General features: G+C 67.6%; 50 protein-coding genes and 4 pseudogenes (2 of these 54 cut by a window edge). 26 read left to right on the top strand and 28 right to left on the bottom strand.

Going from position 1 to position 57,671, the window contains the following annotated elements:
* Positions 1-245, top strand: partial view of a DUF5995 family protein gene (locus ACNQVK_RS13200; RefSeq protein WP_409549059.1) — the 3' end only. Its footprint begins 592 nt before the window's first position; only the last 245 of its 837 coding nucleotides appear in the window; its start codon lies off the left edge, out of view; the stop codon is at positions 243-245.
* 10 nt (positions 246-255) lie between these two features.
* Here ACNQVK_RS13200 and ACNQVK_RS13195 read toward each other — a convergent pair whose 3' ends face one another.
* Genes ACNQVK_RS13195 through ACNQVK_RS13185 form a run of 3 tightly spaced genes read right to left on the bottom strand, consistent with a single transcriptional unit; the run spans position 256 to position 3,944 of the window.
* A complete protein-coding gene (locus tag ACNQVK_RS13195) occupies positions 256-966 on the bottom strand; it encodes a siderophore-interacting protein (protein WP_418029863.1) in 711 nt (236 codons plus the stop codon).
* A 51-nt stretch (positions 967-1,017) separates the two neighbouring features.
* Positions 1,018-2,178: an acyltransferase family protein gene (locus ACNQVK_RS13190; protein WP_418029862.1), complete on the bottom strand. Its 1,161-nt coding sequence runs from the start codon at positions 2,176-2,178 to the stop codon at positions 1,018-1,020.
* Positions 2,175-3,944, bottom strand: coding sequence for a DEAD/DEAH box helicase (locus ACNQVK_RS13185; protein ID WP_409549056.1), 1,770 nt, complete (start codon positions 3,942-3,944; stop codon positions 2,175-2,177). The genes ACNQVK_RS13190 and ACNQVK_RS13185 overlap by 4 nt, the downstream gene beginning before the upstream one ends.
* Positions 3,945-4,055: 111 nt before the next feature.
* Here ACNQVK_RS13185 and ACNQVK_RS13180 point away from each other — a divergent pair, with 111 nt between their 5' ends.
* Genes ACNQVK_RS13180 through ACNQVK_RS13170 form a run of 3 tightly spaced genes read left to right on the top strand, consistent with a single transcriptional unit; the run spans position 4,056 to position 9,414 of the window.
* Complete coding sequence (locus tag ACNQVK_RS13180) at positions 4,056-4,592, top strand: LppP/LprE family lipoprotein (protein ID WP_409549151.1); 537 nt, start codon at positions 4,056-4,058, stop codon at positions 4,590-4,592.
* A 39-nt stretch (positions 4,593-4,631) separates the two neighbouring features.
* Positions 4,632-8,057, top strand: coding sequence for a TM0106 family RecB-like putative nuclease (locus ACNQVK_RS13175; RefSeq protein ID WP_418029861.1), 3,426 nt, complete (start codon positions 4,632-4,634; stop codon positions 8,055-8,057).
* Positions 8,050-9,414 (top strand): FAD-binding oxidoreductase, encoded by a 1,365-nt coding sequence (locus ACNQVK_RS13170; RefSeq protein ID WP_418029860.1) that lies wholly within the window; start codon positions 8,050-8,052, stop codon positions 9,412-9,414. The genes ACNQVK_RS13175 and ACNQVK_RS13170 overlap by 8 nt, the downstream gene beginning before the upstream one ends.
* Here ACNQVK_RS13170 and ACNQVK_RS13165 read toward each other — a convergent pair.
* The 4 genes and pseudogenes from ACNQVK_RS13165 to ACNQVK_RS13150 form a co-directional block, all read right to left on the bottom strand.
* Complete coding sequence (locus tag ACNQVK_RS13165; RefSeq protein WP_418029859.1) at positions 9,377-11,095, bottom strand: DHA2 family efflux MFS transporter permease subunit; 1,719 nt, start codon at positions 11,093-11,095, stop codon at positions 9,377-9,379. The two genes, ACNQVK_RS13170 and ACNQVK_RS13165, sit on opposite strands and share 38 nt — an antisense overlap.
* A 78-nt stretch (positions 11,096-11,173) precedes the next feature.
* Positions 11,174-12,259 (bottom strand): annotated as a pseudogene (locus ACNQVK_RS13160) (Bcr/CflA family efflux MFS transporter); the annotation flags it as partial.
* Positions 12,256-13,227 carry an IS481 family transposase gene (locus ACNQVK_RS13155; protein WP_043988055.1) on the bottom strand — a complete coding sequence of 324 codons (972 nt, stop codon included), beginning with the start codon at positions 13,225-13,227 and terminating at the stop codon, positions 12,256-12,258. The gene ACNQVK_RS13155 and the pseudogene ACNQVK_RS13160, both read right to left, overlap by 4 nt.
* A gap of 64 nt (positions 13,228-13,291) precedes the next feature.
* Positions 13,292-13,540: pseudogene (locus ACNQVK_RS13150) on the bottom strand (Bcr/CflA family drug resistance efflux transporter); the annotation flags it as partial.
* Positions 13,541-13,667: 127 nt separating this feature from the next.
* Here ACNQVK_RS13150 and ACNQVK_RS13145 point away from each other — a divergent pair.
* The 3 genes from ACNQVK_RS13145 (at position 13,668) to ACNQVK_RS13135 (ending at position 19,733) form a co-directional block, all read left to right on the top strand.
* On the top strand, positions 13,668-14,450 hold the full coding sequence (locus ACNQVK_RS13145; RefSeq protein WP_418034153.1) for a hypothetical protein: 783 nt from the start codon (positions 13,668-13,670) through the stop codon (positions 14,448-14,450).
* A 156-nt stretch (positions 14,451-14,606) separates the two neighbouring features.
* Positions 14,607-18,284, top strand: a complete 3,678-nt coding sequence (locus ACNQVK_RS13140) for a multifunctional oxoglutarate decarboxylase/oxoglutarate dehydrogenase thiamine pyrophosphate-binding subunit/dihydrolipoyllysine-residue succinyltransferase subunit (protein ID WP_418034152.1) — start codon at positions 14,607-14,609, stop codon at positions 18,282-18,284.
* Between the two features lie 138 nt (positions 18,285-18,422).
* Positions 18,423-19,733 (top strand): MFS transporter, encoded by a 1,311-nt coding sequence (locus ACNQVK_RS13135; protein ID WP_418029857.1) that lies wholly within the window; start codon positions 18,423-18,425, stop codon positions 19,731-19,733.
* A 9-nt stretch (positions 19,734-19,742) separates the two neighbouring features.
* Here the strand turns inward: ACNQVK_RS13135 and map are convergent, their stop codons facing one another.
* On the bottom strand, positions 19,743-20,504 hold the full coding sequence (map, locus tag ACNQVK_RS13130) for a type I methionyl aminopeptidase (protein ID WP_418029856.1): 762 nt from the start codon (positions 20,502-20,504) through the stop codon (positions 19,743-19,745).
* A gap of 69 nt (positions 20,505-20,573) precedes the next feature.
* Between map and ACNQVK_RS13125 the strand changes: the two genes are divergently transcribed.
* Genes ACNQVK_RS13125 through ACNQVK_RS13115 form a run of 3 tightly spaced genes read left to right on the top strand, consistent with a single transcriptional unit; the run spans position 20,574 to position 22,504 of the window.
* Complete coding sequence (locus tag ACNQVK_RS13125; protein ID WP_418029855.1) at positions 20,574-20,834, top strand: helix-turn-helix domain-containing protein; 261 nt, start codon at positions 20,574-20,576, stop codon at positions 20,832-20,834.
* A 38-nt stretch (positions 20,835-20,872) separates the two neighbouring features.
* Positions 20,873-21,643 carry a class I SAM-dependent methyltransferase gene (locus ACNQVK_RS13120; RefSeq protein ID WP_418029854.1) on the top strand — a complete coding sequence of 257 codons (771 nt, stop codon included), beginning with the start codon at positions 20,873-20,875 and terminating at the stop codon, positions 21,641-21,643.
* Between the two features lie 36 nt (positions 21,644-21,679).
* On the top strand, positions 21,680-22,504 hold the full coding sequence (locus tag ACNQVK_RS13115; protein WP_044519757.1) for an SDR family NAD(P)-dependent oxidoreductase: 825 nt from the start codon (positions 21,680-21,682) through the stop codon (positions 22,502-22,504).
* Here ACNQVK_RS13115 and ACNQVK_RS13110 read toward each other — a convergent pair.
* The 5 genes and pseudogenes from ACNQVK_RS13110 to ACNQVK_RS13090 all read right to left on the bottom strand — a co-directional run.
* Positions 22,443-23,771, bottom strand: a complete 1,329-nt coding sequence (locus ACNQVK_RS13110) for a nitrate/sulfonate/bicarbonate ABC transporter ATP-binding protein (RefSeq protein WP_418029853.1) — start codon at positions 23,769-23,771, stop codon at positions 22,443-22,445. The two genes, ACNQVK_RS13115 and ACNQVK_RS13110, sit on opposite strands and share 62 nt — an antisense overlap.
* 35 nt (positions 23,772-23,806) lie before the next feature.
* The gene (locus ACNQVK_RS13105) at positions 23,807-25,549 is read right to left on the bottom strand and encodes an ABC transporter permease (protein ID WP_418029852.1); all 1,743 of its coding nucleotides are present in this window, start codon (positions 25,547-25,549) and stop codon (positions 23,807-23,809) included.
* A 6-nt stretch (positions 25,550-25,555) separates the two neighbouring features.
* Positions 25,556-26,275 carry an MgtC/SapB family protein gene (locus ACNQVK_RS13100; protein WP_418029851.1) on the bottom strand — a complete coding sequence of 240 codons (720 nt, stop codon included), beginning with the start codon at positions 26,273-26,275 and terminating at the stop codon, positions 25,556-25,558.
* A gap of 39 nt (positions 26,276-26,314) precedes the next feature.
* Complete coding sequence (locus ACNQVK_RS13095) at positions 26,315-27,388, bottom strand: HAD-IC family P-type ATPase (protein ID WP_418029850.1); 1,074 nt, start codon at positions 27,386-27,388, stop codon at positions 26,315-26,317.
* A gap of 233 nt (positions 27,389-27,621) precedes the next feature.
* Positions 27,622-28,842 (bottom strand): annotated as a pseudogene (locus ACNQVK_RS13090) (HAD-IC family P-type ATPase); the annotation flags it as partial.
* Positions 28,843-29,174: 332 nt separating this feature from the next.
* Between ACNQVK_RS13090 and ACNQVK_RS13085 the strand changes: the two are divergent.
* Complete coding sequence (locus ACNQVK_RS13085; RefSeq protein WP_418029849.1) at positions 29,175-29,516, top strand: ArsR/SmtB family transcription factor; 342 nt, start codon at positions 29,175-29,177, stop codon at positions 29,514-29,516.
* Positions 29,517-29,537: 21 nt separating this feature from the next.
* Positions 29,538-30,539, top strand: coding sequence for a VWA domain-containing protein (locus ACNQVK_RS13080; protein WP_418029848.1), 1,002 nt, complete (start codon positions 29,538-29,540; stop codon positions 30,537-30,539).
* Here the strand turns inward: ACNQVK_RS13080 and ACNQVK_RS13075 are convergent.
* Positions 30,536-31,378 (bottom strand): glycine betaine ABC transporter substrate-binding protein, encoded by an 843-nt coding sequence (locus ACNQVK_RS13075; RefSeq protein ID WP_418029847.1) that lies wholly within the window; start codon positions 31,376-31,378, stop codon positions 30,536-30,538. The two genes, ACNQVK_RS13080 and ACNQVK_RS13075, sit on opposite strands and share 4 nt — an antisense overlap.
* 8 nt (positions 31,379-31,386) lie before the next feature.
* A complete protein-coding gene (locus ACNQVK_RS13070; protein ID WP_409544416.1) occupies positions 31,387-32,622 on the bottom strand; it encodes an NAD(P)-dependent malic enzyme in 1,236 nt (411 codons plus the stop codon).
* Between the two features lie 109 nt (positions 32,623-32,731).
* Here ACNQVK_RS13070 and corA point away from each other — a divergent pair, with 109 nt between their 5' ends.
* Positions 32,732-33,835, top strand: a complete 1,104-nt coding sequence (gene corA / locus ACNQVK_RS13065; protein ID WP_418029846.1) for a magnesium/cobalt transporter CorA — start codon at positions 32,732-32,734, stop codon at positions 33,833-33,835.
* 6 nt (positions 33,836-33,841) lie between these two features.
* Here the strand turns inward: corA and ACNQVK_RS13060 are convergent, their stop codons facing one another.
* The 6 genes from ACNQVK_RS13060 to ACNQVK_RS13035 form a co-directional block, all read right to left on the bottom strand.
* Positions 33,842-34,447 (bottom strand): suppressor of fused domain protein, encoded by a 606-nt coding sequence (locus ACNQVK_RS13060; RefSeq protein WP_418029845.1) that lies wholly within the window; start codon positions 34,445-34,447, stop codon positions 33,842-33,844.
* Positions 34,444-35,739, bottom strand: coding sequence for an ABC transporter ATP-binding protein (locus ACNQVK_RS13055; RefSeq protein WP_418029844.1), 1,296 nt, complete (start codon positions 35,737-35,739; stop codon positions 34,444-34,446). Before ACNQVK_RS13055 ends, ACNQVK_RS13060 begins: the two co-directional genes overlap by 4 nt.
* Before the next feature lie 4 nt (positions 35,740-35,743).
* Positions 35,744-36,568, bottom strand: a complete 825-nt coding sequence (locus tag ACNQVK_RS13050; RefSeq protein ID WP_418034151.1) for a carbohydrate ABC transporter permease — start codon at positions 36,566-36,568, stop codon at positions 35,744-35,746.
* 104 nt (positions 36,569-36,672) lie between these two features.
* Complete coding sequence (locus tag ACNQVK_RS13045; RefSeq protein WP_418029843.1) at positions 36,673-37,566, bottom strand: carbohydrate ABC transporter permease; 894 nt, start codon at positions 37,564-37,566, stop codon at positions 36,673-36,675.
* Positions 37,563-38,960: an ABC transporter substrate-binding protein gene (locus tag ACNQVK_RS13040; RefSeq protein WP_418029842.1), complete on the bottom strand. Its 1,398-nt coding sequence runs from the start codon at positions 38,958-38,960 to the stop codon at positions 37,563-37,565. Before ACNQVK_RS13040 ends, ACNQVK_RS13045 begins: the two co-directional genes overlap by 4 nt.
* 159 nt (positions 38,961-39,119) lie before the next feature.
* Complete coding sequence (locus tag ACNQVK_RS13035; protein ID WP_090428291.1) at positions 39,120-39,626, bottom strand: general stress protein; 507 nt, start codon at positions 39,624-39,626, stop codon at positions 39,120-39,122.
* Positions 39,627-39,754: 128 nt separating this feature from the next.
* Here ACNQVK_RS13035 and ACNQVK_RS13030 point away from each other — a divergent pair, with 128 nt between their 5' ends.
* Positions 39,755-40,384: a DUF4190 domain-containing protein gene (locus ACNQVK_RS13030; RefSeq protein ID WP_418029841.1), complete on the top strand. Its 630-nt coding sequence runs from the start codon at positions 39,755-39,757 to the stop codon at positions 40,382-40,384.
* Positions 40,385-40,425: 41 nt separating this feature from the next.
* Here the strand turns inward: ACNQVK_RS13030 and ACNQVK_RS13025 are convergent, their stop codons facing one another.
* Positions 40,426-41,391, bottom strand: a complete 966-nt coding sequence (locus tag ACNQVK_RS13025; RefSeq protein WP_418029840.1) for an HpcH/HpaI aldolase/citrate lyase family protein — start codon at positions 41,389-41,391, stop codon at positions 40,426-40,428.
* Between the two features lie 25 nt (positions 41,392-41,416).
* Here ACNQVK_RS13025 and ACNQVK_RS13020 point away from each other — a divergent pair, with 25 nt between their 5' ends.
* The 4 genes and pseudogenes from ACNQVK_RS13020 (at position 41,417) to ACNQVK_RS13005 (ending at position 45,906) form a co-directional block, all read left to right on the top strand.
* Positions 41,417-42,703 carry a magnesium transporter MgtE N-terminal domain-containing protein gene (locus tag ACNQVK_RS13020; RefSeq protein WP_044519778.1) on the top strand — a complete coding sequence of 429 codons (1,287 nt, stop codon included), beginning with the start codon at positions 41,417-41,419 and terminating at the stop codon, positions 42,701-42,703.
* Positions 42,700-43,245: a DUF1003 domain-containing protein gene (locus tag ACNQVK_RS13015; protein WP_418029839.1), complete on the top strand. Its 546-nt coding sequence runs from the start codon at positions 42,700-42,702 to the stop codon at positions 43,243-43,245. Before ACNQVK_RS13020 ends, ACNQVK_RS13015 begins: the two co-directional genes overlap by 4 nt.
* Before the next feature lie 139 nt (positions 43,246-43,384).
* Positions 43,385-44,703 (top strand): annotated as a pseudogene (locus ACNQVK_RS13010) (lytic transglycosylase domain-containing protein).
* Positions 44,704-44,763: 60 nt separating this feature from the next.
* The gene (locus ACNQVK_RS13005) at positions 44,764-45,906 is read left to right on the top strand and encodes an Mrp/NBP35 family ATP-binding protein (protein ID WP_164480875.1); all 1,143 of its coding nucleotides are present in this window, start codon (positions 44,764-44,766) and stop codon (positions 45,904-45,906) included.
* On the opposite strand, the gene tatB is transcribed toward ACNQVK_RS13005, so the two are convergent.
* The 4 genes from tatB to sigE all read right to left on the bottom strand — a co-directional run bounded on the left by tatB (position 45,903) and on the right by sigE (position 49,164).
* The gene (gene tatB, locus ACNQVK_RS13000) at positions 45,903-46,331 is read right to left on the bottom strand and encodes a Sec-independent protein translocase protein TatB (RefSeq protein WP_418029838.1); all 429 of its coding nucleotides are present in this window, start codon (positions 46,329-46,331) and stop codon (positions 45,903-45,905) included. The genes ACNQVK_RS13005 and tatB overlap by 4 nt on opposite strands.
* Positions 46,332-46,333: 2 nt before the next feature.
* On the bottom strand, positions 46,334-47,830 hold the full coding sequence (locus ACNQVK_RS12995) for a S1C family serine protease (RefSeq protein WP_168441786.1): 1,497 nt from the start codon (positions 47,828-47,830) through the stop codon (positions 46,334-46,336).
* Positions 47,831-47,908: 78 nt separating this feature from the next.
* The gene (gene rseA, locus ACNQVK_RS12990) at positions 47,909-48,307 is read right to left on the bottom strand and encodes an anti-sigma E factor RseA (protein ID WP_276127558.1); all 399 of its coding nucleotides are present in this window, start codon (positions 48,305-48,307) and stop codon (positions 47,909-47,911) included.
* Between the two features lie 77 nt (positions 48,308-48,384).
* Entirely contained in the window at positions 48,385-49,164 is a 780-nt protein-coding gene (sigE, locus tag ACNQVK_RS12985) for an RNA polymerase sigma factor SigE (protein ID WP_418034150.1), read from the bottom strand.
* Positions 49,165-49,338: 174 nt separating this feature from the next.
* On the opposite strand from sigE, the gene ACNQVK_RS12980 reads away from it, so the two are divergent.
* The 6 genes from ACNQVK_RS12980 (at position 49,339) to ACNQVK_RS12955 (ending at position 54,661) form a co-directional block, all read left to right on the top strand.
* Positions 49,339-49,983 carry an O-methyltransferase gene (locus ACNQVK_RS12980; RefSeq protein WP_044519787.1) on the top strand — a complete coding sequence of 215 codons (645 nt, stop codon included), beginning with the start codon at positions 49,339-49,341 and terminating at the stop codon, positions 49,981-49,983.
* A gap of 120 nt (positions 49,984-50,103) precedes the next feature.
* Positions 50,104-50,775 (top strand): TetR family transcriptional regulator, encoded by a 672-nt coding sequence (locus ACNQVK_RS12975; protein ID WP_418029837.1) that lies wholly within the window; start codon positions 50,104-50,106, stop codon positions 50,773-50,775.
* Positions 50,772-51,665 carry an ATP-binding cassette domain-containing protein gene (locus tag ACNQVK_RS12970; protein WP_418029836.1) on the top strand — a complete coding sequence of 298 codons (894 nt, stop codon included), beginning with the start codon at positions 50,772-50,774 and terminating at the stop codon, positions 51,663-51,665. The genes ACNQVK_RS12975 and ACNQVK_RS12970 overlap by 4 nt, the downstream gene beginning before the upstream one ends.
* Positions 51,662-53,281 carry an ABC transporter permease gene (locus tag ACNQVK_RS12965; protein WP_418029835.1) on the top strand — a complete coding sequence of 540 codons (1,620 nt, stop codon included), beginning with the start codon at positions 51,662-51,664 and terminating at the stop codon, positions 53,279-53,281. The genes ACNQVK_RS12970 and ACNQVK_RS12965 overlap by 4 nt, the downstream gene beginning before the upstream one ends.
* 20 nt (positions 53,282-53,301) lie before the next feature.
* Complete coding sequence (locus tag ACNQVK_RS12960; protein ID WP_418029834.1) at positions 53,302-53,976, top strand: methyltransferase family protein; 675 nt, start codon at positions 53,302-53,304, stop codon at positions 53,974-53,976.
* Between the two features lie 10 nt (positions 53,977-53,986).
* Positions 53,987-54,661, top strand: coding sequence for a methyltransferase family protein (locus ACNQVK_RS12955; RefSeq protein ID WP_418029833.1), 675 nt, complete (start codon positions 53,987-53,989; stop codon positions 54,659-54,661).
* Here ACNQVK_RS12955 and ACNQVK_RS12950 read toward each other — a convergent pair.
* On the bottom strand, positions 54,649-55,218 hold the full coding sequence (locus ACNQVK_RS12950) for a TetR family transcriptional regulator (protein ID WP_418029832.1): 570 nt from the start codon (positions 55,216-55,218) through the stop codon (positions 54,649-54,651). The two genes, ACNQVK_RS12955 and ACNQVK_RS12950, sit on opposite strands and share 13 nt — an antisense overlap.
* Before the next feature lie 72 nt (positions 55,219-55,290).
* Here ACNQVK_RS12950 and ACNQVK_RS12945 point away from each other — a divergent pair, with 72 nt between their 5' ends.
* Complete coding sequence (locus tag ACNQVK_RS12945; protein ID WP_418029831.1) at positions 55,291-56,145, top strand: lysophospholipid acyltransferase family protein; 855 nt, start codon at positions 55,291-55,293, stop codon at positions 56,143-56,145.
* A 46-nt stretch (positions 56,146-56,191) separates the two neighbouring features.
* Complete coding sequence (locus tag ACNQVK_RS12940) at positions 56,192-56,836, top strand: DUF4126 domain-containing protein (RefSeq protein ID WP_418029830.1); 645 nt, start codon at positions 56,192-56,194, stop codon at positions 56,834-56,836.
* A gap of 23 nt (positions 56,837-56,859) precedes the next feature.
* Here ACNQVK_RS12940 and glgC read toward each other — a convergent pair whose 3' ends face one another.
* Positions 56,860-57,671, bottom strand: the 3' portion of a protein-coding gene (gene glgC, locus ACNQVK_RS12935) for a glucose-1-phosphate adenylyltransferase (RefSeq protein WP_044519796.1). The gene runs 403 nt beyond the window's last position; the window shows 812 of its 1,215 coding nt (coding positions 404-1,215); the start codon falls outside the window, past its right edge — the gene reads right to left on this strand; the stop codon is at positions 56,860-56,862.

Here is a 57,671-nt window from a genome sequence, read left to right as displayed (position 1 = left end):
GCGCCTGGCGATTCGCCACGGTGCTGGCCCTTGAGCCCGGATTCGCGCGGCCGGCGACGATCTGGGCGCGAGACCTACAGGTGAGCCAGCAGGCGCAGGCCGCGTTCGATCCGCCCAGCCTGGTCGGCGCATTCGATCTGGCGATCAAAGAGATCGCGGCGCGCGAGAGTCGCGATGTGGCACACAACGTCCAAGTGCTCGACGAGATCGCGGCGACGCCCGCCCCGATTCAGACCGCGCTGTGATCCGGGTGGCTCAGGCCACCCAGTACGCCTGCGCCTTGATGGATCTGCGCGGGATCCCGTACTCCTCGCGGAAGACCCGCGCCACGGCCCGGGTGGTGCGGTTGTTGCAGGCGACCCAGCCGAAGTGGTCGGAGGCGTCGAAAGCCGATGCGCTGAGAGTCTCCAGCAGATCCTCGTCGAATCGGTCCACCCAGATGATCTCCGCGCCGCCGTTGACCGGTAGCTCGCGGTCGTCGTCGTGCCCCGCCTCCAGGAAGACCCAGGCGGGGGCATCCCCGATCGCGTCCAGCAGCGAGTTGATGGCTGGAAGCGACGCGGTGTCGCCGACGATCAGGTAGCCGGCCGGCGTGGGTTCGGGCAGCGTGAAGTTGCTGCCGAGGACCGTCACGTCCAGCACGTCGCCGGGCTGGGCCGCCCGCGCCCAGCGGGTGGCGATGCCGTCGTGCATGGCGAAATCGATGTCCACGGTTCCGGCCTCGGGATCAGCATTGACCAGCGTGTAGCCGCGCTGATGGGCCTTGCCCTCGTCAGGGAACCAGCCCCGCACCCACATCGTGGGGTGCACCCGCTGTTCGGCGAGCAACCGCTCGGCACTGAAATGCAGCCTGAGGTAGTTCGGTGTGAGTTCGGTACGGCCCGACACCGTCAGCTCGTAATCACCGCCCCGGCAGAGTTTGACCAGGGCTCCTTCCAGCCCGCGCGACGCCTTCTGCTCACCCATACGTACCTCCCGTGACCATCTTCGTTAGGTAAGCATACCCTAACTAAATGCTCAGGAGCGGACGCGCGTGAACCGGTGCAGCAGCCAGGCCGCCGGGATGGTGAACACCATCGTGAGCACGAACAGGTTGAGCATCGACCCCGTGTAGACCGGATCGCGCATCACCTCGACCATCACCAGTTCCATGATCATCAGGTGGATCAGGAAGATCTCGTAGGAGATCTCGCCGAGGAAGACCATCGGCCGGGACGCGAGAAAGCGGTTGTACCAACCGCGGTCACCGAGCGCGGGCGGCGCCACCAGCAATGCGGCGATCACCGCGTAGAAGAACGTCTTCACCAACGCCTCGCTCAGCTTGGCGGGCGACGTCGTCGGCTCACCCGCGAGCGGCGTCGACGCGATGAAGTAGCACACCACGGCCAACGGCACACACACCATCCCGTAACCGCGCACCTTGAGCTGCCCCAGCACGGTCAGCGCCATCCCTGCCACGAACCAGGCCATGTAGGTGGGCAGCCAAAGCCGGGCACCGTCAGGAAGATTCGTGGAATCGTGCACGATCCACAGCCACAGCGGTGACACCGCGGCCAGCATGGCCAGCCCGAAGAACAACAACCCCGGCCGCCAGCGTCGCCGGCACAGCACCACCAGCAGCAGATAGGCGATCAGCGGCAGGACCACGTAGAACGCCGCCTCCACCGCCAGGCTCCACATCTGGGTCAACCCCTGATGCAGAAAGGAGAACAGGTAGTCGTCGGTGTAGATCTGGGTCAGGGTCAGGTTGCGGAACAGGCCGATCCAGGTGTGGCCGGGGTTCGGACCCGCGGTGCGAAAGTGGTAGAGCAAGTAGGCGAGCAGCACCGTCACCACATAGGCCGGCATGATGCGTCGCACCCGGTGCCAGGCGTACCGGCGCACCGACGGCGCACGTCCCTCCGTCGCGGCGGCCTTCACCCAGGGCCGGAACAACAGGAAACCACTGAGCACAAAGAAGATCGGTACACCGATCTCGGCGCGTGAATACACCAGCCCGAGGTAGCCCTGCCCGTATTTACCGGTGGTGTAGGCCGCATGCGTCAGTACCACCAGGATGGCGGCCACCGCGCGGATCCCGGTCAGTGACGCAACCCGAGTCGACGCGGAAACTGGTGCGTCTATCGACTCAAGGCCACCCTGATCCGACGGCCCCGTCACGCTCCTGGAGACCGTCACTTGGTCTTCCGGTGCGGCTTCCCCGAGCGGTCTTTGTTCTCGGATCGGCCCTTGTACTCCGAACGGCCCTTGTATTCGCGGCGCGGCCCGCGGTCACCCCGGTCGGCGCGCTCGCCGTACTCCCGCTCCAGATTGATGAGCATGCCCGAGATCCGGGTGTTCTCCAGGGCTTTGAGCGTCTTGCTCGGCAGCTTCTCCGGCAGCTCCACCAGCGAGTAGTCGCCGCGAATGGTGATGTGGCCGAACTCGTTGCGGTGCAGTCCGCCCTCGTTGGCAATGGCGCCGACGATGTGGCCGGGCCCCACCTTGTGCCGCTTGCCCACCGAGATCCGGTACGTCGCCAAGCCCTCGCGCGGCGGGCGCTCCTTGCGCGCGGGCCGCTCGCCCCGATCGTCACGGTCGCGCTCGCGGCGCTTCTCCGGCGGCGGTTCCGTCATCAGGAACTCTTCGCCGTTGCGCGACTGCAACGCCAATGCCGCGGCGATATCGACCATCGGCACGTCGTTCTCGCGCTCGTAGTCCTCGATGATCCGGCGGAACAACTCCAGGCCCGGACCATTGAGCGAATCGGTGATGGAGTCACGGAACTTGGACACGCGCTGCGCGTTGACATCGTCGACGCTGGGCAGCTCGGCCTCGATGACCTTCGACCGGGTGTGCTTCTCGATCGACTTGAGCAGGTGGCGTTCGCGCGGGGTGACGAACAGCAGCGCATGCCCCGAGCGTCCGGCCCGGCCGGTGCGGCCGATGCGGTGCACGTACGACTCGGTGTCGTGCGGGATGTCGTAGTTGACGACATGCGAGATGCGTTCGACGTCCAGACCGCGCGCGGCGACGTCGGTGGCGATCAGGATGTCGATCGTGCCGTCCTTGAGCGCGGTGATCGTGCGCTCACGCTGGGCCTGGTTGATGTCACCGTTGATGGCCGCAGCCGCGAAACCGCGGGCCTTGAGCCGCTCGGCGACCTCCTCGGTGGCCTGCTTGGTGCGGACGAACACGATCATCGCGTCGCCCTCTTCGACCTCGAGCACCCGCGTCAGCGCGTCCAGCTTGCGCGCGCCGGCCACCTGGATGAACCGCTGCGTGATGTTCTCGGCGGTGGCGGTCTTGGCCTTGACCGTGACCTCGACCGGATCGTGCAGGTACTTGGTGGTGATCTTGCGGATGGCCGGCGGCATGGTGGCCGAGAACAGCGCCACCTGCTTGTACTCCGGGGTGTCGGCGAGGATCCGCTCGACCTCTTCGGCGAAGCCCATGGTGAGCATCTCGTCGGCCTCGTCGAGCACCAGGTAGTCCAGGTTCGACAGATCCAGCGTGCCGCGCTCGAGGTGATCGATCACGCGACCCGGGGTGCCCACCACCACCTGCGCTCCGCGCCGGAGGCCCGACAGCTGAACGGTGTAGGACGCCCCGCCGTAGATGGGCAGCACGTTGATCGCGGGCAGATGCGCGCCGTAGCGGCCGAATGCCTCGGCGACCTGCAATGCCAGCTCACGAGTCGGTGCCAGCACCAGCGCCTGGGTGTTGCGGCTGGTGGTGTCGATCTTGGACAGGATCGGGATGGCGAAGGCCGCGGTCTTGCCGGTACCGGTCTGGGCCAGCCCGACCACATCCGAGCCCGCGAGCATGGCCGGAATGGTCGCGGCCTGAATTGCCGACGGCGACTCGTAGCCGACATCAGTCACTGCCTTCAACACCGCAGGGTCAATCTGCAGGTCGGCAAACGTTGGGGCGGTATCCCCCGAATCCGGGTCTGGCGAGGTCATCGGTTCAGAAGTCTAGTGCCAATCGAAGGGAATCCCGGCCGCGCGCCTGCACAAACCCGCCACGGGGGCGCGGTAGGTTGCCCAACTGTGAATCGGGTCGCAGTGTTCGCCATGGCCCCCGGGGTCGTTGTGACGACCGTGCTCACGCTCTCGGGGTGCGGATCGGGCGATTCCACCGTCTCCAAAACCCCCGACGCCGGACCCGGTCCGGCCCCGACGTCGGTGTCCACCCCTGCGGCGAAGGCTGCCCCGGCGCCGGCGCCACCACAGGCCGATCCCTGCGCGGTGAACCTGGCCGCCCCCGAGATCTCCAAGGCCGTCTCGGAGTTGCCCCGGGACCCACGCAGCAATCAGTCCTGGAGCCCTGAGCCGCTGGCGGGCAACTACAACGAGTGCGCGCAACTGTCGGCGGTGATCGTGCGGGCCAACACCAACTCCGAACACCCCAACACCCGAGCCGTGCTCTTCCACCTGGGCAAGTTCATCCCGACCGGCGTGCCGGACACCTATGGCTTCAACGGCATCGACAAGACGGCCAGCACCGGCGACACCGTGGCACTGCAGTACTCCGGCGGACTCCACGGACTGGCCAGCACGGTGAAGTTCCGCTGGAACGGCGGCGGTGTGGAATTGATGGGCAACATCTAGGTTCGCCTCCATGTCCGTGCCCTGACCTACAGTGGCAGCGTGTTCGTCACCGACGACGGCGCGTCGGGTCCGACGGTCATCTACAGCGCCTCGGATCTGGCCGCGGCCGCCCGCTGTGAGTACGCCCTGCTACGTTCGTTCGACGCGCAGCTCGGTCGTGGCCCGGCGCTGTCGTCCGACGACGAATTGCTGGCTCGCACCGCACAACTCGGCGGCGACCACGAGCAGCGCCATCTCGAGGACCTGCGCGCCGACTCTGAGGTGACGGTGATCGGCCGGCCCACCTACACGGCGGCCGGGCTGACGACCGCGGCCGAAGCCACCCTGGAAGCCGTGCGACGCCGCGACCCGGCGATCTATCAGGCCGCGATGTTCGACGGACGGTTCGCCGGGTTCGCCGATTTCCTGATCTGGGACGGGAAGCGCTACCGCCTGCGGGACACCAAACTGTCCCGCTCGGTGAAGGTGGAGGCGCTGCTCCAGCTGGCCGCCTACGCCGATGTGCTGTCGGCCGCCGGGGTGCCGGTCGCCGATGAGGTCGACCTGGTCCTCGGCGACGGCGCGATGTCCAGCTACCGCGTCGACGAACTGCTGGCGGTGTACCGGCCGCGGCGTACCGCGCTACAGGCACTGCTCGACGGTCATCTGGACAGCGGCACCGCAGTGCGCTGGTCCGACGACACGGTGCGGGCGTGTTTCGGCTGCAGCGAATGCGAGCAGCAGATCCGCGCCACCGACGATCTGTTCCTGGTGGCCGGGATTCGGGCCGGTCAGCGCGCCCGGCTCATCGAGGCCGGTGTCACCACCACCCATCAGTTGGCCGGCCACACCGATGCGGTGCCGGGGTTGGCCCAGCGCAACCTGACCGCGCTGCGGGGGCAGGCCCGCCTGCAGGTGGCACCGCACCCAGACGGCAAGCCGCCATACGAAGTCGTCGACCCGCAACCGCTGATGCTGCTTCCGGATCCGGACAAGGGCGACCTGTTCTTCGACTACGAGGGCGACCCGTTGTGGACGGCCAACGGCCAGGACTGGGGACTGGAATACCTGTGGGGCGTCCTGGGCGCCGAGGGGAACTTCCAGCCGTTGTGGGCGCACGACCGGGCCAGCGAACGCCAGGTGCTCATCGATTTCCTGGACCTGGTCCGCAAGCGGCGCAAGCGTTTTCCCAAGATGCACATCTACCACTACGCGCCCTATGAACGCAGCACCCTGCTGCGGCTGGCGGGCCGCTACGGGGTGGGCGAGAACGATGTCGACGACCTGCTGCGCAACGGTATCCTCGTCGACCTGCTTCCGTTGGTACGCAAGAGTATTCGCGTCGGCACCGAGAACTACAGCATCAAGTCGCTGGAACCGCTCTACATGGGTAACGAACTGCGCGACGGTGAGGTCACCAAGGCCACCGATTCGATCACCGAATACGCACGCTACTGCGCACTGCGCGACGCCGGTCACCACGACGAGGCCGCCACCGTGCTCAAGGAGATCGAGGACTACAACCGCTACGACTGCCGGTCCACCCACCGGCTGCGGGACTGGCTGATCAATCGGGCATTCGAAGCCGAGGTGCCGCCGCGCGGCCCGCAACCGGTGCGCGACGGAGCGCCGATCGAGAAGGCCGACGCCGTCGACCGCAAGCTGCTGCGCTTCGCCGGCGACGGAGTGGAACCCCGAACGGCCGAGCAGCAGGCGGCGGCGCTCATCGCCGCGGCGCGCGGCTTCCACAAACGCGAGGACAAACCCTTCTGGTGGGGCCATTTCGACCGGCTCAACAATCCGGTCGACGAATGGGCCGACAGCACAGGCGTTTTCGTCGCCGAGAAGGCGCAGGTCGTCACCGACTGGCACACCCCGCCACGGGCCCGCAAACCGCAGCGGCAGGTGCTGCTGACCGGCGCCATCGACGCCGGGGAGCTGGGTACCGAGGTCTACGCGCTGTACACGCCGCCGGCGCCGGCAGGCCTGTCCGACGACCCGGACCGTCGTGGCTTCGGCAGCGCCGCGGTCATCGGCTGCGACAATCCGGAAGCACCGACCGAGGTGCTGATCACCGAACGCCAGCCCAAGGACGGTGACACCTTCGCCCAGGTGCCGTTCGCGCTGACCCCGGGCCCGCCGATCAACACCCGGCCCCTGCAGGTGTCCATCGACAGCACGGCCACCACCGTCTCCGCCGGTCTGCCGACCCTGCCCGCAGACGCGGTGACCGATGTGCTGCTGCGGCGCCCGCCGCGCACCGTCAGCGGCCGGCCGCTGCCCCGCGGCGGCGGGACTGCCGCCGACATCACGGCGGCGCTGCTGGATCTGGATTGCTCGTACATCGCGGTGCACGGGCCGCCCGGCACCGGCAAGACCCACACCTCGGCGCAGATCATCGCCGGCCTGGTCAACGAACACCGTTGGCGCATCGGCATCGTCGCGCAGTCACACGCGGTGATCGAACACCTGCTGGATCAGGTGCTCGACGCAGGCGTTCCCGCCGAACAGGTCGCCAAGAAACGCAAGGGCGCCGACCCGCGGTGGACTGAGATCGGCGAGAACGCCTATGCCTCGTTCATCGCGGATCATCCAGGATGCGTGATCGGCGGCACCGCGTGGGATTTCGCGAACGAGGCCCGGGTCCCACGCCTTTGCCTCGACCTGCTGGTGATCGAAGAGGCCGGTCAGTTCAACCTGGCCAACACCATCGCGGTGGCCCCCGCTGCGCGCAATCTGCTGCTGCTGGGTGATCCGCAGCAGTTGCCCCAGGTCTGCCAGGGCACCCACCCGGCGCCGGTCGACGATTCGGCATTGGGCTGGCTGGTCGAGGGCGCGCACACGCTGCCGGCCGAGCGCGGCTACTTCCTGGACTGCTCGTTCCGGATGCATCCGGCGGTGTGCGGCCCGGTCTCGCGACTGTCCTATGACGGCCGCCTGCAGTCACACGAAAAGGTCAGTGCCGCACGCACACTCGACGGTATCGAACCCGGAGTTCGGGTACTCGAGGTCGCCCACCTGGGCAATTCGACCGACAGTCCCGAAGAGGCCGACGCGATCGTTGCGGCCATCACCGGGCTGATGGACACCACCTGGACCGACGAGCACGGCAGCACGCCGCTGGGGCAGGACCACTTCCTGGTGGTGACGCCCTACAACGCCCAGGTGACCACGGTGCGACGAGCTCTGGACGCGGCGGGCCTGACCGAGGTGCAGGCCGGCACGGTGGACAAGTTCCAGGGCAGGCAGGCGCCCGTGGTGTTCGTGTCGATGACGGCCTCCTCGGCCGCCGATGTGCCCCGCGGGATCGGGTTCCTGCTGAACCGCAACCGGCTCAACGTGGCGATCAGCCGGGCCAAGTACGTCGCGTACATCGTGCGCTCACCCCAGCTCACCGACTATCTGCCAGCTCAGCCGGACAGCCTGATCGCGCTCGGCGCATTCCTGGCCCTGACCGATCCTGTGATACACCCAACCGGTGACTGAAACGCTTACCGAAACACTTGCCGGGATTGTCGGTGCCGGGTACGTCACCACCGACCCCGACGTGTTGGACGGCCGCTGCGTCGACCACACCGGGCGTTACCGCGGGCAGGCGACAGCGCTGGTCCGCCCCGGCAACGCCGACGAAGTGGCGGCGGTGTTGCGGGCCTGCCGCGACGCGGGCGCGTGTGTCACGGTGCAGGGCGGCCGGACCTCGTTGGTGGCCGGGACGGTGCCGGAGAACGACGACATCCTGCTGTCCACCGAGCGACTCACCGGGATCGGTGCCATCGACACCGTCGAGCGCCGGGTCACCGTCGGTGCCGGGACTCCCCTGGCCGCCGTGCAGCGGGCCGCGTCCGCCGCCGGTCTGGTCTTCGGCGTCGACCTGGCCGCGCGCGAATCGGCAACGGTCGGCGGGATGGCCTCCACCAACGCCGGGGGTCTGCGCACGGTGCGCTACGGCAACATGGGCGAGCAGGTGCTGGGTCTGGACATCGCACTACCGGACGGGTCGGTGGTGCACCGGCACAGCCAGGTCCGCCGCGACAACACCGGCTACGATCTGGCCTCCCTGTTCGTCGGCGCCGAGGGCACGCTCGGCGTGATCACGACGCTGGACCTCCGGCTGCACCCCACGCCCACCCACCGGGTCACCGCGATCTGCGGTTTCGCCGACCTGGATGCACTCGTCGGCGCGGGCCGGATCTTCCGTGACCTCGAGGGCATCGCCGCGCTGGAGTTGGTCGACGCCCGGGCCAGTGCGCTGACCGCCGAGCACCTCGGCGTGGCCGCCCCGGTCGACGGCGCCTGGCAGTTGCTGATCGAATTGGCCGGCGACACCGACCAGACCGAACGTCTGGCCGACGCGCTGGAAGGCGCCGACCTGTGCGGCGAGCCCGCCGTCGGCATCGACACAACCGCGCAGCAGCGGTTGTGGCAGGTCCGCGAGTCGGTGGCCGAGGTGCTCGGATTGTTCGGCCCGCCACTGAAATTCGACGTCTCCCTGCCGCTGTCGGCGATCCGGGGTTTCGCCGACGCATCGGCCGAGTTGATCGCCGGCCATGCGCCAGAAGCGATCCCGGTGCTGTTCGGGCACATCGGCGAGGGCAATCTGCACCTGAATGTGCTGCGCTGTTCCACCGATTCCGAACCCGGGCTGTACGCCGCGATGATGACGCTGATCGCCGACTGCGGCGGCAACGTCAGCTCTGAACACGGCGTCGGCTCACGTAAACGCGACTATGTGGCGATGTCACGAACCGAGGCCGACATCGCGGCCATGCGCACCGTCAAGGCCGCGTTCGATCCGGGCGGATATCTCAATCCCGCTGTGCTGTTCCATCGCGCTCGGCCATGAACTCGGCGTAGATGTTCTCCCACTTGTCGGGGTCCACGGCTTCAGGGAGGGCCACCGGCAGTGCGCGGAATTGGTCGGTGATCGCGTCCGGATCACCGTCATGGCTCACGGTGAACTCGATGTAGTCGTCGTCATCGTCGTCACGGGGATCCAGGTAGGGCTCGGGGTTCGCGTCCCGCCCGGGCGCCGCCGCGAAGGTCGATTCATTGCCGAAACCGAGCAGGAACAGGGCAGCCACCACGCCGAACAACGCGACGAACGCGGGCAGCAGCATGGACTGCGACATCGCCGCGGCAAACGGCACGTGCAGGAACTCGGGCAGTTCGGCGGCCGCACCCTCCCCGCGGGGCGCCGCATTTGCCGCCCCCGGCAGTTCGGCGCCGATGCGCGACGTCATGTACGCCGCGATCCCGGCGCTGCCCAGCACCGACCCGACCTGGCGCGTGGCGTTGTACACGCCGGACCCGGCCCCGGCCAGGTCCGGCGGCAGGTTGCGCGTCGCGGTCGCCGCCAGCGGAGACCAGATGAATGCCATGCCGATGCCCATGACCAGCTGCGGCAGCAGCAGCCGCCAGATCGGGGTCGTCGGGGTCATCTCCATGGCCAGCCAGGTCAGCCCGATCGCCATGGCCGAGAAGCCGAAGCCGATCACCGGCGTCGGATGCGCCCGGTCGATGATGCGGCCCACCACCGGCGCCAGCACACCGCTGGCGATCGCGGTCGGCGCGGTCAGCAGGGCCGAGCGGATCGGCGACAGCCCGCACACGGTCTGGGCGTAGAACATCAACGGCAGGATCATCGCGGTCACCGCGAACCCGATCGTCGCAACGCCCACGTTGGCCAGGCTGAAGTCGCGGTCCTTGAAGATCCGCAGCGGGATGAGCGGCTCGGCGGTGTTCACCGCCTGCCAGCACACGAACGCCACCATCATCGCGATGCCGACCGCACCGGTGGCCCACACCCACGGCGCCCAGTCCCGCGACTGCCCCTCCTGCAGCGCGAACACGATCAGGAACATGCCGACGCCGGACAACACCACGCCCAGTACGTCGAACCGGTGCGGCTGGGTGGGTAGCACCGGGACCAGCCAGACCGCCAGCGCCAGACCCAGGACCCCGATCGGCACGTTGACGAAGAAGATCCACTGCCAGCCCAGTCCCCCGACCAGCACGCCGCCGGCCAGCGGCCCGACCAGGGTGGCCACCCCGGCGGTCGCACCCCACACGCTCATCGCCACCCCGCGTCGCTCGGGCGGGAAGATGCGGGTGATCGTCGACAACGTCTGCGGCGTCAACAAGGCCGCACCGATGCCCTGCACCACGCGTGCGGCGATCAGAATGTCGATGCTGCCGGCCAGGCCACACCACAGCGAAGCCGCGGTGAAAACGGCCAGGCCGGCCAGATAGAGGTTCTTGGGCCCGTACACATCGCCGAGCCGGCCGGCGACCAGCAGCGGCACCGCATACGCGAGCAGGTAGGCGCTGGTCACCCAGATCACGCCGTCGTAGTCGGCGCCCAGGGCCTCCATGATCGTCGGATTGGCGACCGCCACGATCGTCGCGTCGACCAGGATCATGAAGAAGCCGACCATCATGGCCCACAGCGCGTTCCACGGATTCTCCGGACGCGCGGACACATTGCCCTGCGGGCTCGGGGTGCGGGCGTTCAGCGCTGGAGACATGTCGATGTGGTGGGTTGGGCCTCGGGTCCGACCTGGTTGGGTTGTTGGCGGGCCCAGCCGACGCTACCCGGGCGTGGGTCAGGCCGGCTCGACAACCGCCTCCGGAGCGGCGTCGAGCGTGTCGCCCGTGTATTCGCCGGGCTCCTCGTCACCGTTACGCCTACCCACCAGCAGGAGCGCCGCCAAGGCGATCGCCATGCCAGCCGTCATCACCCACGACAACGCCGGCGCGCCGTTGCCCAGGGCCCCGATCGCCGGTGCCACCGCGGCGCCGAGCCCGAACTGAGCCGCGCCCAGCAGCGCGGCCGCCGTTCCGGCAGCGTCGGGATGACGCGACAGCGCGACCGCCGGGGCATTGGGAAGGACCAGGCCCATCCCCGCCAGGATCGCCAGCACCGGCACCAAGAACGCGGACAGCCCGCCCACGTGCGCGATGGTCAATGCGACGAACACCGCACCGGCCAGCGTCGACCAGCTCAGCGCCGCCACCGTGATGGCCTGCGGCGAGAACCGGCGCAGCAGCACGACGTTGAACTGTGTGGAGCCGATCAGCGCGACGGCGCCCGCGGCGAACACCAGCGCGAACGCCTGCTGGTCCAGGCCGTAGTGGCCCTGAAGGACGAACGGCGCGGCCGAGATGTAGGCGAACAGCCCCGACATGCCCAGCGCGGCCACCAGGACCAGGATCACAAACCGCGAGTCACGCAGAAGCTCGATGTAGGTGCCGATGATGCCGCCCACCGCCAGCGGGCGCCGGTGCGAAACCGGCAGCGTCTCGGGCAGGGCGAGCGCGGCCATCACCAGCAGACCGCCGGCCACCACCACCAGCGCGACGAACACCCAGTGCCACGACCCGTGCAACAGCACCGCCGCGCCCAACGACGGAGCCAGCACCGGGGCCACCCCGAGCACCAGCATCAACCGCGACATCACCGTCGCCGCCGCCGTGCCGCTGAACAGGTCACCGACCACGGCGATGGCCACCACCGAGGCGGCCGCCGCACCCATGCCCTGCAGTCCGCGCGCCAGCCCGAGAACCGCGATGTCGGGCGCCAGCACACACAGCACCGAGGCCACCATGTGCAGCACGATGCCCCACATCAACGGGCGCCTGCGGCCCAGCGAGTCCGACAGCGGGCCGACGATCAGCTGCCCGAGCGCTAGGTGTTCTTCACGGGTAGGTTGTGAACGCGTAGGCGCTCGATTGGTGTCATTCCGCCGATGCCGGTGTGGGGTCGGTGGTGATTGTAGTGATGCAGCCAGTGCTGGTAGGTTCCGGCGCGTTCGGCCTCAGAGCGGTAGGTCTGCGCATAGGCCCATTCGGTGGTCAGGGTGCGGTTGAATCGCTCGACTTTGCCGTTGGTCTGTGGCCGGTAGGGCCGGGTCCTCTTGTGGGTGATGTCGGGGCCGAGCGCTTCAGCGAAATTCTTTGACCGGTAACAGGATCCATTGTCGGTCAACACTCGTTTGACGGTGATGCCGTGGTCGGCGAAGAACGCGTTGGCGCGTTTCCAGAATCCCGCGGCGGTTTCTTTGCGTTCGTCGGTGAGGTCCTCGGAGTAGGCCAGCCGGGAGTGGTCATCAACGGCGTGGTGCAAGAACGTGTATCCCATGCCGCAGCGGTTGCGCCGGCCGGCTTGGCGACCCAGCTTGCGATGGCCGCCCCCGTCGGGGATGCGGCCCAGTTTCTTGACGTCGACATGGACCAAGTCGCCGGGAGCCGGGTGCTCATAGCGGCGGGGTTTGGGCCGGCGTACCGGTAACCCGGTGTTTTGGTCCAGGTGCCGCAGCAATGGCATCCGGTAGCGGCGCAGCACCGCCTCAACGGTCGAGCGTGGCAGGTGCAGGTAAGCGGCGATGCGATGTGGGCCCCAGCGCCGGGTGAAGCGCAGGTTGACGATGCGCCGCTCACGTCGTTTCGGCAACCGCAACGGACTGCGATGCGGCCGGCTGGGCCGGTCTACCATCGCTGCTTCGCCACCGTCGCGATAACGGTCGGCCCATTTCTTGGCTGTGGCCACCGAACATTGGAACCGCTCAGCCGCGCGCCGCAAACTCCAGCCCTGATCAACAACCGCCTGCGCAAGCCGCAACCGCCCACGAGGAGTCAACGAAGCATTAGCGTGGACCATGAGGACCTCTCGGTAATCGGATGTGCGTATTTGGTAACCACACCGATACCGGAGGTCCTCACCTACTTCCGCTCACCACGCCGTTCACAACCTGTCTGGGAGTTACAGCTAGGCCGGCCAGGGTTCCGGTGAGCGTCAACTGGGAAACCGAGGAGGAAACCGAGAGCTCGTCGGCGATCCGCGGCAGCGCGGGCAGATACATGTCGATGGTCAGCGGCCCCAACGCGACGAGGGCCCCCAGCACCAGGATCATCCGGATCCGGCTCGGCGCGGCTGGCGATGTCGTCTGGTCCACGTCGCGCGATGATGCCATGAAGCTGAACAGCCCCGCATTCGAGTTTTTTGTTCCCGGTGACAGCGGTCACCCTCGGGCACCCGCAGCCGGTCTCCGTTCGTTAGCCTGGCAGTCAACGATGGGTTCACACCTGGGAGGCCCCGAAGTGTTTGCGCGGTCCAAAGCACAACTACCGGCCAAGGTCGAAGAGACGACCGATCCCAGTGCCGCGGCCAAGGTGCTCTCGGCGATCATCGAGGGCAGTTCACGCGTGCAGGCCCCCGCGGTCAAGGCATACGTGGACCGGTTACGCAGCCAACAGCCCGCTGCCACCCCGGCCGAGATCGTGACCCGGCTGGAGAAGCACTACCTGGCCGCGGTGATGGCCAGCGGCGCGGCCGTCGGCTCGGCGGCGGCGTTCCCCGGTATCGGAACTCTGGTGGCGCTCTCGGCCGTGGCCGGGGAGACGGTGGTGTTCCTCGAGGCGACGTCGGTGTTCGTGCTCGCGGTCGCCGAGGTGTACGGCATCCCCGCCGACCACCGCGAACGGCGCCGCGCCCTGGTGCTCTCGGTGCTCGTCGGCGACGACAGCAAGCACGCCATCGCCGACCTGATCGGCACCGGACGTACCAGCGGCGCGTGGCTGTCCGACGGCGCCGCGACGCTGCCGTTGCCCGCGGTTTCGCAGCTCAACTCCCGGCTGGTCAAGTACTTCGTCAAGCGGTATACGCTCAAGCGCGGCGCGATGGCTTTCGGCAAGATGCTGCCGGTCGGCATCGGTGCTGTCATCGGCGGCGTCGGCAACCGGCTGATGGGTAAGAAGATCGTCGCCAACGCCCGCCAGGCGTTCGGCGCGCCCCCGCCGCGGTGGCCTGCAACGTTGCATGTGCTGCCGTCCGCTAAGTCCGCCACCCCCATGCCGACCTCGGGTGGCGCCGAAAGGCGATAGCCTTTATGCGGCGGACGAACGGGGTCGACCGCCCACAGAAGAACACAAGCGGCAAGCCTCCTTGTGACGGCTGGCCGGACACAAGAATCGAGGCGAGTGTCTGCCGTGAGCAGTTCACCTTCACCATTCGGGCAGAACGAGTGGTTGGTCGAGGAGATGTATCGCAAGTTCCGCGAGGATCCCTCTTCGGTGGATCCGAGTTGGCACGAATTTCTGGTCGACTACTCCCCTGAACCCACCACCGACAACACCGTCGCCAACGGACAGTCGACACCACCGGCAGCGCCGCCGGCGCCTGCGGCAGCAACTCCCGCCGCTCCCGCGGCGGCCGCACCCGCAACTCCCGCGCCGGCGACTCCGGCTCCGGCCGCTGCGGCTCCGGCAGCTCCGGCGAAGGCGGCCCCGGCCAAGCCCGCCAAGGCGGGTCCCGCCCCGGCCGAGGGCGACGAGACGCAGGTGCTGCGCGGCGCCGCGGCAGCCGTCGTCAAGAACATGAACGCCTCGCTGGAGGTGCCCACCGCGACGAGCGTGCGGGCCATCCCGGCCAAGCTGATGATCGACAACCGCGTCGTCATCAACAACCACCTCAAGCGCACCCGCGGCGGCAAGGTCAGCTTCACCCACCTGCTCGGCTACGCCATCGTGCAGGCGGTCAAGAAGTTCCCGAACATGAACCGGTACTTCGCCGAGGCCAACGGCAAGCCCGCCGCGGTCACGCCGGCCCACACGAACCTGGGCCTGGCCATCGACCTGCCCGGCAAAGACGGCAACCGCTCGCTGGTCGTGGCCGCGATCAAGCGCTGCGAGACCATGCACTTCGGCCAGTTCATCGCCGCCTACGAGGACATCGTGCGCCGGGCCCGCGACGGCAAGCTGACCGCCGAGGACTTCTCCGGGGTCACCATCTCGCTGACCAACCCGGGCACCATCGGCACCGTGCACTCGGTGCCGCGGCTCATGGCCGGCCAGGGCGCCATCATCGGCGCGGGCGCCATGGAGTACCCGGCCGAGTTCCAGGGTGCCAGCGAGGAACGCATCAACGAGGTCGGCATCGGCAAGCTGATCACCCTGACCTCGACCTACGATCACCGCATCATCCAGGGCGCGGAATCGGGCGATTTCCTGCGCACGATCCACCAGCTGCTGCTCGACGACGAGTTCTTCGACGAGATCTTCCGCGAACTCGGCATCCCGTACGAGCCAGTGCGGTGGCGGACCGACAACCCCGACTCGATCACGGACAAGAACGCCCGGATCATCGAGCTGATCGCGGCCTACCGCAACCGCGGTCACCTGATGGCCGACATCGACCCGCTGCGCCTGGACAAGACCCGCTTCCGCAGCCACCCCGACCTCGACGTGCTCACCCACGGCCTGACGCTGTGGGACCTCGACCGCGAATTCAAGGTCGACGGGTTCGCCGGCAAGCAGTACCTGAAGCTGCGCGACGTGCTGTCGGTGCTGCGCGACGCGTACTGCCGCCACATCGGTGTCGAGTACACCCACATCCTCGAGCCCGAGCAGCAGAAGTGGCTGCAGGAGCGCATCGAGATCAAGCACGACAAGCCGACCGTTGCCGAGCAGAAATACATCCTGTCCAAGCTCAATGCGGCCGAGGCGTTCGAAACCTTCCTGCAGACCAAATATGTTGGGCAGAAGCGCTTCTCACTGGAGGGCGCCGAGACCGTCATCCCGATGATGGACGCCGCGATCGACCAGGCCGCCGAGCACGGCCTCGACGAGGTGGTCATCGGTATGCCGCACCGCGGCCGGCTCAACGTGCTGGCCAACATCGTCGGCAAGCCGTACAGCCAGATCTTCACCGAGTTCGAGGGCAACCTGAACCCGAGCCAAGCCCACGGCTCCGGTGACGTGAAGTACCACCTCGGCGCTTCCGGCAACTACATCCAGATGTTCGGCGACAACGACATTCAGGTGTCGCTGACCGCCAACCCCTCACATCTCGAAGCGGTCGACCCGGTGCTCGAGGGTCTGGTGCGGGCCAAGCAGGATCTGCTGGACGGCAGCAGGGACGCCGACGTCTCCGGCGAGTACCCCGTCGTCCCGCTGATGCTGCACGGCGACGCGGCATTCGCCGGCCAGGGTGTGGTGGCCGAGACGCTGAACCTCGCCCTGCTCAACGGTTACACGACCGGCGGCACCGTCCACATCGTGGTCAACAACCAGATCGGGTTCACCACGGCGCCAACGGATTCGCGCTCCAGCGAGTACTGCACGGACGTCGCCAAGATGATCGGCGCGCCGATCTTCCACGTCAACGGCGATGACCCGGAGGCCTGCGCCTGGGTGGCGCGGCTGGCAGTGGACTTCCGCCAGGCGTTCAAGAAGGACGTCGTCATCGACATGCTGTGCTACCGCCGCCGCGGACACAACGAAGGCGATGACCCGTCGATGACCCAGCCGTACATGTACGACGTCATCGACACCAAGCGCGGCTCCCGCAAGGCCTACACCGAAGCCCTGATCGGCCGCGGCGACATCTCGATGAAAGAGGCCGAGGACGCCCTGCGCGACTACCAGGGCCAGCTGGAGCGGGTGTTCAACGAGGTTCGCGAACTGGAGAAGCACGCGGCCGAGCCCAGCGAGTCGGTCGAATCCGACCAGCAGATCCCGCAGCGGCTCGCGACCGCCGTGGACAAGTCGCTGCTGGCCCGCATCGGCGATGCCCATCTGGCCCTGCCGGACGGGTTCACCGTGCACCCGCGCGTCAAGCCTGTGCTGGAGAAGCGCCGCGAGATGGCCTACGAAGGCAAGGTCGACTGGGCGTTCGCCGAACTGCTGGCGCTCGGGTCGCTCATCTCGGAGGGCAAGCTGGTCCGGTTGAGCGGCCAGGACACCCAGCGCGGCACGTTCACCCAGCGTCACGCCGTGATCGTCGACCGCAAGACCGGCGAGGAGTTCACGCCGCTGCAGCTGCTGGCCACCAACTCCGACGGCACCCCGACCGGCGGCAAGTTGCTGGTCTACAACTCGGCGCTGTCGGAGTACGCCGCCGTTGGGTTCGAATACGGCTACTCGGTGGGCAACCCCGACGCAATGGTGTTGTGGGAAGCCCAGTTCGGCGACTTCGTCAACGGCGCGCAGTCGATCATCGACGAGTTCATCAGCTCCGGTGAGGCCAAGTGGGGCCAGCTCTCCGACGTCGTGCTGCTGCTGCCGCACGGCCACGAGGGACAGGGCCCCGACCACACCTCGGGCCGCATCGAGCGCTTCCTGCAGCTGTGGGCCGAGGGCTCGATGACCATCGCGGTGCCGTCGACCCCGGCGAACTACTTCCACCTGTTGCGCAGGCACGGCCTCGACGGCATCCAGCGTCCGCTGATCGTCTTCACCCCGAAGTCGATGCTGCGCAACAAGGCCGCCGTCAGCGACATCCGCGACTTCACCGAGAACAAGTTCCGCTCGGTGCTGGAGGAGTCCTCCTACACCGATGGTGAGGGCGACCGCGGCAAGGTCACCCGCGTCCTGCTGTGCAGCGGCAAGATCTACTACGACCTGGCGGCGCGCAAGGCCAAGGACAACCGTGAGGACGTCGCGATCGTGCGTCTCGAACAGCTCGCCCCGCTGCCGCGGCGCCGGCTGGCCGAGACACTGGACCGCTACCCGAACGTCACGGAGAAGTTCTGGGTCCAGGAGGAGCCGGCCAACCAGGGTGCGTGGCCGTCGCTGGGTCTGACCCTGCCCGAGGTGCTGCCGGAGTACTTCAACCCGATCAAGCGGATCTCCCGGCGCGCGATGTCGGCTCCGTCGTCGGGGTCGTCGAAGGTGCATGCCGTCGAGCAGCAGGAGATCATCGACCTGGCATTCGGGTAACCGCTTCGCCTGATCACCGAAATCAACGAAATGGTCGCTGCCGCACGACGGTAGCGACCATTTCGTTGCTTTCGGGAAGTTTCGATCAGGGTGCGCACAACGGTGGGCCGAGCCTGGCCGGGCGGCTACTCATCTAGGGTGACTATCGAAGCTGACCCGCTCGTCGACGAGGCGCCGGCACCCGCCGCGCCCAACACGGTGAGAACCGCGGTCCTGGCCAGCGTGCTCGGGACGACGATCGAGTGGTACGACTTCTTCCTGTACGCCACGGCCGCGAGCCTGGTGTTCAACCACACCTTCTTCCCGGACCAGAGCTCCTTCGTCGGCACGATGCTGGCATTCGCCACCTTCGCGGTCGGATTCCTGGTCCGGCCCATCGGCGGATTCGTCTTCGGTCACATCGGCGACCGGATCGGCCGCAAGAAGACGCTCGCCCTGACCATGCTGTTGATGGGCGCGGCGACCGCGTTGATGGGGGTGCTGCCCACCGCGGCGCAGATCGGCGTGCTGGCACCGGTCCTGCTCCTGGTGTTGCGCGTGGTCCAGGGATTCGCCCTCGGCGGCGAGTGGGCCGGCGCGGTGCTGCTGGCCGTCGAACACAGCCCTCGTCATCGCCGCGGATTGTTCGGCAGCATCCCGCAGGTCGGTCTGGCGCTGGGCCTGGCCCTCGGCACCGGGGTGTTCGTCCTGTTGCAGCTCTGGCTGTCGGCCGAGGCGTTCCAGGCCTACGGGTGGCGGATCGCGTTCCTGTTCAGCGTCGTACTGGTGATCTTCGGTGTCGTGGTGCGGTTCCGGGTGGCCGAGACCCCGGCGTTCGAGAAGCTGCGCGATGACGACGAGCGCTCGGCGGTCCCCGTGAAGGAGATCTTCCGTCCCCCGACGCTGCGCTCGACCGTGCTGGGCCTGCTGTCACGCTGGGGCGAGGGCGCCGCGTTCAACACCTGGGGCGTGTTCACCATCTCGTACGCCACCGCGACCCTGCACCTGGGCAAGGTGCCCGTACTGGTCGTGGTGACCGCGGCGGCGCTGCTCATGGCGGTACTGCTGCCGGTCTCGGGTCTGCTGGCCGACCGCTTCAGCCCGAAGGCCGTCTACGCGTCGGGTATCGCCGCGTACGCGGTGGTGGTGTTCCCCGCGTTCGCATTGTTCGGCACCGGCAGCATCGTGGCGTACGCGGTGGGAATGTTGTTGGCGTTCGGCGTCATTCACGCCTGGTTCTACGGCGCGCAGGGCACGCTCTACGCGTCCCTGTTCCCCACCCGAACCCGCTACACAGGCTTGTCGACGGTGTATCAGCTCTCCGGGGTCTACGCCTCGGGCTTGACGCCGCTGATCCTCACGGCGCTGATCGCCGCGGGTGGTGGCGCACCGTGGGTGGCGTGCGGATACCTGGTGGCCACCGCGGTCATCAGCGTCATCGCCACGCTGTTGCTGCGGCCCGAGCACTGAGCGCGACGCTCAGCGAGTCAGCACCAGCGGGCCGGATTCGGTGATCGCCACGGTGTTCTCGGTGTGGGCGGTGCGGGAACCGTCGGCCGATCGGATGGTCCAGCCGTCGCGGTCGTAGACGATGCGGTTGGTGCCCGCGGCGAGCCACGGCTCGAGGGCCAGCGTCATCCCGGCCCGCAACTTCATACCGCGGCCGGGCTTGCCCCGGTTGGGCACATGCGGGTCCTCGTGCATGGTCCGGCCCAGACCGTGCCCACCGAACTCGAGGTTGACCGGGTAGCCGTAATCGGCCGCGACGGCGCCGATGGCGGCCGAGATGTCACCGAGCCGGTTACCGGGCCGGGCCGCAGCGGTTCCGGCGGCCAGCGCCTCCTCGGTGGCCCGGATCAGGCGCACGTCGGCGGCCGCGGGGGTCCCGACGATCACGGTGCGGGCCGCGTCGGCAACCCAGCCGTCGATGGACACCGCGAAGTCCATGGTGAGCACATCGCCGTCACACAGCCGGTAGTCGTGCGGAAGCCCGTGCAGCACAGCGTCGTTGACCGACAGGCAGATGACGTTGCGGAACGGCCCCCTGCCGAACGACGGGTCGTAGTCCCAATAGCAGGACTCCGCCCCGCGCCGTTTGACCATGTCGCGGGCGTGGTGTTCGAGGTCGAGCAGGTTGACTCCGATCGCGGCGAGCCCGCTCAGCTCGCTGAGCACCTCGGCCACGAACCGCCCGGTGACCCGCATCTTCTCGATCTCGGCCCCGGTCTTCAGCTCGATCATGTCCACATCCTCCTCGGTATTTAAATACCAACACTAGCGGTATACAAATACCGGCGCTACCGTGGTGGCGTGGTCCGCACCCCGCTGAGTCCCGACCAAGTCGCCGCAGGCCGACGGCTCGGGGCGGCATTACGCACCGCCCGCGGGACCCGCACTCTCGACGACGTCGCCCGATCCGCAGGCATATCTCCCGAGACCCTGCGCAAGATCGAGACCGGCCGTCTCCCCTCCCCGGCATTCGGCACCATCATCGGATTGAGCGACGCCCTGGGGGTTCCACTGGAGACCCTGGCCGAGGTATGGCGACCTGTGGCCGCGGCCGCGTCGTAGCCCACCCGCTCCCAGCTGAACTGGCTACCGTGGGAGAAATGGACTCCCCGGATTACGGATTCGACGGCGATTACAACAAAGTGTCCGCTCGCGCCCAGGCCGCGATCGCCGGTGGCACAGTCTCAGCCCTGGCGATCGCCACGGTGGTCAACATGGCCCGCGGTCGACGCCGAACCGCCTGTCTCACAGGTGCTTCCGCCGCGCTTCTGGCGAGCACCGTCTCATCGTTCGTGCACACCACCCGCCGCGGCAAGTTCGCAGTGTGGCGCGACATCCTCGACGGCCTGGCCCTGCGCGGCGACGAGACGCTGCTCGATCTCGGCTGCGGCCGCGGCGCGGTGCTGCATGCCGCGGCCAAACGACTGCCACGCGGACGCGCCCTCGGCGTCGATCTGTGGCGCGCCGATCAGACCGGCAACTCGCCGGAACAGACGCTGGCCAACGCCGCGGCCGAGGGCGTCGCCGACCGGGTCGAGGTGCACACCGGCGACATGACCGCCCTGCCCTTCGACGATGCCAGCGTCGACGTCATCGTCAGCAGCCTGGCCATCCACAACATCCCCGATCGGGCCGGGCGGTCCCGCGCCCTCGACGAGGCCGCCAGAGTGCTGCGCCCCGGCGGCCGGCTGGCCATCGCCGACATCTGGGAGACTCGGCGCCATTCCGAGCGTCTGCGCGCCAACGGCTGGCAGCATGTGCAGCGACAGAATCTCGGCTGGCGGATGTGGTGGGGCGGCCCCTACATCGGAACCCACCTGGTGACAGCGACCAAGCCGGCCGACACAGCCGGGACCGCGGGTACCGGGTAATCTCGACACAAGTCGAACGACACAAGGGAGTGTTCTATGGAGGGCTTCGCCGGAAAGGTCGCCGTCGTGACCGGCGCCGGATCGGGCATCGGGCAGGCGCTGGCCATCGAGCTGGGACGCTCGGGCGCCAAACTCGCGATCAGCGACGTCGACACCGAAGGCCTGGCGGTCACCGAGGAACGGCTCAAGGCGATCGGCGCCGAGGTCAAGACCGACCGGCTCGACGTCACCGAGCGCGAGGCTTTCCTGCTCTACGCCGACGCGGTCAAGGAGCACTTCGGCAAGGTCAACCAGATCTACAACAACGCGGGCATCGCATTCAGCGGCGACGTCGAGGTCAGCCAGTTCAAGGACATCGAGCGGGTCATGGACGTCGACTACTGGGGCGTCGTCAACGGAACAAAGGCCTTCCTGCCGCACCTGATCGCCTCCGGCGACGGGCACGTCGTGAACGTCTCCAGCCTGTTCGGCATCTTCTCGGTTCCCGGCCAGGCCGCCTACAACTCGGCCAAGTTCGCGGTGCGCGGCTTCACCGAGGCACTGCGTCAGGAGATGGCCCTGGCCAAGCATCCGGTCAAGGTGACGTGTGTGCACCCGGGCGGGATCAAGACCGCCATCGCGCGCAATGCCACGGTCGCCGAGGGGCTGGACCAGAAGGCGCTCGCCGAGACCTTCGACCGGAAGCTGGCCAACACCACTCCGCAGCGCGCGGCCAAGATCATCCTCGAGGCGGTGCGCAAGGACAAGGCGCGCGTGCTCGTCGGTCCCGACGCCAAGATCCTCGACGTCATCGTGCGGATCACCGGCTCCGGATACCAGAAGCTGTTCGCCTCCGCGATGGGTCGCATGATCCCGCGCTGATCTGGTCGCTGTCGGTGTCGTAGTCAAAAAGCTCGCCGTAGCGGCCCCAGTCGATCGCGATGTCGAGTTGACGCTGGGCGTCCTCCGGTCCGAACCCGCGACGGAGCAGATCCAGAAAGAACCCGGCCCGCAGATTTCCGTCCGAGCTGGTGCCCAACGCGGTGCAGATGGTGCGGACCAATGGAGCACGCATGCGCGCTTGCTCGGCGAAGATCCACTTGCTGGACTGGATGTCGGCACTGGTGAATTCGCATCCCGTCGGGGTCAGCGCGAGGTTGCCGTGATGCACGCCGAGCAGGCCGAGCATCGCCGCGGCATCCACGAGCGGCAACAGATCGTCGATCTCGAAATTGAGTTCGGTGGCGAGGTCGGGCAGGTCCGCCTCGCCGCCCTTGGCGGCGACGATCTCCACCAGGCCGGCCAATCCACCGACGGTGGCATCCGGCAGCGGTGAGCTCGTGGGGGTCAACTCAGCGGATTCAGTCGGTAGAGCGCCGGATTCGGTACCCGTCAACAACTCGTACAGCTTGTCGACCAACGCCTCGAAGGCCGGTGCGCGACGGTCCCTGGGACGCGGGAGATCCACCGCGACCTCGGCGCGGATGCGGCCGGGATTGGCGCCGAGCACGATGACCCGGTCGGCGAGCAGCACAGCCTCCTCGATGTTGTGTGTCACCAGACAGATGGCCTGGGTCGGGAACTGCCCTCCGGTCCACAACGCCATCAGCTCGGTGCGCAGGTTCTCGGCCGTCAACACGTCGAGAGCGGAGAACGGCTCGTCCATCAACAGCAGGTCGGGTTCGAGTACCAGTGCCCGCGCGAATCCGACGCGTTGCCGCATGCCGCCCGAAAGCTCCTTGGGGTAAGCGGATTCGAACCCGTCCAGACCGATCATGTCGATCGCGGCCAGTGCCTGCGCCCGGCGCTTCGAAGGCGGCACGCCGCGGGCGGCCAGACCGAGTTCGACATTGTCCTGCACCGTCAGCCACGGCATCAGGGCGAACGTCTGAAACACCATGGCGGTGCCGGGATTCGCCCCGTTGAGTTCGGTGCCGCGGTACTGCACGGAACCGCGGGTAGGTGCGCTCAGACCGGCGATCGTCCGGAGCAGGGTCGACTTGCCCGAGCCGGACCGGCCCAGCAGCGCCACGATCTCACGGGACCGCAGGTCCAGGTTGATGTCGTCGAGTACCTGCAGGGAGTCACCGGCCGAACCGGCGAAACTCTTGCTCACACCGTCGACGCTGACCAGCACGTTGTCAGCCATGGGAACCTCCATCGGTTTTCGTTTCAGGACGCATTTCAGGACAGGGAGAATCGACGCTCGGACAGGGTGTAGAGGCGACGCCAGAAGAGCCGATTGGTCGCCACGACGTACATGCTCATGACGATCACGCCGACCAGGATCCGGCCGCCGTCACCTACCGCGGTGGCCTCCGTGATGTAGGCGCCCAGTCCGGTCGCGGTCAAGGTGGCGCCGTTGAAGCTGACCACCTCGGCCACGATGGAGGCGTTCCACGCCCCACCGGCCGCGGTGATACCGCCGGTGACATAGCTGGGGAAGATCGCAGGCAGAATCAGCTTGCGCCACCACAGTATTCGCGGTAGCCGCATATTGGCAGCGGCCTCGCGCAGATCGTTGGGGATCGCGCTGGCCCCCGCGATGACGTTGAACAAGATGTACCACTGCGCGCCGAGTGACATCAGCAGGATGCCGCCGATATCCAGACTCACGCCAGTGAACAGCAGCACCGCGGTGACCAACGGGAACAGGAAGTTCGCCGGGAACGACGCCAGCACCTGCACCACCGGTTGCGCCAGGCGGGATACCTTGGGGTTCAGCCCGATCCACACCCCGATCGGGACCCACACCACAGTGGCGACCAGCACGAGCACCACGACTCGCGCGAACGTGGCCAGGCCGAGCAGCAGGGCGTGCCCCACCTCACCCAGGCCCACGGTCGCCGAGATGAAGCCGACGGCGCGGTAGCAGCCGTAGCCGACGAGCACCGCCAAGACCGCCCCGAAGGTCCAGTCCCCCGCCCGGCGCCGGCCCACCGGCGTCCGCAACGGACGTTCGGCCATACCGAAAACGGCCATCAACCGGTCCATCGGATAGACCAGCAGTCCGAGCGGACGCCCCACCAGGCGCGATACGTTCGACCGGCGCAACACGTCCAGAGTGAGACTCCGTGGCGCCTGTGCCGCCTCGGAGTCCTCCAACCGGAACCGTTCCGCCCAGGCGGTCAGCGGCCGCCAGAACAGCACATTCACACCGACCACCAACACGATCATGACCCCGATGGCCACCAGCACCTTGTCGAGCTCGCCGGCATCGCTCGCGGCGGCGACGAATGCGCCGATCCCCGGCAGTGCGAAGTCATGGTTGTTGACGCTGAGCGCCTCGGCCGCGGTGAGGAAGAACCAGCCCCCGCCGAAACTCATCATGCCGTTCCAGACCAGCGGAATCATGCCGCCGGGCAGATCGACCCGCCAGAACCGTTGCCACCGGGAAAGTCTCAGCAACCGGCACGCTTCATCGAGCTCACGCGGCTGGGATTTCAGCGAGTAGTAGAACGAGAACGTCATGTTCCAGGCCTGCGAGGTGAAGATCGCGAAGATCGCGGCGCACTCCAATCCCAGCTCCGAGCCGGGGAACAGCGCGATGAAACCGGTGATGGTGATCGACAAAAATCCCAGGATCGGCACCGACTGGAGGATGTCCAGCAGTGGGATCAGCACCTTCTCGGCCCGGCGCAACCGCGCCGCAGCGGTGGCATAGACGAAGGTGAACACAAGCGAAAGCCCGAGCGCAGCGAACATGCGCAACAGTGAGCGGCCGGCGTAGTAGGGCAGATTCGCCAGGTCGGTGGATACCGAGGACGGCGCCGAGGACGCCTCCCAGGGCACCGCTGCGCTCTGCACCAACCGGACGACCGCCCACAGCACGGCGGCCGCACCGACGAACACCAGTACATCGGCCGCCACGCTGCGAGCCGGTCGGGACAGTGCGCCCCGGGTCGGAAAGGTCTGTGTCACAGCCATATCGCCTCAGTCCTGATCGTCGCTGGTGGTAACGGGCTCGTCGATCTGCCATCGCACACTGATCACCGAGGGCTCGAACGACAATCGGCTGAGCGCAGCCTCCATGCCCTTGTCGTCACGGCCGGGAGCCCGCAGGGTCGCGCACACCTCGACCCGGCCACCGTCGGTCATATGCGTGCTCTGCACCGATTGCAAGGCAAAATCGGTGCGGGACAACGCATCCACCAGTACGGTGCGCACGTGCGCCTCGGCACTGTCGTCGGCCAGCGCGCGGAACGTGTATGTGGTCGGATCTTCGGTTCCGGTGTCAGGCCTGCGGTCGACGAACATCCCGACGGGCCGCAGGATCACATGTACGGCCACCACCACGGCCGTCCCGGCCAACGCCTCGGCGTACATCCCGGCACCCGCAAGCGCCCCGACCGCGGCCGAACACCACAGCGTGGCTGCGGTGTTCAGGCCACGCACGGTCAGTCCCTCGCGCAGGATCACCCCGCCGCCGAGAAAGCCGATACCGGAAACGATCTGGGCGGCCACCCGGGTCGGGTCCGCGGTCGCGCCGGCAAAGCCATGCGCCGAGAGCAACACGAAAAGCGTCGCCCCGGCCGCCACCAGCGCATTCGTGCGCAGTCCCGCCATGCGCGCCCGGTACTGGCGCTCCAGGCCGATCAATGCTCCCAGGCCCACACCGGCACCGAGGCGCAGCAACATCTCCGCAGTCGTCATACTGCGCTCGCTTTCGAAAATCGTTGAGAATCGGCAGATTTACAGCCAGCTACGGTGCCGGCGCAGGTACCTGCCCTTGGCCAGGTGTGCGGCGAATCCGTACACCGCGAGGACCGCGATCAACCACAATGCGTACGTCATCGGCAGCGGGCTCATGTCGAGCAGGCCGGCCAACGGGGTGAAACCCAGCACCAGACCGACGCTCGCGACCGCGGCCGATGCCGCCACCACGACCCGCGCCGGGCGGTCACCGCGCCACGGAGCGTTCTTCGAACGCAGTACCACCACCACCGCAAGCTGGGTCAGCAGGCCCTCGACGAACCATCCGGCGTGGAACATCGCCGGATTGTCGCCCGCACCGAACACCCACCACAGCATCGCGAACGTGGCGAGATCGAAGATCGAGCTCAGCACCCCGAAGACCACCATGAATCCGACCAGTCCGTACGACGGCCAGCGCCGGGGCGCCCGCAGGTAATCACGATCGACCCGATCCCATGGGAGAGACAACTGCGACATGTCGTACAGCAGGTTCTGCACCATCAACTGCACGGGCAGCATCGGCAGGAACGGCAGGAAAACGCTTGCGGCCACGACAGACAACACGTTGCCGAAGTTCGACGCCGCGGTGATCTTGACGTACTTCATGGTGTTGGCCAGGGTGAGTCTGCCCTCGACCACCGCGCGAGCCACCACTTGGAGATCCTTCTCCAGCAGGATCACGTCGGCGGCGTCCTTGGCCGCGTCAGTGGCCGTATCGGCCGCGATGCCGGCGTCGGCGATGCGTAGCGCCGCGACGTCGTTCACGCCGTCACCGAGAAACCCCACGGCACAACCATGTTGACGAAGGGCGGCCACGATCCGCACCTTGTGGCCCGGTCCCAGCTCGGCGAAGACCGAGGTTCCGGGCGCTACCCCAGCGAGCCGACGGTCACTGATCCGATCGATCTGCGCGCCGACGAGCACACGCTCGGGGTCGACGCCGATCTGACCGGCAACCTGGCGCGCCACGATCGCACTGTCGCCGGTGAGGATCTTGACCGCGACGCCGCGGTCGGCGAGCTCGCCGACCGCAGGGGCCGCGCTGGCCCGGACCGGATCGACGAAACCCACGAATCCGGCGAGTACCAGGTCTGTTTCGTCGTCCGCGCTGTAGTGCTCAAGACGGGCCGGGGCTTGACCGCCACGGCAAGCACGCGCATGCCTTGCCTGCGGTAGGCCTGTACGAGATCATCGGCTTCCAGACGGAGATCATCGCCCAGCGCGACATCCGCTTGCTCCAGCCACACTCGCGAGCATCGGGCCAGTACCCGGTCCGGGTCACCTTTGCAGATCAGCAGGTGCTCCCCCGGCTGGCGTTGCACCACCACGCTCGACCGGCGGCGCGCTGGGTCGAAGGCGATCTCGTCGATCTTGTCGAACGCGCCCTCGGCGAGCAGCGGCATGCCCTGCTCGGTCAGCATCTCGCACATCGCGGCATCCAGCCGGTCGTGCGATTCGTCGGCGAAAAAAGATGCCAGGTACGCGAACTCAGCCACGCCCTGATCGGGACGGCCCGTCACGTCGACGCTGTTGGCATAGACCACCCGGTCCTCGGTAAGCGTTCCGGTCTTGTCAACGCACAACACCTCTACAGCACCGAGATCCTGAATTGCGTTGAGCCGACTGACCACAACCCTCTCTCTGGCCAGTCGGGTGGCACCGCGGGCGAGATTCGAGGTGACGATGACCGGCAGCATTTCCGGGGTGAGGCCCACGGCGACGGCCACCGCGAACATCGCTGCCTGCGGCCAGATCCCGGAGACTGCTCCGCTGACCACGAAGACGACCGGGACCAGCACGAGCATGAACCGGATCAGCGTCCAGCCGACCGCGCGGACCCCGGTGTCGAAGCTGGATTCCGGGCGCAGGTTCGCGGCATCGCGTGCCAGCGACGCGCTATAGGTCCGGCTTCCGGTGGCCACCACCACCGCGGTGGCACTGCCCCCGACAACGGCCGAACCCGCGAAGCACAGGTTGGCCGAACCGACAATCCCCGTGCCTGTCGCGGCGCCGTCGTCCACCGTGGTGCTCTTCTGGACGGGCAATGCCTCGCCGCTGAGCACCGACTGATCGATGAGGAGATCGCTGCAGGACAACACACGCAGATCGGCTGCCACCACGTCCCCGACCCGCAGCGCGACGACGTCACCCGGTACCAGGTCGCTGACCGGCACCTCGCGCTCGATCGGTTCCGCCAGATCGTCGGCGCGGCGGCGCACCGTCGTCGTAGCCGTCGCCAGGGTGCGCAGCTGCCGGGTCGCACGCACCGACCTGGTCTGCTGCCACAGCCTCAACCCGACGGCCAGGACGACCATCACCGCCACCGTGGTGGATCCCCTCGGGTCACCCACCGCCACGAAGACCGCCGCGAGAACGCTCAGCAGCGCGACGAACGGGCTGCGCAGCGCCGCGGTCAGCCGGGCGCGAAAACCGTCCTCCGACAACGTCGGTGGCAGGTTGTCGCCGTATCGATGTAGCCGGTCGGCAGCCTGGGCCTCGGTCAGACCCCGCGGGGTCGCGGCCATCTGCTGCAGCACCGTGAAGGCCGGCGCCGCGGCCAGCTCGTGCATACCCGGTGTGCTCATATCCGGTCCTTACGCTTCGGAGATTCCTTGGGTGGTTTCTGCTCCGCGTGGACCGATCGCGGTCAGTCGAACGTCAGCGGGCTGCGCTGCGTCCGCACGCGGAGGCGGGGACTACTTCCCTCGATCATGGGGTCCACCTCCAAGTCGCCGTCCGTCGCAGCGCCTTCCCGGCGCCGTCAGCACCCAGTAGACCCCACGACACTCAAACAGTCAAACGGTTGCACAACTGTTTGAAATGCGTCAGCCTGGCAGGTACCACCGAGAGGAGTTCCGTGCCCGACCCCACCTCGGCCGACGGCGAGCTGTTGCCCCGGCTCTTGCAAGACACCGCCGCCATCTTCGGGTTGCTGTCCGCGCCCGTGCGCCTGCACATCCTGTGGCTGCTCGCCGCCGGCGAGCAGGACGTCGGCACCTTGGCGGACAAGACCGGCCAGAGTCTCGCCACCGTCAGCCACCACCTGGGCAAGCTCAAATTGGCCGGCCTGGTGCGGGCACAACGGCATGGGAAACGTCAGGTGTACGTCGTGACGGATCCTCGTGTCCTGGCCATCATCGGGGCGGCCGTCGGCGGGCAGGCCGACGCGGAACTGCCGCTGCACATCCGCCACGCCTGAGACTGACGACAGGAGCCAACGGTGCCGGTCCTCGGTCCGCTACCCCTCTCCGATTTCGCGCACAGCTGGTGGTTCCTGTTCCTGGCGGCAATCCTTGCCCTGTGCGCGTGGTACGCGGCTGCACAGGCGTCGCGCCGCAAGCGTGTCCTGCGCTTCGCGAATCTGGACCTGCTGGCCAGCGTTGCGCCGCATCGGCCTGCGCGTTGGCGCCACCTGCCCGCCGTCTTGCTGGTGTGCTCGCTGGCGGTGTCGACCGTCGGACTGGCCGGACCCACCCGGGACATCAGGACACCGCGCAACCGTGCCGTGGTCATGCTGGTGCTCGACGTCTCTCCGTCCATGAACGCCACCGATGTGCCGCCGACCCGTCTCGCCGCGGCCAACGACGCTGCCAAGCGATTCGCCGCCGAGCTGACGCCGGGGATCAATCTAGGGCTCATCGCGTTCGGCGGCACCACCCTGCTTCTGGTCTCCCCGACCACCGACCACAACGCCACTACCGCTGCCATCGGCAAGCTTCAGGTGATCGAACGCACCGCTATCGGCGAAGCGATATTCACCGCACTGCAGTCGATCGCGACGGTCGGCGCCGTACTCGGCACCGGGGACGAGCCACCCCCGGCCCGCATCGTGTTGATGTCGGACGGCAAGGAAAACGTGCCGACCGATCCGAATGCGCCCAAAGGAGCCTTCACCGCCGCCCGCGCGGCCAGGGACCAGGGTGTACCGGTCTCGGCCATCTCCTTCGGCACCGCCTTCGGCGTGGTCGATTTTGAGAACCAGAACCTCCCGGTGCCGGTCGCCGACGACACCCTGCGCGATGTTGCACGACTGTCCGGCGGACGGCTCTATCACGCGACCGACGGCGACCAACTAAAGGACGTCTACGCCACGCTGCAGAACCAGTTCGGCTACGAGACCACCCGCGGTGATGCCAGCACCGGCTGGTTCCGGCTGGGGGTGATGATCCTGGTGCTGGCCGCCGTGGCGGGGTTGGTCGTCAACCGCAGATTGCCGGACTAGTGGCCCAGCGGGTTGGCCTGGAGGAACGCATCGGCCACCGCACCGGGATCCTTGCCCTCGGCGACCTGCCTGCGCATATCGGCCAGTGACCCGGTGTCGAGGACACCGGCGATCTCGTTGAGTGCCAGGATCTGGCGCTCGTCGAGCGTGTTGCGGCGATACAGCGGCACCACGTTCTCGCCACGGATCAGCGCCGTCTTGTCGGCCAGCACGGTCAGGTCCGACGGGATGGCCGGATCGGCCGTCGTCGACCAGGCCGCGTTGATCTTGCCGGCCCGCAGCGCCGCGAACAGGCTCTTGCCATCGGGGAACACGAGCGCCTTGGGCAGCGTGCACGAGCCCACCGCTTTGGGCACCTCAGCACCGGACACCGCACCCGGCCGCGCCTGTGCGCAGTTGCGGCGCAGCGCGCTCAGATCGGTTCCGCCCCACGCCGTGGCGGTAGCCTCGGTGACCACCAGAGCGGGTTTGTCCTGCGCCGACATGGTGTAGTCACCGGCCGCGACGCCTTCGGGTAGCGCCGATACCAGGTCCCGGTAGACCTGCTCATCCGCACGCGCCGTCGCGTTCGGATTCAGCTCGGTCAGGAACCGGCCGGTGAACCCCGGCAGCACCGTCACCGATCCGGAATCCAGCACGCTGGGGACGCCGTCGGTCTCGGTGACCGCGGCCGGCGTGCCGTAGTAGCGCAGCGCCGCCGCGTACAGATGGCCGAGCAGCGCCGAGTCAGGCCCCTGCCCCGCCCCGACCGCGAGAACGGCCGGGGCCGAATGGCCACCGCAACCGGCCGACACCAGCGCCAACAACAGCAATAGTGCCGACGCCAGGGTGCGGCGCATTCGTGAGCTCAGGACTCTGCGGGGTCAACCGCCGCTGCGACCGCGGCCGCAACCGCAGGGCCGACCCGCGGATCCAGCGCGCTGGGCACGATGTGGTCGACCGCGAGATCGTCGCCGACGACCGAGAAGATCGCCTCGGCAGCCGCCACCTTCATCTTCTCGGTGATGCGGCGGGCACCGGCGTCCAGCGCACCGCGGAACACCCCGGGGAAGGCCAGCACGTTGTTGATCTGGTTCGGGAAATCGCTGCGCCCGGTCGCCACGACCGCCGCGTACTTGCGGGCGGCGTCCGGGTGGATCTCGGGATCCGGGTTGGACAGCGCGAAGACGATGCCGTTGGGAGCCATCGTGGCGATGAACTCCTCGGGCACGACACCGGCCGAAACCCCGAGAAAGACATCGGCGCCCTCGAGCGCCTCGGCCACACCGCCGGTGAGCTTGCGCGGGTTGGTGCGCCCGGCCAGCTCCGCCTTGAACGCATTGAGGTTGTCACGGCCGGAGTGCACGATGCCCTGCGAATCGAGCACGACGACGTCGGTGATGCCCTTGTTCAGCAGGATGTTGGCGCAGGCCACACCCGCTGCACCGGCGCCCGAGATGACCACGCGCAGTGAATGGATGTCACGCTCGAGCACCTTGGTGGCGCCCAGCAGCGCGGCCAGCACCACGATCGCCGTGCCGTGCTGGTCGTCATGCATGACCGGGCAGTCCAGCGCCTCGATGACCCGGCGCTCGATCTCGAAGCACCGCGGGGCCGAGATGTCCTCCAGGTTCACCGCGCCGAACGTCGGACGCAGCCGGATCAGGGTTTCGACGATCTCGTCGGGATCCTTGGTGTCGAGCACGATCGGGATCGAGTTGAGCCCGCCGAAGGACTTGAACAGCGCGCTCTTGCCCTCCATGACCGGCAGCGACGCCGCGGGGCCGATATCGCCGAGGCCCAGCACCGCAGTACCGTCGCTGACCACCGCCACCAGGCGGTTGGCCCACGTGTACTTGGCCGCGAGGGTGTGATCAGTGGCGATCGCCCGGCTCACCTGGGCGACCCCGGGTGTGTAGGCGATCGACAGCGCACGCTGGGTGTCCAGCGGCTCCTTCAACTCGACCGAGAGCTTTCCGCCTTCGTGATGATCGAAGATCTCGGCGTCTTCGATGACAACTTGCGGGGTGCGCTCCGCAGGCGAGCGCTCGGGCGAGGAGGCGACTGTACTTTCCGACACGGCGCAAGGGTACTTCAATGCCATTTCTCACAGGGCCGGGTTCCCCGCTGGTGAGCGTTACTTAACAGTAGGTACGCGTAGCATTCGTTGTGCTGATCAGGTTGCTGCACACCGCGCAGGAAGGTCGGAGTCCATGCCCTCATTCCGCGCTTTGCCACCGGCCCTGCGGTCGACCGCACGGCCCCGGCCCGCGGAGCCCGACGCCAAGGCGATCCACGTCCCGGTGGCACGGGCCATGGTCGATTGCGGTGTGTACAGCGGTGGTGACCGGTTGCCCGGCAAATACACCCACGCCGCAGCGCTGAACAAGGTCCGCGAACTACAGGCAGCGGGCCAGAAGGCGTTCGTCTGGATCGGCCTGCACGAGCCCGACGAATTCCAGATGCAGTCGGTGGCAGACGTTTTCGGATTGCACGAGCTGGCCGTCGAGGACGCGGTGCACGCACATCAGCGCCCCAAGCTGGAGCGGTATGACAAGACACTGTTCCTGGTGCTCAAGACCATCAACTATGTCGAGCACGAGTCGGTGGCACTGGCCCGCGAGATCGTCGAGACCGGCGAGATCATGATCTTCGTCGGACCGGACTTTGTGGTCACCGTCCGGCACGGTGAACACACCGGACTGGCCGGCGTGCGGAAACGGCTCGAATCCTCGCCGGCCATCCTCAAACTCGGACCCTTCGCGGTCATGCACGCGATCGCCGACCACGTGGTGGACAGCTACCTCGACGTGACCGATCTGATGGAAACTGACATCGACGCCATGGAGGAGGACATCTTCTCCCCCGGCACGCACACCAACATCGAGTGCATCTACCTGCTCAAGCGGGAGGTCGTCGAAATGCGCCGGGCGGTGGCGCCGCTGACCCTCGCGCTGGCACGGTTGCTGACCGACCACAACGACCTCATCTCGGTCGAGGTACGCCGGTACATGCGCGACGTGCACGACCACAATGTGCAGGCCTCCGACCGCGTCACGAGCTACGACGAGATGCTCAGCTCGCTGGTGCAGGCCGCGCTCGGCAAGGTCGCCATGCAGCAGAACGTGGACATGCGCAAGATCTCGGCGTGGGTGGCGATCGCCGCGGTACCGACCGCGATGGCCGGGATCTACGGGATGAACTTCGAGCACATGCCGGAATTGCAATGGACGTGGGGCTATCCCGCCGTGCTGCTGACGATGGCCACCATCTGCTTCGTGCTGTACCGCACGTTCCGCCACAACGACTGGCTCTAGCCGGAATCAGCTTGGGCTGGCGGCCCTTCGGGTCGGGTCGAGCACGTCGACCCCGTCGGTCTGCCACGCCTCGCGCATCGCATCCGCACCCTTGAGCCGCACCCAGGCCGCCTCGGTTGCGGTGATCGGCGTGGCCGAGAGCACCGTCACCGGAGACAACGGATCGGTCAGGGTTACGTCGCCGATATCGCTGGGGCCCAGCAGGAATGCACTGAACGGTGCGGAGTCGAACAACTGCGTCTCCAGGTCGATGAGTGCGTCGGCCTCCAGCACCAGACCCTCCACGGCGGGCGCGGCGGCCAGGACTGCCAGCGACCGGGCCAGCCCGCCCGGGGTCGGGCCCCGCAGCGACAGCACCACCTCGGCTCGCGGGCCGTGGATCGGGTCGGAGACCAGTTCTGTGGGATCGAACATCGGATGACGCGAACACCCCAGCGTCACATAGTGATACAGATCGGGGCCGCCGCCCCGCAGATCCGGCCCGAACCGCAGCACGTCGATGCGCTCGGTGCCCAGGAAGGTGACGCTGGCGCTGACAGGGTCGGCAGTGATGCCCGCCGCGCCGTAGTACTCGACCACATGGGCGCGAACCGCAGCCAGGACGTCGATCACTCTTCTGTCGGTTCTCCGGCCGGTTCGACCGACTCGGCGGGCTCAGCGGCCTCGGGTTCCGCGGCTTCCACGGATGCCTCGGCTTCGGCGGTCTCGGGCTCCTCGGCCGCCACCGGTTCGGTGCGGGTCAGGTTCGCCCCGGTTGCGGCGTCGAAGATCACCAGCTTGGACGTGTCGAACGCCAGCTGGATCTGCTGACCGTTGGCCACCGTCGATTCTGCCGACACCCGAGCCACGAACTCATTGACGCCGCCCCCGGAATCGGCGGCCAGCTCGGCCAGTTGCGCCGCCTCGGCACCGGCACCGTCGATGGTGAAGTGCACGTACTTGTCCGCACCGAGCGACTCGACGATGTCGGCGCGCACCGGGAAGCTCAACGCCCGGATCCTGGCGTACCCGTCGAGCAGCGACGCGTCCTCCAGGTGCTCGGGCCGGATACCGACGATGATGTTGTCGGGCTTGGGCTGACGCGCCAGCAGATCGTGCACCTGCTGGGTCAGGGTGACGTCGCCGAACGGCAGCCGCACTCCGACATCGGTGAACGTGGCGGGGAAGAAGTTCATCGCGGGCGATCCGATGAAGCCGGCCACGAACAGGTTCGCCGGGTTGTTGTACAGCTCGTCAGGCGTGCCGATCTGCTGGATCTCACCGGCCAGCAACACCACAACCCGATCACCGAGCGTCATCGCCTCGGTCTGATCGTGTGTCACGTAGACCGTCGTGGTGCCCAGCCGGCTCTGCAGCCGGGCGATCTCGGCGCGCATCTGCACGCGTAGCTTGGCGTCCAGGTTGCTCAGCGGCTCGTCCATCAGAAATGCCTTGGGGCGGCGCACGATTGCCCGGCCCATCGCCACCCGCTGACGCTGCCCGCCGGACAGCTGGGCCGGCTTGCGGTCGAGCAGTTCGGTCAGGTCGAGGATCTTGGCGGTCTCCTCGACCTTGGCCGCGATCTCATCCTTCTTGAGCTTGGCCAGGGTCAGCGGGAACGCGATGTTCTGGCGCACCGTCATGTGCGGGTAGAGCGCGTAGGACTGGAACACCATCGCGATGTCGCGGTCCTTGGGCGCTTTGTCGTTGACCAGCTCCCCGCCGATGCGCAGTTCGCCCGACGAGATGTCTTCAAGCCCGGCAATCATGTTCAGGGTGGTCGACTTACCGCAGCCCGACGGTCCCACCAGGATGATGAACTCACCGTCGGCGATGGTCATCGAGAACTGCTTGACGGCTTCCCTGGTGCCGCCTGCGCCGTCGGGGTAACTCTTGGTGACCCGGTCCAACACGATTTCGGCCATCCAATTACCCCTTTACCGCACCGGATGTCAGGCCAGCGACGATGCGCCGCTGGAAAATGAGAACAAAGATGATGATCGGGATGGTGATGACCATCGCGCCCGCCGCGATCGACCCGGTCGGCTCCTCGAACTGCGAACTGCCGGTGAAATTCGCGATCGCCACGGGCGCGGTGATCGCCCGCTGGGTCGCGGTCAGCGACAGTGCCAGCAGCAGGTCGTTCCACGCGAAGATGAAGACCAGGATGGCCGCCGTGACGATGCCCGGAGCGGCCAACGGAGCGATCACCTTGCGGAAGGCCTGCGCCGGCGTGGCGCCGTCCATCTTGGCGGCCTTTTCCAGATCCCATGGGATCTCGCGGAAGAACGCCGAGAGCGTGTAGATCGCCAGCGGCAGTGCGAAGGTGATGTAGGGAATGATCAGGCCGGGCCAGGTGTCGAACAGCCCGATGCTCCGCCACAGGTTGAAGATCGGTGTCACCAGCGAGATCTGGGGGAACATCGCGATCAAAAGGGCGATACCCACCAACAGCTTCTTGCCGGGGAATTCCAGCCGTGCCACCGCGTAGGCGGCCATGCCGCCGATCACCACGGCGATGACCGTGGTGATCAGGCCGATACCGATCGAATTGATCAGCGCCGAGGTGAAGATGTTTCCGGTGAAGATGCCCTTGTAATTGTCGAACGTGATCTGCGACGGGATCAGCTTGCCGTCCTTGACACTTGACGTCGGCTTCAACGACAGCGACAGGATCCACAACACCGGTATCAGCGCATAGAGCACCACCAGGATGTTCACGACCGTCCACCCGGTCGCGCGCCGCGCACCCACTCGCTCGCTCATCGGTGTCCCTCGCTCTTCGCGCAAGCGCTCATCGGTGTCCCTCGCTCTTCGCGCAAGCGCTCATCGGTGTCCCTCGCTCTTCGCGCAAGCGCTCATCGACCCTCCACCTCTGCACCGGGCGCCGACGCACCGAAGATCTTGATGAAGACGAACGCGATGATCGCCACCGAAAGGAAGATCAACACGCTGATGGCCGAACCCAATCCGAGGTTGAAGGCCTTGAACAGGTTGTCGTAGCCGAGGATCGACACCGATCCGGTGTTGTTGGCACCCCCGGTCAGCACATAGATGTTGTCGAAGATCCGGAACGCGTCGAGGGTGCGGAACAGCAGCGCGACCAGGATGGCCGGTTTGATCAGCGGCAGAATCACTCTCACCAGCCGCGTCCAGGCTCCGGCCCCGTCGACCTGGGCCGCGTTGAGCAGATCCTGCGGCACCAGCGCCAGGCCGGCCAGCAGCAGCAGCGCCATGAACGGCGTGGTCTTCCAGACCTCGGCGAGCACGATTATGGCCAGTGACGGCAATTGTTCGGTCAGCGGGGCGCAGCCGTCGGGCAGCAGGTTGACCAGGTAACCGGTGCCCGGGGTCCAGGCGTAGTACCAGCTGTAGGAGGCGGCCACCGTCACGATCCCGTAGGGAATCAGCACCGCGGTGCGGACCACGCCCTTACCGAAGATGGTGCGGTGCATGACCAGTGCCAGAGCCATGCCGAGCACGAACTCGATCGTCACCGAGACGACGGTGATCACCAGCGTCACCACGAACGCCGTCCACCAGTAACGGTCGGTGAGGATGGTCTGGTAGTTGGCGAACCCGACGAAGGCCGTGTCGTCGGGGGCGGCCAGGTTGTAGCGCTGCAGGCTCAGCCACACCGCGTAGCCGATCGGGTAGGCCGTCACGGCGATCATCAGAATCACCGCGGGTGCGATCAGTCCGAACGCCAACTTGCGTTCGGAGGTACGGTTGCCGCTCTTCGTGGTGCTCACGGGATCAGCCCTTTGCCGTCGATGGCCTTCTGCACCTGTTCGGTCAGCTCATCGGCGGTGCGCTCCGGATCGATGTCGGTGATCGGGGCCAGGGTGGCCGAAATGCGGGTGGACACAGCCTGATACACCGGCGTCGCGGGACGTACCGCGGCATTGGTTAGCTGCTCGCGGATGATCGCGTACTGCGGATACTTAGTCTGGAATGCCGGATCGTCGTAGAGCGATTCCCGCACCGCGGGCAACCCGCCCTCGACCGAGGTGTAGCGCTGGTTCTCGACGTTACGCAGGCAGCGGATGGCTTCGAACGCCTCTGCCTTGTGCCGGCTGGTCGCGGCCACCGCGAGGTTCAGCCCGCCGAGGGTCACCTTCGCCGGCTCCCCCTCGGTCACACCCGGATAGTTGGCGAACCCGAACACGTCTTTGCTCGCCTCGTAGGCCGACTGGAACTGCTCGTCGGTCGGTGAGAAGGTCCCGAGATCGTTGATGGCCCCGGCCAGATCGGCACGTTCGTCGAGCGGCAGGAAGTTCACACCGCCCTTGACGGCGTTCTCCAGCAGTGAGGGCAGCACGAACGGCCAGTTGACCTCGAGCGCGGCCTTGCCCTGCTCGAGCGCGAGCCGGGCGGTCGCCTCATCGGTCTGGGTCACCGACGGGTCGGCGCCGGGCGCGGTGGCAACCGAGGAGATGATCTGCAGCGCCTTGACCGTCGCCGCGCGATGCTCCGGGGTATCGGTCAGGGTGACCGTCTTGCCGTCATCGGAGAGCACCTGGCCGCCGGCGCTGGCCAGGAGGGTGTTGAACCACACCACCAGGCCCTCGTACTGCTTGGCCTGTACCGCAATCCAACTGGGCTTGCCCGCCGCGTGCAGGCGGTTCGCCTCGGAGACCATGCCGTCCCAGGTGGACGGCGGCTCATCCATCAAATCGGCTCGATACCACAGCAATTGGGTGTTGGTGGTGATCGGCGATGCGTACAGCTTGCCCTGCCAGCGGGCCGTTTCCAACGGTCCGGGCAGGGTGTTCGACTCCGCGTCGGACTCTGCCTCACCCGCCGGATCCTCGGACAGCGGGACGGCCCAGCCGGCCTCGGCGAACTCGGCGGTCCAGACCACGTCTAGCGCCATGATGTCGAGGGTCTTGTCGTTGCCGGTGAGGCGCCGGGCCAGCTGCAACCGTTGGTCGTCAGCGCCTTTCGGCAAACTCACCTGTTTGATGGTGAAACGGTCGCCGAGTTCGGCGTTGCAGCGTTTGGCCACGGCGGTGAAAGTCGCCATCTCGTTGGCCGGGGTGTAGTAGTTGATGACGATCCCGTCGTCGCCTTTACCACAAGCCGACACCACCGAGGCCGTCGCCAACGCGGCCACTGCCGCAGCACATAGCCGCCGAGCGCGCACCGCTGTGCCTCCGTCCGAGTAATCTGTCGCCGCCGGAGCGGCTCCCGCGCGCAAACCGTAGAGCTCTGCCCGCGTATGTGCAACAGTTTGGGCGTGCCGCGTCACAATCGTGACCTGCGCACCTTTGCCAACACGTCCGGCCCGCCGCCGGGCCGCGGGTCAGATCGTCAAGCGCGCCAGCAGATCCCGACCCTGTTCGGCACTCTGCGGATCGCACAGGACGTCGTAGCGGCCTGCGACCAGCTGCATCGTCGAACTGAAATCTCTTGTGCCGCGAGCCATCGCATACGGGATGGCCGAGGTGATCAAGCCGAAGAAGACGCCGGCGATCAGGCCGGTGAGCAGTGCGCTCCACGGGTTGGGGCTGAAAAAGCCGAGGATCAGGCCGATGAACAGACCGAGCCAGGCTCCCGACAGCACACCGCCGCCGAGCACCTTGGGCCAGCTCAGCCGTCCCGTGACCCGCTCAACCTGCATCAGGTCCACCCCGACGATGGTCACCTGCTGCACCGGGAACTGCTGGTCGGACAAGTAGTCGACGGCACGCTGGGCCTCCGCGTACGTCGGATAGGAACCGATCGGCCAGCCTTTGGGCGGCGTCGGCAACGCACCGCGCGCGGCCGGCGCGGCACCCGGTGTCTGACCGGACTGAAATGGGCTCGTCATGTCGAACTTCACTCTCCTCCGCACCGCCCCCTCGGCGGCTGCTCTCGTTACAGCAACGCCCTCACACCGGATTTGGTGCCGACGTCACGCGCCCGGGGCGTCGCTGTCCGTGCGCTAGGTTGATCAGCATGACAAACGCGGACGGCAACGCGGGCGAAACGCCGCCATCCGGCCCCGGCTCGCAGCCGTCGGAACCGTTGTCCAGCGGCTACGAAGCACCTTCCATCGAGCATTCCCAGGATCTGCCGCATTCCGGCCAGGCGCAACCGTCATACGAGTTCGAACCTCCCGGTTACGAGGCCGGCCCGTCGTATCCGCCTGCGATCGACTATCCCGCGGACATCCCGCCCGACTACCCGCCACCGCCCGGTTACCCACCACCGTTCCCGGGTGCCGCCGGCTATCCCCCGCCCTATCCGCCGCCAATGCCCGGCTATCCACCGCCGGGTTATGGATACCCCGGTGCCCCCGGATACCTCGGCGGCTATGGGATGCCGCCGTCCGGCACCACCAATACCGTGGCCATCGGATCGCTCGTGGCCTCGATCATGTCGCTGCCGCTCTTCGCGATGTGCGGGATCGGACTGCTCGCCGCCTTCGTCGGACTCGGACTCGGGATCACCGCGCTCAATCAGATCAAGAAGACCGGACAGCCGGGTCAGGGCCTGGCGATCGCCGGGATCAGCATCGGCGCAATCGGCGCCCTCCTCAACGGAGGCTGGATTCTGCTCTTCGCGATCGGCGTGTTCAACGCGTAGGGAGCCGCACCTGATTGCGGTGCGGCACTACACAATCCGGGTCAGTTCGGCGGCCGGAACGGTTCGGCCAGCCGACTCATCCCAGCTGCCCGGCCCTTGCCCGCGATCACCAGCGCCATCTTGCGGCTGGCCTCGTCGATCATCTCGTCGCCCAGCATCACCGCTCCCCTGGCCCCACCGGCCTGCGAGGTGTGCCATTCGTAGGCGTCCAGGATCAGTTCGGCGTGGTCGTAGTCGGCCTGGCGTGGGCTGAAGATCTCGTTGCCCGCCTCGATCTGGTCCGGATGCAGGACCCACTTGCCGTCGTAGCCCAGCGCGGCTGAACGGCCAGCCACGCGGCGGAACCCGTCGACGTCGCGCACCTTCACATACGGCCCGTCGATCGCGTTGATACCGCGGTTGCGCGCGGCGATCAGGATGCGCATCAGCACGTGGTGGTGGGCGTCGCCGATGTCGTAGCCGTCGGGCTGCCCACCGACCTCCAGGGTGCGCATGTTGAGGCTGGCCGCCATGTCCCCGGGGCCGAGGACCAGCGCCTGCACGCGTGGGGCCGCCGCGATCGCGTCGATGTTGGTCAACCCCTGGGCGTTCTCGATCTGCGCCTCGATGCCGATCCGGCCGGGCTCCAGGCCGTGCGTGGCCTCCAGCTGACTGAGCAGCAGATCGAGCGCGCGGACGTGAGCCTCCTCGGTCACCTTGGGCAGCACGATCAGGTCCAAGGTGGTGCCGGCGGCCGCAATCCTGGTGACCACCTCGATCACGTCGGCGTACGTCCACGGTGTGGTCCAGTCGTTGACCCGCACCCCGCGCAGCTGTCCGGCCCAGCCGTCGTCGGCCAGTGCCTCCGCCACCTGCGCACGGGCCGATTCCTTGGCCTCGGGCGCAACCGCGTCCTCCAGGTCGAGGAACACCTCGTCGGCGGGCAGGCTTCTGGCCTTCTCGATCATCTTCAGGCTGCTTCCCGGAACCGAGAGGCACGTTCTACGGGGTCGATACGTGTTCTCCACGACCACAGTCTCTACCCTTTAATTCATGGCGGCGGTGAACAGGGTCTACGCGGCCCGGCTAGCGGGGATGGTGGTGCTGGGCCCCGACGGGGAGTCCATCGGCCGTGTCCGCGATGTGGTGATCAGCATCAGCATCGTCCGCCAGCAGCCGCGGGTTCTCGGCCTAGTGGTCGAATTGCTCACCCGTCGAAGAATTTTCGTTCCGATCCTGAGGGTGACCGCCATCGAGCCCGGCTCGGTGACACTGGCCACCGGCAGTGTGTCGCTCCGCCGCTTCGCCCAACGCCCCGGCGAGGTCCTGGTGTTGGGCCAGGTGCTGGAGACCCGCGTGCGGGTCGACGATCCGGATCTGGAACAGCTGGCCGGAATCGACGTCGTGGTAGTCGATCTGGGCATCGAACAGACCCGCACCCGGGACTGGGTGGTGACCCGGGTGGCGGTGCGTCCACAGCGACGTCTGGGGCGGCGCAGCAACATCCACGTCGTCGCGTGGCAGAACGTGCACGGGCTGACCCCGTCGGGTCTCGCGATGCCCGACCAGGGCGTGGCCTCGCTGCTCGAGCAGTTCGAGGGCCAGCGCCCGGTCGAGGTGGCCGAGGCCCTGCGCGAGCTACCGGTCAAACGGCGCTACGAGTTGTACCGCGCCTTCGACGACGAGCGGCTCGCCGACGTGCTGCAGGAGCTGCCCGAGGACGAGCAGGCCGCGGTGCTGCGCCAGCTGAACACCGAGCGCGCCGCCGACGTGCTGGAGGCGATGGACCCCGACGACGCCGCCGACGTGCTGGGCTCCATGACGCCGGCCGACGCCGAGACACTGCTGCGGAAGATGGACCCCGAGGATTCCGAGGATGTGCGACGGCTGCTGTCCCACTCACCCGACACCGCGGGCGGCCTGATGACCAGCGAGCCGGTGGTGCTCGCGCCCGACACCACCGTCGCCGAGGCGCTGGCGCAGGTGCGCGACCCGGACCTCACCCCCGCGCTGGCTTCGATGGCCTTCGTCACCCGGCCCCCCAGCGCCACCCCGACCGGGCAGTACCTGGGCTGCGTCCACCTGCAGCGGCTGCTGCGCGAGCCGCCCGCGGCCCTGGTGAGCGGCATCATCGACACCGACCTGCCGAGCTTGAGTCCGGCCGACTCCCTGGCCGCGGTGACCCGCTATTTCGCCGCGTACAACCTGGTGTGCGGGCCGGTGGTCGACGAAGAGAACCACCTGCTGGGGGCAGTATCGGTGGACGACGTGCTCGACCACATGCTGCCCGACGACTGGCGCGAGCGCGACGAGCCCGAGCTCCCGGTGGCCGGTTCATGAGCGAATCGACAGCGCGTCAGCGGTTGGACACCCCCCGTGGCACGCGCGGTTTCGGCCTGCACGTCGACGTCGAGGCGGTCGGTCAGGTCGGGGAGTCCATCGCCCGGTTCCTCGGCACCGGCCGGTACCTGGCGATCCAGACGATCATCGTGGTGGTCTGGATCGCGTTGAACATCGGCGTCTTCGCCTTCCAGTGGGATCCGTACCCCTTCATCCTGCTCAACCTGGCCTTTTCGACCCAGGCCGCCTATGCCGCCCCGCTGATCCTGCTGGCCCAGAACCGCCAGGAGAACCGGGACCGGGTCTCGCTCGAGGAGGACCGGCGCCGGGCCGAACGGACCAAGGCCGATACCGAGTACCTGGCCCGTGAGCTGGCATCGCTGCGACTGGCGGTGGGCGAGGTCGTTACGCGCGATTACCTGCGCCGCGAGCTGGAGGAACTTCGCGACCTGCTCGCCGAACTCGTCCCACCCGCCGATACCGACCGAGCGGCTCCGAGCAAAGCCGATGTCGGCGAGCGCCGGTCCAAACGCGGTGGTTGATAACGCTGTCGACCATTGTCGTAACAACGGAAACCGGGACTATGTATGGTGACTTGGTTCACAACATGGCCAAAGCTGATTTAAGGACGGGTAAGTGCGCGTAGGGGGAGGAGCGGCTATCGCAACCGCTCGGCGCCGTATGAGCCAGCTCGTGCGCTCGCCCGCACTCGGCGTCGCCGTCCTGGCCCCCATCGTTCTGGTCGCCGGTGCAGGATCAGCCGCCCCGGGCCCCGAGGTGTCCAACACCGCGGTCACCCCGCTGGCCGCCGTCGCGCCCCGGATCGACCGCTCCGGTCCCGCGGTGGTGGCAGCGACGAGACCCCCGACGAACTTCCGCATCAAGCCGATGACGACGATATCGGCTCCCCCGCCCGCGTTCGTCGTCAATAGCCCTGGCGCCCTTGGGATTCCAGGAACTTCTCTGAAGGCGTACCGCAACGCCGAGCGGATGATGGCCGCGGCCTACCCCGGCTGCGGCATCAGCTGGAATCTGCTGGCCGGGATCGGACGGATCGAGTCGGGGCACGCCAACGGTGGCGCCACCGATGCCCGCGGCACCGCTGTCCGCCCGATCTATGGCCCCGCCCTCGACGGCACCTTGCCCGGCAACGAGATCATCATCCAGAGCGCGCAGGCCGGACGAATCTCGTACGTCCGGGCCATGGGGCCGATGCAGTTCCTGCCCGGAACCTGGGCCCGGTACGCCTCCGACGGCGACGGTGACGGCAAGGCCGATGTGCAGAACGTGTTCGACTCGGCGCTGGCCGCCGCCCGCTACCTGTGCAGCGGCGGGCTCAACCTGCGCGAACAGTCCCAGGTCATGACGGCAATCCTCCGGTACAACAACTCCGTGGCCTACGCCCGCAACGTATTGGGCTGGGCGGCGGCGTATGCCACGGGCGTGGTGCCGGTCGACCTGCCCGAGATCACCGGTTCCATCCCCCCGATCGGCGATTCCCATCTGGACAACCCAGAGGGTCTCGGCCCGGGCCTGCCGGCCGATGCCACCGGGTTGCCCGCGGGCGATCCGCTGGCCCTGATTCCGCTGCTCAACCGCAATGAGACCGGCACGCAGAACGTTCCCGGTTTTGCGCCGGGGCAGGTACTCGGCCCCTTGCCAGGCCGGCGCAGGCCATCCCGTCGGAGACCCCGGCCGCCCCGCCGCCATGGGTCCCGCCGTGGGAGCAGCCGCGTCAACCCGCATGCGTGGTCTTCTGCCTGGGTGAGCAGGCTCCGCCGCCGGCGCCCGCTCCCGGACCGCAGCAGCTTCCCCCGCCCGCTCCCGGACTGCAGCAGCTGCCGCCGCCCGGCCCCGGGCCCATCCCGGCACCGCAGCAGGCTCCTCCCCCAGGGCCTGCACCCGCCCCGATCGGCCCGCCGATCGAGGCCGCGCCGCCGGCTCCGGTCTTGGGGCCGGTCCCCGGCCCTGCCCCTGGGCCTGCCCCGGGCCCGGCCTGACGCAGGGTTGAACCCGGCCTGGATCCGGGGGCGTGTGCCGCCGCCGTAGACTCGGCAGTGATGTCCGAATCTGCCACTGAGCTGCAATCCGCGGTTCGCGCCGCGCTGGCCAAGGTGATCGACCCCGAATTGCGGAGGCCGATCACCGAACTCGGCATGGTCAAGAACATCTCGATCGAGGCCGACCACGGCGTGCACGTCGAGATCTACCTGACCACCGCGGCCTGTCCGAAGAAGAACGAGATCGCCGACCTGGTGAAGGCTGCCGCCACCGACGTTCCCGGCACCGGCGCCGTCAAGGTGAGCCTGGACGTGATGGACGACGAGCAGCGCGCCGAGTTGCGCAAGCTGCTGCGTGGCGATTCCCGCGAACCGGTGATCCCGTTCGCCCAGCCCAACTCCCTGACCCGGGTCTACGCAGTGGCCTCCGGCAAGGGTGGCGTCGGCAAGTCCAGCGTGACGGTCAACCTGGCCGCCGCGATGGCCGCCCGCGGCCTGTCGGTCGGCCTGCTGGACGCCGACATCTACGGCCATTCGGTGCCGCGCATGATGGGTACCGCCGACCGGCCCACCCAGGTCGACTCGATGATCCTGCCGCCGATCGCCCATGACGTGAAGGTCATCTCGATCGCCATGTTCACCCAGGGCAACACGCCTGTCGTGTGGCGCGGGCCGATGTTGCACCGGGCCCTTCAGCAGTTCCTTGCCGACGTGTACTGGGGCGATCTGGACGTGCTGCTGCTCGACCTGCCGCCTGGCACCGGCGATATCGCCATCTCGGTGGCCCAGTTGATCCCGGGTGCCGAGATCCTCGTGGTGACCACTCCTCAGATGGCTGCCGCCGAGGTGGCCGAGCGGGCCGGCGCGATCGCGCTGCAGACCCGTCAGCGCATCGCGGGCGTGGTCGAGAACATGTCAGGCCTGCAGATGCCCGACGGCACGGTCATGCAGCTGTTCGGCGAGGGCGGTGGCCGTCAGGTGGCCGACTCGCTGACCCGCTCCGTGGGCGCCGAGGTGCCGCTGCTGGGCCAGGTCCCGCTGGACCCGGCGCTGGTTGCGGCCGGCGACTCCGGTGTTCCGCTGGTGTTGTCGGCACCCGAGTCGGCTGCGGGCGCCGAGCTGCGCAAGATCGCAGAGGGATTGTCGGCCCGCAAGCGCGGCCTGGCCGGAATGTCGCTGGGGCTGGATACCGCTCGCCGCTAGGTGGCGTCGGGGTCGAACGTCGTTTCGGCCGGTTTGACGGCCGGCTTGGCGAGCGGATCTGTCGCGGGCTGCCCGTTGACGGCATCCGCCGGCCGGTCGCCCGGCACCGACGGCTGGTCATTCTTGCGGTCGTCGAAGGCACCGGTCAGGAACGAATCGTCACCATCGAGCAGATGCTTGGTGATCGCGGCCCGCGGAGTCATGCCGCGGAGCTTCTGCAGATCGGCCAGTGGCTGCCGAAGATCGTCGAACTCCGGGCCGAGGTCCTCGCGCAACTGGCTGGTGGCACCACTGACGTAGTCACGTGCCTGACGCAGGGCACCCGATGTCCACCGGATGGCACCGGGCAGGCGCTCGGGCCCCAGGATCACCAGACCGGCGATCACCAGGACCAGCATCTCTCCCCACCCGATGTTCGCGAACATCGCTACTGCGCTTTTTGATCGTCGCCGATCGGCGTGACCATGAATGTCATGGGCCGACCGTCGCGAAGCACCTCGATCGGGGCTTCCTGCCCGATCTTGAGCTGACGGACCGCGACCACCATCTCATCGGCGTCGGCGACCTTGCGGTCCCCCACCTTGACCACGACGTCGTTCTCCAGGATGCCGGCCTTGTCGGCAGGGCCACCGGCGTTGACGTTGCGGACCTGAGCACCCGAGGCCACGCTGTTGCTCACCGTGACGGCGCTGAGCAACAACGTCGGGTGCGCGACCTTGCCGTCCTTGATCAGGTTCTCGACAACCTGCTTGACCTCGTTGACCGGGATCGCGAAACCGAGGCCACTGGCGCTGTCCGACAAGGACTTTCCGGCCGTGTTGATCCCGATCACCTCGGAGGACATGTTGATCAGCGGGCCACCGGAGTTGCCGTGGTTGATCGAGGCATCGGTCTGGAGGCCGTCGATCACGGTGTCGGTGTCGGAACCTTCACCCGACAGCGGCACGGGCCGGTGCAGCGCGCTGATGATGCCGTGGGTGACCGTGCTGCGCAGCCCCAACGGGGCGCCGGCCGCGATGACTTCCTCGCCGACACGCACCTTCTCGGAGTCACCCATCCGCGCCACGACGAGGTTGTCGACGTTGTCGACCTTGAGCACCGCGAGATCGGTCTTGGGGTCACGGCCCACCAGGTTGGCCGGTACTTCCTTGCCGTCGTTGAAGACGACGGTGATCTGGTAGTCGGCCGGCTTGCTCGCGGCGTCGGAGATCACGTGGTTGTTGGTGACGATGTAGCCCTTGCCGTCGACGACGACGCCGGAGCCCTGTGAGCCCTCGGTCTTGCTCTTGGCCTCGATGGTCACCACCGAGTCCTCGACCGCCGAGGCGACCGTGGCGAACCGCCCGGCGTCCGGCGAGGGGAGGTCACCGGTCTCCAGCGTCACCTTGGAGGTGGTGAACGCCTGCACGGTGCCTGCCGTCTTCTGCCCGACCCAGCCGCCGATGAAAGCGATCAATCCGGCGACGATGAACAGGATGGCCAGCGACGGCCACGACACCCGGCCGCCGAAAAGCACCTCGCGGGCGCCCAGCTTGCCGATCGGGGCCGCCACGATCACCGGTGCGGCCGGTGCCTGCGCGGGCGTGCCCAGCGCCGGGATGGCGCCCGGATCGCGCCAGGGATCGTCGAAATCGTCGTCGCCGGAGTTCTTCTCGTCCTCCAGCGCACCGGCGTCGGTGGGGTGGCGCTGCAGTGAGTCGCCCGCGCCCCCGGGACGGCCGAAGGCCTCGGCGAGAACGGGATCGGGCGGTTGGTCTTTCGGGGCGTATTCGCCCTGGTCCTGATACTTCTCAGCACCGAGGAACGAGCCGTCGACACCGGCGGGCCGGCCGAATGTGCGCTGCGACAATTGGTCGACAGGTGGCCGATCGACAGGGCGCGGTTCCAGACGGCCGCTCTCGTCGGACTGGTCCTGGTTGGTCACCGGTGTATCACTCTCTGTCAGAGCGCCCGCCCCAGCCAGATAGGCCGACGCCGGTCACTGATCGCCTTGGGGTCAAGCCTACCGGCGCTTGCGCCGGCTCCGCGTCGGGTCGTCAGCTAACGGAGGCTGGTCACCGACCTCGGCCGAAGGCTGCGGACTGTGGTGCGGTATCTGCGACAACAGCCCCAACAGGGAATTCGGAATGGCTATCGGACAGGAGTCCCGCAATGCGGCCCGGGCCTGGCCCTGGGCGTCGACCTCGGCCGCGCAGTCCGGGCACAGCGACAGGTGATGCGCTGCGCGCAGATGAGCGCTCATCCGCAGCTCACCATCGACGAAGGCTGCGATGGCCTCGGTCGAGAGATGCTCGGTGGAGCGGAACTGCCGAGGCGCGCCGACGGGCGCGTCGCTCTGCGAGGCGAACTGCGCAGGCAACCAGGAGAATGCCCGACGGAACACGTGTCCCGGGTCGACCATCGCCCAGCTCCTCTCGCCACGACCAAATGTCCTGACCCGAATGTAGCGCGACCGGGCGCGCTGAACACCAACCACCGCTAGGCGGATTTGGCGGTTTCCGGCGAGTGCTTCGCCAGGTACTCGCGCAACGCCTGCCGACCGCGGTGAATGCGGCTGCGCACGGTGCCGAGCTTCACGCCCAGCGTGGCGCCGATTTCTTCGTAGGACAGACCCTCGATGTCGCACAGGACCACCGCGGCGCGGAACTCCGGGGCCAGCGAGTCCAGGGCGGCCTGGAGATCGGCTCCCAGCCGCGAGTCGTGGTAGATCTGCTCGGGGTTCGGGTCGTCGGCCGGCACCCGGTCGTAATCCTCGGGCAGCGCTTCCATGCGGATGCGGCCACGGCGACGGACCATGTCCAGGAACAAGTTGGTGGTGATGCGGTGCAACCACCCCTCGAAGGTTCCCGGCTGGTAGTTCTGCACCGAGCGGAACACCCGGATGAAGGTCTCCTGCGTCAGGTCCTCGGCATCGTGCTGGTTACCCGAGAGGCGATAAGCCAGCCGGTAGACGCGGTCCGCGTGCTGGCGCACCAGCTCGTCCCATGACGGCATGGCGGCCTGATCGCCGGTGGCGTCGAATACCGCGGTACCGGTCAATTCCTCGGACGGCTCGACCCATTCACCGGTGGTGAACTGTTCCAGATGTGCCATGGTCACCGGGGCCGCCTGGGGGGCAGGGTTCGAGGTAACAGCGTTCGCGCTCGTCGGATCCTCCTGATCACAGATTTCACTCAGCTCAACACGACTGATCACTTCGTTATTCCGATTGCTGTCCTGGTTGTGCTGGGCAGTGCGCCAGCGGGCGCCGTGTTCCATGCGCATACCGTTCCTGATCCCGGTGAGGCAGAGATATGAGCAATCTGAACTTTCCCTGAGAATGCCGACGATACGTCCGGTTACCTGCCGGAACCAGCGAATTTCCGGTGGTGATAACCGCCACGCACGGGCGTGTCGCGACAGCGCCTACGAGGTCTGGCCTACGCTGCGGGCATGGTCAGCTCCAACCCCGGTCGCGCAGAGGCGATCGTGACGCATGCCGAACGGTCGATCTCCGAGGACGAGATCGTCGCGGCTGCCCGTGAGCGGGCCGAAGAACTCGGCGCGGGTGCGGTCACGCCGGCGGTAGGAGCGCTGCTGAGCGTCCTCGCGCGGCTCACCGGCGGCCGGGCGGTGGTCGAGGTGGGCACCGGGGCCGGCGTCAGCGGGCTGTGGCTGTTGTCCGGCATGAGCGACGACGGCGTGCTGACCACGATCGACGTCGAACCCGAGCACCAACGCATCGCCAAGCAGGGTTTCACCGAGGCCGGCGTCGGCCCGGGGCGGACCCGCCTGATCAGCGGGCGCGCCCAGGAGGTACTGACCCGCCTGGCCGACGAGTCCTACGACCTGGTGTTCATCGACGCCGAACCGATCGACCAGCCGCAGTTCGTGGCCGAAGGAGTACGCCTTCTGCGTTCCGGCGGTGCGATCGTGCTGCACCGGGCCGCGCTGGGCGGCCGGGCCGGCGACGCCTCGGCCAACGACGCGGAGGTCAGCGCCGTGCGTGAAGCGGCCCGGCTCATCGCCGAGGACGAGCGTCTCACCCCGGTGCTGATCCCGTTGGGTGATGGCCTGCTGGCCGCCGCTCGCGACTGACTTTCCCGCCCCTTCCGGCCTCACCCCTCGCCTGCGGGGCGGGGCCGATTTTTTTCTTTACGGATTCCTGACGCGCCACCCCCTTGACCGCGCACTGAACGCATGTTTAGCGTATTGAACATGCGTTCAGTCGATGATCGAACAGCGATGGCCCGGATTCGCGACGCAGCGATCGAGCAGTTCGGGCAACACGGATTCAGCGTGGGGCTACGCACCATCGCCGAGGCCGCAGGCGTCAGCGCCGCCCTGGTGATCCACCACTTCGGTTCCAAGGAAGGCCTGCGCAAGGCGTGCGATGCCTATGTGGCCGAGGTGGTGCGCGAGGCCAAGACCGAGTCCCTGCAGAGCACTGATCCCGCGACCTGGCTGGCCCAGATGGCCGAGATCGAGTCCTACGCGCCGTTGATGGCCTATCTGGTCCGCAGCATGCAGTCCGGCAGCGATCTGGCGAAGACGTTCTGGCGCACCATGGTCGACAACGCCGAGGGGTACCTGGAAGAAGGCGTCCGCACCGGGTTGCTCAAACCCAGCCGTGACCCGCGGGCCCGGGCGCGGTTCATGGCGATCTGCAGTGGCGGCGGGTTCCTGCTGTACCTGCAGATGCATGACGACCCGACGGATCTGCGCCGGGTGCTGCGCGACTACGGCGAAGACATGATGCTGCCCGCCCTTGAGCTCTACTCCGAGGGCCTCATGACCGACTCGACCATGTACGACGCCTTCCTGCATCAACGCGAACAAGGCATTCCGTTCAGTTCCGATCCCAACACCGATACCAAGGAGCCAGCGTGAAGAACTCCGTCGAAATCCGCGGACTGTCAAAATCTTTCGGGCGCACCAAGGCGCTCGACGGGTTGAACCTGACCGTATCCCCCGGCGACGTCACCGGCTTTCTCGGACCCAACGGCGCAGGCAAGTCCACCACGATCCGGGTGCTGCTGGGTCTGCTGCGCGCCGACGGGGGCACCGTGCGACTCCTGGGCGGCGACCCGTGGCGCGACGCCGTCGCGCTGCACCGCCGCATCGCCTACGTTCCCGGCGATGTCACTTTGTGGCCCAACCTGACCGGGATGCAGGCCATCGACTTCTTGTGCCGGCTCCGGGGAAACGGCGTCGACGTCCGGCGCCGCGACGAACTGATCGAACGGTTCGAACTGGACCCGCACAAGAAGGCCCGCACCTACTCCAAGGGCAACCGGCAGAAGGTCGCCATCGTCGCGGCGTTCAGCTGTCATTCCGAGCTCTATATTCTCGACGAGCCGACCTCGGGGCTGGATCCGTTGATGGAAAAGGCATTTCAGCAATGCGTCACCGAGGTGGCCGGCCACGGCGCCGCGGTCCTGCTGTCCAGCCACATCCTGGCCGAAGTCGAGAAGCTCTGCGACAACGTGACGATCATCCGATCCGGACGCACGGTGCGGTCCGGGACGCTGGCCGAATTGCGGCACCTGATGCGCACCAAGGTCATCGCGCGCACCCGCTCCGACGGCCGGGCACTGCAGAACACGCCCTACGTTCACGACTTCACCAGTCACGACGGGGCGGTGAGCTTCTCGGTGGACCGCAACGACCTCGAGTTCGCCCTCGAGCACCTCACAGATCTGGGCATCGCGGATCTGACCGTCGCGCCGGCCTCTCTGGAGGACATGTTCCTGCGCGAGTACCAGGGGGCGACCCGATGACAACGGCAACCGCCGTGGCCCGGCCGCCGGCCCCTGCGCGCGCGGCCACCTCACCGTTCACCGGTACCGCGACGCTGTTGCGGCTGGCACTGCGCCGTGACCGGGTACGCCTCAGCGTGTGGCTGGCGGTGCTGACGTTGATGATGGTGTACGCCCCCAATGCAATTCGGTTGGCCTACCCGGGTGAAGAGCAGAGACTGGCCAGGGTCAACCTGCTCAAGACGCCGGCCGGGATGATGCTCGGCGGACCCATGTTCGGCGTCAATGAGACCGACCTCGGCGTGATGATGGCCAACGAGCTGACACTCACGCTGACCATCGCGACCTCGATCCTGGCGATTCTCACCGTGATTCGTCATACCCGGGCCGAGGAGGAGAACGGCAGCGCCGAACTGGTGCTCTCCTCGGTGGTGGGCCGCTACGCACGGACCGCCGCGGCCCTGATCCTGGTCGGCGGCCTCAACGCCGTCCTCGCGCTCACCATGACCCTGGCCATGGCCTCCACGGGTTTCGCAGTCGTCGACACCGCCGCGATGTGCCTGGGCATCACCGGGGTGGCCATGGTGTTCGGCGCCGTCGCCGCGGTGACCGCACAGCTCTGGCGGCAGGCCCGCACGGCGTCGGGCGCGGCGATGGCGACGCTGGCGCTGGCCGCACTGGTGCGCGGGGCCGGTGACGTGATCGACAACTCGGGCAGCGTCCTGAGCTGGTTCTCCCCGATCGCCTGGGCACAGCAGATGCGGCCGTTCACCGACCTGCGCTGGTGGCCGTTCGGCTTGTTGGTCGTCCTGGCCGTCGCATTGATGGCCGTGGCCGCGGTGCTGGAGCGTCGTCGCCAATACGACGCGGGCACCATCGCATCCGCGGGCGAGAAGCCCGACGCCCCCACCATCACCGGCCCGCTGCGACTGCACCTCACGCTGCAACGCGGCCAGACGATCGGCTGGGCGGTCGGATTGTTCATGGCCGGGCTGGTTTTCGGCTCCATGACCAAGGCGCTGCTGGATGCGGCCAAGACCAACGAGTTGATCGCCCGGTTGCTCTCCGCGACCGGCAACGACGGCATCTACACCACCATGACCCAGTTCCTCGCCGCAGCGGCCACCGCCTACGTCGCATCGTCGGTGCTGCGGGTGTATACCGACGAGCAGAACGGGCTGGGTGAGCCGATACTGGCCGGTGCGGTGTCGCGCCGGCGCTGGCTGTTGGGCGCGGTCTGCTGCGCGCTGGCGGGAGCGGCCGTCCTGATGTTCTGCGCCGGGCTGGGCAACGGGCTGGGCGCCGGACTGACGTTGGGAGAACCGGGTACGGTCGCCCGCCTCACCCTGGCCGCGCTCGCCTATCTGCCCGCACTCGCCGTGGTGGCCGCGATCGCGGCGCTGGCCGTGGCGCTGCGCGCGCCGTGGATCGCCTGGCTGGCAGTCACATTCGTGATCACCGCGTTGTACCTCGGAGCGCTGCTGCGCCTGCCGCGCTGGCTGATCGAGCTGTCCCCGGTGGGACAGACCACCGTGCCGAGCCAGTTCCCCGCCATGGCGCTGGTGGTGATGCTCGTCGCCGCAACGGCTTTGGCGGCCGTTGCGGGCTGGATCTATCGCAACCGCGACGCGGTGTGAACCCGAACAGGAGTCAGACGATGAAACTCGCACTTCAGACAATCGCATCGGGCGTGCTCGGCCTGGTGTTCTTCGCCGCGACGCTGTTCTGGCCGGCGGGCACGTTCCACTATTGGCAGGCCTGGGTTTTCATCGCCGTGTTCATGGCCACCACCGTGGTGCCGAGCATGTACCTGGCAGTCAGGGACCCCGCAGCCTTGCAACGGCGCCTGCACGGCGGGCCGACCGCGGAAACGCGCATCGTGCAGAAGATCGTCATCTGGGCAGTCACCGGCTCGGCCATCGCGGCGTTCGTCCTCAGTGCCCTCGATCACCGGTTCGGCTGGTCCAGCGTGCCGACCGCAGTGGTCGTCCTCGGCAACGTCCTGGTCGCCGTCGGACTCATCCTGGCGCAGACGGTGGTCTTCCAGAACAGCTTCGCCGGCGCCAGCATTCAGGTAGAGGACGAACAGCAACTCGTATCGACGGGTCTCTACGGCCTGGTGCGTCACCCGATGTACTTCGGCGCGGTGTTGATGATGTTCGGCACCCCGCTGGCGCTGGGGTCCTATTGGGCCCTGCTGGTGTCCATCGTCTCGATACCGGTGTTCGGAGTGCGCATCACCGACGAGGAGAAGATGCTGCGCGCCGAACTCGACGGCTACGACGAGTACACCCAGAAGGTCCGCTATCGGCTGTTGCCCTACCTGTGGTGAGCGCAGCGATATGAAGGTCGGTCTGCAGGCCGCCATGTCCTCCGTCATCGGCCTCGCGGTGTTCATGACCCTTGTCTTCGCGCCGGCCGGGACGTTCGACTACTGGCGCGGCTGGGCGTTCATCGCCGTGTTCTCCGCCTTCTCGTTGTTGCCGAGCATCTACCTCGCGCTACGCGATCCAGCGGCACTACGGCGCCGGATGCAGGCCGGGCCGGCCGCCGAGACCCGGCCGGTGCAGAAGTTCGCGAGCGCGATGGCATTCCTGTTGCTCGCGGTCATGATCGTGACCAGTGCGCTGGACCACCGGTTCGGGTGGTCGGCCGTACCCGCGGTCGTGTCGGTGCTCGGAAATGTCTTGGTGGCAACCGGGCTTGGCATCGCGATGCTCGTAGTCATCCAGAACCGCTATGCGGCCGCCAACGTCAGGGTGGAGGCCGGCCAAGCGGTGGTGTCCACCGGGCTGTACGGGCTCGTCCGGCATCCGATGTACATCGGCAATGTGATCATGATGGTCGGCGTACCGCCGGCCCTCGGCTCGTACTGGGCGCTGCTGCTCGTCATCCCCGGGCTGGCGCTGCTGACGGTGCGCATCGTCGACGAGGAGACGATGCTGCACACCGAACTCGACGGCTACGACGAGTACGCCCGGAAGGTCCGCTACCGGCTGTTGCCCTACGTCTGGTGAGCCACGACGCGGGCGGCGGCTTCGACGGCCGCCGCCCGGCGCGCGGCCAGGACGGCCGGATCGTCGGTGGCCACGTCGGGATGCGGCAGGTGAGCCCAGGCCAGGCCGATCCCGAACAGCATCGCGATCAGATCGCTCGGGTGCCAGGCCGGGTCGACGTGACCGCCGGCCTGGGCCGCTTCGATCGCGGCGACGGCTTGAGCATGCGCAGGGGGCCCGCCGGTCTCGGGTTCATCGAGACTGAACCCCTCGAGTTGGGCCCAGGTGATCATGCGCAGATGTTCGGGCCGGCGGCAGGCCAGGTCGTAGATCTCGCCGACGAATTCGGGGACCGCGTCCGATCGCAGGGTGACCGACCGGAAGAACTCGGCCGCGTCGGCGGCGAACACCTCGCGGAACAGGGTTTCCTTGTCCCCGAAGTGTGCGTACAGCCGTTCCTTGCTGGCGTGCGCCGTACGGGCGATGCGGTCGACCCGGGCACCGGCCAAGCCGTACCGGGCGAACTCGGCCCGCGCGGCAGCCAGGATCTCGTCCCGCAGTTCCGTCGTGCTTCTCACAGGAATATCTTAACAGACGAACTAGTTCGTTCGGTAGGATCGGAGTCAACAGCGCCACGAGGAGCACAGCCCATGTCAGTCACCAAGATCGACGAGATCATGAATCAACCCAGCCACGTCCAAACCCTGCGCCGGGCGGTGGAAGCCGTCGCCGACGGCGTCGACCCCCTGGTCAATCTCTACCGGCCCTATGTGGACGGCCTGGAGAACCTGCCCCGCGACGGCCGATTCCTGTTGGTGGGCAACCACACCCAGTTCGGCACCGAGACCCTGCTGATCCCGTACGTGGTGCGCCGCGAGATCGGGATGCGAGTCCGCCCGCTCACCGACCGCCGCTTCGGCGACATGCCCCGGCCCGTCTCCGATCTCATGGCGGCCTGCGGGGCCGTCGTCGGGTCCCCCGAGGGGGCCGGCGAGCTGATGGAGCACGACGAACCCGTCATGGTCTTTCCCGGCGGTGGCCGCGAGATCGGCAAGTTCAAGGGCGAGCAGTACAAGTTGCGCTGGGAGGGCCGCGCCGGATTCGCGCGCGTCGCCATCGAACACGGCTACCCCATCGTCCCCGTCGCGCTGGTCGGCGGCGACGACGTCTACGTGGGCGTGACGACCCGTGACCACTGGCTCGGCAGGCTCAGCCAGACGGTCAGCGAGAAGCTGACCGGTCAGCGTGACATGGCCATGCCGCTGGTCCGCGGTGTCGGCCCCACCCTGATCCCGCGTCCGCAGCGCATGTACCTACAGTTCGCCGAGCCGATCGGCACGGCCAAACCGGCGCGGGTCTCGGATGCGACATGGGTCGATACCGTCAAGCACCAAACCCAGGAATCGCTGGAACAGAGCCTCGACGAACTGCTGACCATCCGCCGCGAGGACCCCTACCGCGAACTGAACCCACTGGCCTGGCGCAACGCGGCCCAGAGCGGATAACGGCGAACCGCCCGGGCCCGGGCGGAGTTCGCCGCATACTGCAGTAATGGAACTGTTGACCGGCTTTGGCCTGGCCACTGCGGCGGGGCTCAACGCCTACATCCCGTTGCTGGCCCTGGGCCTGCTGTCACGCTTCACCCATCTGGTGTCACTGCCGGCGGGGTGGTCCTGGCTGGAGAACGGCTGGGTCATGGCGATCGTCGCGGTCCTGCTGATCGTCGAGGTGGTCGCCGACAAGATCCCGGCACTCGACTCCGTCAATGACACCATCCAGACCTTCGTCCGCCCGACCGCGGGAGGCATCGTATTCGGGTCGGGCACCGCATCGCAGACCGCCGCGGTGGCAGACCCGGGTGCCTTCGCCCAGTCCGGTCATTGGATTCCGGTGGCGATCGGTGCGATCACCGCACTGGTGGTCTCGTTGACCAAGTCGACGGTGAGACCGGCCGCCAATGTCGCCACCGCCGGGGTCGCGGCACCCGTGCTGTCCACGGTCGAGGACGTCACGAGCATCGGACTGGTCTTCGTGGCGATCCTGCTGCCGATCCTGGTGCTCGTTGCGCTGCTCGCGCTGATCTGGGGCGCCTTCCGGCTATGGCGGTGGCGCAAGCGACGGGGCGAGGCCAAGATCGGCGCCAACGCCCGCACCAATGCAGCGCCGCGACCTGCCGCGGTAGACCCCTGGGAGTGAACCCGGACTGACGCCGCGACGCGTCAGATCCAAACACCCTTGCCGACGGCGACCACGCCGCCCGCGCTGATCGCGAACCGCTCCCGGTCCTTGTCGAGGTCGACGCCCACCATCTCGCCCGGACCTACCACCACGTTCTTGTCCAGAATGGCGTGGCGTACCACCGCGCCCCGGCCGATCCGCACGCCCGGCATCAGCACGCTGCCCTCCACGATGGCGCCGTCGTCGATCGCCACGTTGGAGGACAACACCGAATTGCGCACCGAGGCAGCCGAAATGATGCTGCCCGCACCGACCACCGACTCCTGCGCCGAACCGCCGTTGACGAATTTGGCGGGCGCCAGGTTCTCCGACTCGCCGCGGATCGGCCAGCGCTTGTTGTAGAGGTTGAACACCGGGTGCACCGACACCAGGTCCATGTGCGCGTCGTAGAACGCGTCCAGGGTGCCGACGTCGCGCCAGTAGCCGTGGTCGCGTTCGGTGGCTCCGGGCACCTCGTTGTTGTTGAAGTCGTAGACCGCCGCCATTCCGTCGGACACCAGCCGGGGAATGATGTCCCCGCCCATGTCGTGGTCGGAGTGGTCGTCGTCGGCGTCGGCGCGGATCGCGTCGATCAGCACCTTGGTGGTGAAGATGTAGTTGCCCATCGACACGAAGGTCTGCTCGGGGTCGTCGGGCGTACCCGGTGGATCCGCGGGCTTTTCGACGAATTCCCTGATGCGCCCGGAGTCGTCGGCGTCGATGCAGCCGAAGGCGCTGGCCTCGGCGCGCGGCACCCGGATCCCGGCCACGGTGGCCCCGGCCCCGCTGTCGATGTGGAACCGCAGCATCTGCT

This window comes from Mycobacterium sp. 134, from assembly GCF_048282715.1.
Classification (GTDB): domain Bacteria; phylum Actinomycetota; class Actinomycetes; order Mycobacteriales; family Mycobacteriaceae; genus Mycobacterium; species Mycobacterium septicum.
This window is presented reverse-complemented; position numbering and strand designations above follow the sequence as displayed.

Bases quoted from the DNA above. Each gene is read 5' to 3' on its own strand.
- ACNQVK_RS13195 (WP_418029863.1), bottom strand. From the start codon at position 966: ATGGGTGAGCAGAAGGCGTCGCGCGGGCTGGAAGGAGCCCTGGTCAAA.
- ACNQVK_RS13185 (WP_409549056.1), bottom strand. From the start codon at position 3,944: ATGACCTCGCCAGACCCGGATTCGGGGGATACCGCCCCAACGTTTGCC.
- ACNQVK_RS13180 (WP_409549151.1), top strand. From the start codon at position 4,056: ATGGCCCCCGGGGTCGTTGTGACGACCGTGCTCACGCTCTCGGGGTGC.
- ACNQVK_RS13165 (WP_418029859.1), bottom strand. From the start codon at position 11,095: ATGTCTCCAGCGCTGAACGCCCGCACCCCGAGCCCGCAGGGCAATGTG.
- ACNQVK_RS13155 (WP_043988055.1), bottom strand. From the start codon at position 13,227: ATGGTCCACGCTAATGCTTCGTTGACTCCTCGTGGGCGGTTGCGGCTT.
- ACNQVK_RS13140 (WP_418034152.1), top strand. From the start codon at position 14,607: ATGTATCGCAAGTTCCGCGAGGATCCCTCTTCGGTGGATCCGAGTTGG.
- map (WP_418029856.1), bottom strand. From the start codon at position 20,504: ATGATCGAGCTGAAGACCGGGGCCGAGATCGAGAAGATGCGGGTCACC.
- ACNQVK_RS13120 (WP_418029854.1), top strand. From the start codon at position 20,873: ATGGACTCCCCGGATTACGGATTCGACGGCGATTACAACAAAGTGTCC.
- ACNQVK_RS13115 (WP_044519757.1), top strand. From the start codon at position 21,680: ATGGAGGGCTTCGCCGGAAAGGTCGCCGTCGTGACCGGCGCCGGATCG.
- ACNQVK_RS13110 (WP_418029853.1), bottom strand. From the start codon at position 23,771: ATGGCTGACAACGTGCTGGTCAGCGTCGACGGTGTGAGCAAGAGTTTC.
- ACNQVK_RS13105 (WP_418029852.1), bottom strand. From the start codon at position 25,549: ATGGCTGTGACACAGACCTTTCCGACCCGGGGCGCACTGTCCCGACCG.
- ACNQVK_RS13100 (WP_418029851.1), bottom strand. From the start codon at position 26,275: ATGACGACTGCGGAGATGTTGCTGCGCCTCGGTGCCGGTGTGGGCCTG.
- ACNQVK_RS13075 (WP_418029847.1), bottom strand. From the start codon at position 31,378: ATGCGCCGCACCCTGGCGTCGGCACTATTGCTGTTGTTGGCGCTGGTG.
- ACNQVK_RS13070 (WP_409544416.1), bottom strand. From the start codon at position 32,622: ATGGCATTGAAGTACCCTTGCGCCGTGTCGGAAAGTACAGTCGCCTCC.
- corA (WP_418029846.1), top strand. From the start codon at position 32,732: ATGCCCTCATTCCGCGCTTTGCCACCGGCCCTGCGGTCGACCGCACGG.
- ACNQVK_RS13055 (WP_418029844.1), bottom strand. From the start codon at position 35,739: ATGGCCGAAATCGTGTTGGACCGGGTCACCAAGAGTTACCCCGACGGC.
- ACNQVK_RS13035 (WP_090428291.1), bottom strand. From the start codon at position 39,626: ATGACGAGCCCATTTCAGTCCGGTCAGACACCGGGTGCCGCGCCGGCC.
- ACNQVK_RS13030 (WP_418029841.1), top strand. From the start codon at position 39,755: ATGACAAACGCGGACGGCAACGCGGGCGAAACGCCGCCATCCGGCCCC.
- ACNQVK_RS13020 (WP_044519778.1), top strand. From the start codon at position 41,417: ATGGCGGCGGTGAACAGGGTCTACGCGGCCCGGCTAGCGGGGATGGTG.
- ACNQVK_RS13015 (WP_418029839.1), top strand. From the start codon at position 42,700: ATGAGCGAATCGACAGCGCGTCAGCGGTTGGACACCCCCCGTGGCACG.
- ACNQVK_RS13005 (WP_164480875.1), top strand. From the start codon at position 44,764: ATGTCCGAATCTGCCACTGAGCTGCAATCCGCGGTTCGCGCCGCGCTG.
- tatB (WP_418029838.1), bottom strand. From the start codon at position 46,331: ATGTTCGCGAACATCGGGTGGGGAGAGATGCTGGTCCTGGTGATCGCC.
- rseA (WP_276127558.1), bottom strand. From the start codon at position 48,307: ATGGTCGACCCGGGACACGTGTTCCGTCGGGCATTCTCCTGGTTGCCT.
- sigE (WP_418034150.1), bottom strand. From the start codon at position 49,164: ATGGAACACGGCGCCCGCTGGCGCACTGCCCAGCACAACCAGGACAGC.
- ACNQVK_RS12980 (WP_044519787.1), top strand. From the start codon at position 49,339: ATGGTCAGCTCCAACCCCGGTCGCGCAGAGGCGATCGTGACGCATGCC.
- ACNQVK_RS12975 (WP_418029837.1), top strand. From the start codon at position 50,104: ATGCGTTCAGTCGATGATCGAACAGCGATGGCCCGGATTCGCGACGCA.
- ACNQVK_RS12965 (WP_418029835.1), top strand. From the start codon at position 51,662: ATGACAACGGCAACCGCCGTGGCCCGGCCGCCGGCCCCTGCGCGCGCG.
- ACNQVK_RS12960 (WP_418029834.1), top strand. From the start codon at position 53,302: ATGAAACTCGCACTTCAGACAATCGCATCGGGCGTGCTCGGCCTGGTG.
- ACNQVK_RS12955 (WP_418029833.1), top strand. From the start codon at position 53,987: ATGAAGGTCGGTCTGCAGGCCGCCATGTCCTCCGTCATCGGCCTCGCG.
- ACNQVK_RS12945 (WP_418029831.1), top strand. From the start codon at position 55,291: ATGTCAGTCACCAAGATCGACGAGATCATGAATCAACCCAGCCACGTC.
- ACNQVK_RS12940 (WP_418029830.1), top strand. From the start codon at position 56,192: ATGGAACTGTTGACCGGCTTTGGCCTGGCCACTGCGGCGGGGCTCAAC.